50 protein-coding genes and 3 pseudogenes are annotated in these 54,248 nt (G+C 66.8%); 36 read left to right on the top strand and 17 right to left on the bottom strand.

The window, feature by feature from the left end; all coding sequences use genetic code 11:
- Positions 1-115: pseudogene (locus CYU59_RS04170) on the top strand (WXG100 family type VII secretion target); the annotation flags it as partial.
- 6 nt (positions 116-121) lie between these two features.
- On the opposite strand, the gene CYU59_RS04165 reads toward CYU59_RS04170, so the two are convergent.
- The gene (locus CYU59_RS04165) at positions 122-1,102 is read right to left on the bottom strand and encodes a quinone oxidoreductase (protein WP_292976181.1); all 981 of its coding nucleotides are present in this window, start codon (positions 1,100-1,102) and stop codon (positions 122-124) included.
- Between the two features lie 31 nt (positions 1,103-1,133).
- Between CYU59_RS04165 and CYU59_RS04160 the strand changes: the two genes are divergently transcribed.
- Positions 1,134-1,808 (top strand): hypothetical protein, encoded by a 675-nt coding sequence (locus CYU59_RS04160; protein WP_292976198.1) that lies wholly within the window; start codon positions 1,134-1,136, stop codon positions 1,806-1,808.
- Here CYU59_RS04160 and CYU59_RS04155 read toward each other — a convergent pair.
- The 4 genes from CYU59_RS04155 to mptB all read right to left on the bottom strand — a co-directional run bounded on the left by CYU59_RS04155 (position 1,758) and on the right by mptB (position 6,321).
- Positions 1,758-2,702, bottom strand: coding sequence for a heme A synthase (locus tag CYU59_RS04155; RefSeq protein ID WP_292976179.1), 945 nt, complete (start codon positions 2,700-2,702; stop codon positions 1,758-1,760). The genes CYU59_RS04160 and CYU59_RS04155 overlap by 51 nt on opposite strands.
- Before the next feature lie 148 nt (positions 2,703-2,850).
- Positions 2,851-3,627 carry an ABC transporter permease gene (locus CYU59_RS04150; RefSeq protein WP_292976176.1) on the bottom strand — a complete coding sequence of 259 codons (777 nt, stop codon included), beginning with the start codon at positions 3,625-3,627 and terminating at the stop codon, positions 2,851-2,853.
- 49 nt (positions 3,628-3,676) lie between these two features.
- On the bottom strand, positions 3,677-4,621 hold the full coding sequence (locus tag CYU59_RS04145; protein WP_292976174.1) for an ABC transporter ATP-binding protein: 945 nt from the start codon (positions 4,619-4,621) through the stop codon (positions 3,677-3,679).
- On the bottom strand, positions 4,618-6,321 hold the full coding sequence (gene mptB / locus CYU59_RS04140) for a polyprenol phosphomannose-dependent alpha 1,6 mannosyltransferase MptB (protein ID WP_292976195.1): 1,704 nt from the start codon (positions 6,319-6,321) through the stop codon (positions 4,618-4,620). The genes CYU59_RS04145 and mptB overlap by 4 nt, the downstream gene beginning before the upstream one ends.
- A gap of 236 nt (positions 6,322-6,557) precedes the next feature.
- Here mptB and CYU59_RS04135 point away from each other — a divergent pair, with 236 nt between their 5' ends.
- The 9 genes from CYU59_RS04135 (at position 6,558) to zwf (ending at position 14,714) form a co-directional block, all read left to right on the top strand.
- Positions 6,558-7,370: a metalloregulator ArsR/SmtB family transcription factor gene (locus CYU59_RS04135; protein WP_292976172.1), complete on the top strand. Its 813-nt coding sequence runs from the start codon at positions 6,558-6,560 to the stop codon at positions 7,368-7,370.
- Positions 7,367-8,821 carry a Fe-S cluster assembly protein SufB gene (gene sufB / locus CYU59_RS04130; RefSeq protein ID WP_292976169.1) on the top strand — a complete coding sequence of 485 codons (1,455 nt, stop codon included), beginning with the start codon at positions 7,367-7,369 and terminating at the stop codon, positions 8,819-8,821. The genes CYU59_RS04135 and sufB overlap by 4 nt, the downstream gene beginning before the upstream one ends.
- Entirely contained in the window at positions 8,821-10,005 is a 1,185-nt protein-coding gene (gene sufD, locus CYU59_RS04125) for a Fe-S cluster assembly protein SufD (protein WP_292976168.1), read from the top strand. Before sufB ends, sufD begins: the two co-directional genes overlap by 1 nt.
- A gap of 2 nt (positions 10,006-10,007) precedes the next feature.
- Complete coding sequence (sufC, locus tag CYU59_RS04120) at positions 10,008-10,778, top strand: Fe-S cluster assembly ATPase SufC (RefSeq protein WP_292976166.1); 771 nt, start codon at positions 10,008-10,010, stop codon at positions 10,776-10,778.
- A gap of 1 nt (position 10,779) precedes the next feature.
- On the top strand, positions 10,780-12,042 hold the full coding sequence (locus tag CYU59_RS04115; protein WP_292976163.1) for a cysteine desulfurase: 1,263 nt from the start codon (positions 10,780-10,782) through the stop codon (positions 12,040-12,042).
- A gap of 6 nt (positions 12,043-12,048) precedes the next feature.
- Positions 12,049-12,510: a Fe-S cluster assembly sulfur transfer protein SufU gene (sufU, locus tag CYU59_RS04110; RefSeq protein ID WP_292976160.1), complete on the top strand. Its 462-nt coding sequence runs from the start codon at positions 12,049-12,051 to the stop codon at positions 12,508-12,510.
- Entirely contained in the window at positions 12,507-12,854 is a 348-nt protein-coding gene (locus tag CYU59_RS04105) for a metal-sulfur cluster assembly factor (RefSeq protein WP_292976157.1), read from the top strand. Before sufU ends, CYU59_RS04105 begins: the two co-directional genes overlap by 4 nt.
- 105 nt (positions 12,855-12,959) lie before the next feature.
- Positions 12,960-13,166, top strand: a complete 207-nt coding sequence (locus CYU59_RS04100) for a hypothetical protein (RefSeq protein WP_292976155.1) — start codon at positions 12,960-12,962, stop codon at positions 13,164-13,166.
- Positions 13,167-13,244: 78 nt separating this feature from the next.
- On the top strand, positions 13,245-14,714 hold the full coding sequence (zwf, locus tag CYU59_RS04095) for a glucose-6-phosphate dehydrogenase (protein ID WP_292976152.1): 1,470 nt from the start codon (positions 13,245-13,247) through the stop codon (positions 14,712-14,714).
- Positions 14,715-14,721: 7 nt separating this feature from the next.
- On the opposite strand, the gene CYU59_RS04090 is transcribed toward zwf, so the two are convergent.
- Positions 14,722-15,459, bottom strand: coding sequence for an FCD domain-containing protein (locus CYU59_RS04090; protein WP_292976149.1), 738 nt, complete (start codon positions 15,457-15,459; stop codon positions 14,722-14,724).
- Between the two features lie 23 nt (positions 15,460-15,482).
- Between CYU59_RS04090 and CYU59_RS04085 the strand changes: the two genes are divergently transcribed.
- Both CYU59_RS04085 and CYU59_RS04080 read left to right on the top strand, forming a co-directional pair.
- Positions 15,483-16,976: a carotenoid oxygenase family protein gene (locus tag CYU59_RS04085; RefSeq protein ID WP_292976146.1), complete on the top strand. Its 1,494-nt coding sequence runs from the start codon at positions 15,483-15,485 to the stop codon at positions 16,974-16,976.
- Positions 16,973-18,121 carry an acyl-CoA dehydrogenase family protein gene (locus tag CYU59_RS04080; RefSeq protein ID WP_292976143.1) on the top strand — a complete coding sequence of 383 codons (1,149 nt, stop codon included), beginning with the start codon at positions 16,973-16,975 and terminating at the stop codon, positions 18,119-18,121. The genes CYU59_RS04085 and CYU59_RS04080 overlap by 4 nt, the downstream gene beginning before the upstream one ends.
- Here the strand turns inward: CYU59_RS04080 and CYU59_RS04075 are convergent.
- Entirely contained in the window at positions 18,118-18,861 is a 744-nt protein-coding gene (locus CYU59_RS04075; RefSeq protein WP_292976141.1) for a DUF5666 domain-containing protein, read from the bottom strand. The two genes, CYU59_RS04080 and CYU59_RS04075, sit on opposite strands and share 4 nt — an antisense overlap.
- 168 nt (positions 18,862-19,029) lie before the next feature.
- On the opposite strand from CYU59_RS04075, the gene trxA reads away from it, so the two are divergent.
- From trxA to CYU59_RS04055, 4 genes and pseudogenes are all read left to right on the top strand, one after another.
- Positions 19,030-19,392, top strand: coding sequence for a thioredoxin (gene trxA, locus CYU59_RS04070; protein ID WP_292976139.1), 363 nt, complete (start codon positions 19,030-19,032; stop codon positions 19,390-19,392).
- A 63-nt stretch (positions 19,393-19,455) separates the two neighbouring features.
- Positions 19,456-20,277: pseudogene (locus tag CYU59_RS04065) on the top strand (enoyl-CoA hydratase); the annotation flags it as partial.
- A gap of 77 nt (positions 20,278-20,354) precedes the next feature.
- Complete coding sequence (locus CYU59_RS04060; RefSeq protein WP_292976137.1) at positions 20,355-21,983, top strand: ABC-F family ATP-binding cassette domain-containing protein; 1,629 nt, start codon at positions 20,355-20,357, stop codon at positions 21,981-21,983.
- A gap of 107 nt (positions 21,984-22,090) precedes the next feature.
- A complete protein-coding gene (locus CYU59_RS04055; RefSeq protein WP_292976135.1) occupies positions 22,091-22,282 on the top strand; it encodes a helix-turn-helix domain-containing protein in 192 nt (63 codons plus the stop codon).
- A gap of 11 nt (positions 22,283-22,293) precedes the next feature.
- On the opposite strand, the gene CYU59_RS04050 is transcribed toward CYU59_RS04055, so the two are convergent.
- A complete protein-coding gene (locus CYU59_RS04050; protein WP_292976132.1) occupies positions 22,294-22,857 on the bottom strand; it encodes a TetR/AcrR family transcriptional regulator in 564 nt (187 codons plus the stop codon).
- Between the two features lie 73 nt (positions 22,858-22,930).
- Entirely contained in the window at positions 22,931-25,756 is a 2,826-nt protein-coding gene (locus tag CYU59_RS04045) for an aconitate hydratase (RefSeq protein ID WP_292976129.1), read from the bottom strand.
- 258 nt (positions 25,757-26,014) lie between these two features.
- Between CYU59_RS04045 and CYU59_RS04040 the strand changes: the two genes are divergently transcribed.
- The 6 genes from CYU59_RS04040 (at position 26,015) to CYU59_RS04015 (ending at position 32,305) form a co-directional block, all read left to right on the top strand.
- Complete coding sequence (locus tag CYU59_RS04040) at positions 26,015-26,557, top strand: DUF6676 family protein (RefSeq protein ID WP_292976193.1); 543 nt, start codon at positions 26,015-26,017, stop codon at positions 26,555-26,557.
- 247 nt (positions 26,558-26,804) lie between these two features.
- Positions 26,805-28,226 (top strand): NlpC/P60 family peptidoglycan endopeptidase RipA, encoded by a 1,422-nt coding sequence (gene ripA / locus CYU59_RS04035; protein ID WP_292976126.1) that lies wholly within the window; start codon positions 26,805-26,807, stop codon positions 28,224-28,226.
- Between the two features lie 16 nt (positions 28,227-28,242).
- Positions 28,243-28,965: an NlpC/P60 family peptidoglycan endopeptidase RipB gene (ripB, locus tag CYU59_RS04030; RefSeq protein WP_292976124.1), complete on the top strand. Its 723-nt coding sequence runs from the start codon at positions 28,243-28,245 to the stop codon at positions 28,963-28,965.
- Positions 28,966-29,155: 190 nt separating this feature from the next.
- The gene (locus CYU59_RS04025; protein ID WP_292976122.1) at positions 29,156-30,289 is read left to right on the top strand and encodes a MoxR family ATPase; all 1,134 of its coding nucleotides are present in this window, start codon (positions 29,156-29,158) and stop codon (positions 30,287-30,289) included.
- 50 nt (positions 30,290-30,339) lie between these two features.
- A complete protein-coding gene (locus CYU59_RS04020) occupies positions 30,340-31,251 on the top strand; it encodes a DUF58 domain-containing protein (RefSeq protein ID WP_292976190.1) in 912 nt (303 codons plus the stop codon).
- 46 nt (positions 31,252-31,297) lie between these two features.
- Positions 31,298-32,305, top strand: a complete 1,008-nt coding sequence (locus CYU59_RS04015) for a VWA domain-containing protein (RefSeq protein WP_292976120.1) — start codon at positions 31,298-31,300, stop codon at positions 32,303-32,305.
- A 123-nt stretch (positions 32,306-32,428) separates the two neighbouring features.
- Here CYU59_RS04015 and CYU59_RS04010 read toward each other — a convergent pair whose 3' ends face one another.
- Positions 32,429-33,280, bottom strand: coding sequence for a type IV toxin-antitoxin system AbiEi family antitoxin (locus tag CYU59_RS04010; RefSeq protein ID WP_292976118.1), 852 nt, complete (start codon positions 33,278-33,280; stop codon positions 32,429-32,431).
- 189 nt (positions 33,281-33,469) lie between these two features.
- Between CYU59_RS04010 and fabG1 the strand changes: the two genes are divergently transcribed.
- The 3 genes from fabG1 to CYU59_RS03995 are packed head-to-tail and all read left to right on the top strand — an operon-like array spanning position 33,470 to position 36,066.
- Positions 33,470-34,192: a 3-oxoacyl-ACP reductase FabG1 gene (fabG1, locus tag CYU59_RS04005; RefSeq protein WP_292976187.1), complete on the top strand. Its 723-nt coding sequence runs from the start codon at positions 33,470-33,472 to the stop codon at positions 34,190-34,192.
- A gap of 35 nt (positions 34,193-34,227) precedes the next feature.
- A complete protein-coding gene (inhA, locus tag CYU59_RS04000) occupies positions 34,228-35,037 on the top strand; it encodes an NADH-dependent enoyl-ACP reductase InhA (RefSeq protein ID WP_292976116.1) in 810 nt (269 codons plus the stop codon).
- A 6-nt stretch (positions 35,038-35,043) separates the two neighbouring features.
- On the top strand, positions 35,044-36,066 hold the full coding sequence (locus CYU59_RS03995) for a ferrochelatase (RefSeq protein WP_292976114.1): 1,023 nt from the start codon (positions 35,044-35,046) through the stop codon (positions 36,064-36,066).
- On the opposite strand, the gene CYU59_RS03990 is transcribed toward CYU59_RS03995, so the two are convergent.
- Complete coding sequence (locus CYU59_RS03990; RefSeq protein ID WP_292976112.1) at positions 36,063-36,923, bottom strand: hypothetical protein; 861 nt, start codon at positions 36,921-36,923, stop codon at positions 36,063-36,065. The genes CYU59_RS03995 and CYU59_RS03990 overlap by 4 nt on opposite strands.
- Positions 36,924-36,981: 58 nt before the next feature.
- Here CYU59_RS03990 and CYU59_RS03985 point away from each other — a divergent pair, with 58 nt between their 5' ends.
- The 4 genes from CYU59_RS03985 to CYU59_RS03970 all read left to right on the top strand — a co-directional run bounded on the left by CYU59_RS03985 (position 36,982) and on the right by CYU59_RS03970 (position 40,502).
- A complete protein-coding gene (locus CYU59_RS03985) occupies positions 36,982-37,416 on the top strand; it encodes an NfeD family protein (protein ID WP_292976110.1) in 435 nt (144 codons plus the stop codon).
- A gap of 26 nt (positions 37,417-37,442) precedes the next feature.
- Positions 37,443-38,588: an SPFH domain-containing protein gene (locus CYU59_RS03980; protein ID WP_292976108.1), complete on the top strand. Its 1,146-nt coding sequence runs from the start codon at positions 37,443-37,445 to the stop codon at positions 38,586-38,588.
- A 1-nt stretch (position 38,589) separates the two neighbouring features.
- Positions 38,590-38,946 (top strand): DoxX family protein, encoded by a 357-nt coding sequence (locus CYU59_RS03975; RefSeq protein WP_292976105.1) that lies wholly within the window; start codon positions 38,590-38,592, stop codon positions 38,944-38,946.
- A 230-nt stretch (positions 38,947-39,176) separates the two neighbouring features.
- On the top strand, positions 39,177-40,502 hold the full coding sequence (locus CYU59_RS03970) for an MFS transporter (protein WP_292976184.1): 1,326 nt from the start codon (positions 39,177-39,179) through the stop codon (positions 40,500-40,502).
- Positions 40,503-40,848: 346 nt separating this feature from the next.
- On the opposite strand, the gene CYU59_RS03965 is transcribed toward CYU59_RS03970, so the two are convergent.
- From CYU59_RS03965 to CYU59_RS03950, 4 genes are read right to left on the bottom strand one after another with little or no spacing between them, the layout of a single operon-like run.
- Positions 40,849-41,598 (bottom strand): TVP38/TMEM64 family protein, encoded by a 750-nt coding sequence (locus CYU59_RS03965; RefSeq protein WP_292976103.1) that lies wholly within the window; start codon positions 41,596-41,598, stop codon positions 40,849-40,851.
- A 25-nt stretch (positions 41,599-41,623) separates the two neighbouring features.
- A complete protein-coding gene (locus CYU59_RS03960) occupies positions 41,624-42,190 on the bottom strand; it encodes a NifU family protein (RefSeq protein WP_292976101.1) in 567 nt (188 codons plus the stop codon).
- Positions 42,187-44,100: a ferrous iron transporter B gene (locus CYU59_RS03955; protein WP_292976099.1), complete on the bottom strand. Its 1,914-nt coding sequence runs from the start codon at positions 44,098-44,100 to the stop codon at positions 42,187-42,189. The genes CYU59_RS03960 and CYU59_RS03955 overlap by 4 nt, the downstream gene beginning before the upstream one ends.
- Positions 44,097-44,381, bottom strand: a complete 285-nt coding sequence (locus CYU59_RS03950; protein ID WP_292976097.1) for a FeoA family protein — start codon at positions 44,379-44,381, stop codon at positions 44,097-44,099. Before CYU59_RS03950 ends, CYU59_RS03955 begins: the two co-directional genes overlap by 4 nt.
- Positions 44,382-44,558: 177 nt before the next feature.
- On the opposite strand from CYU59_RS03950, the gene mutA reads away from it, so the two are divergent.
- The 6 genes from mutA (at position 44,559) to CYU59_RS03920 (ending at position 53,425) form a co-directional block, all read left to right on the top strand.
- The gene (gene mutA, locus CYU59_RS03945; RefSeq protein WP_292976095.1) at positions 44,559-46,439 is read left to right on the top strand and encodes a methylmalonyl-CoA mutase small subunit; all 1,881 of its coding nucleotides are present in this window, start codon (positions 44,559-44,561) and stop codon (positions 46,437-46,439) included.
- Between the two features lie 5 nt (positions 46,440-46,444).
- Positions 46,445-48,694, top strand: coding sequence for a methylmalonyl-CoA mutase (scpA, locus tag CYU59_RS03940; protein ID WP_292976094.1), 2,250 nt, complete (start codon positions 46,445-46,447; stop codon positions 48,692-48,694).
- 4 nt (positions 48,695-48,698) lie between these two features.
- Positions 48,699-49,697 (top strand): methylmalonyl Co-A mutase-associated GTPase MeaB, encoded by a 999-nt coding sequence (meaB, locus tag CYU59_RS03935; protein ID WP_292976093.1) that lies wholly within the window; start codon positions 48,699-48,701, stop codon positions 49,695-49,697.
- Positions 49,698-49,738: 41 nt separating this feature from the next.
- The gene (locus CYU59_RS03930; RefSeq protein ID WP_292976092.1) at positions 49,739-51,004 is read left to right on the top strand and encodes a serine hydrolase domain-containing protein; all 1,266 of its coding nucleotides are present in this window, start codon (positions 49,739-49,741) and stop codon (positions 51,002-51,004) included.
- Positions 51,005-51,022: 18 nt separating this feature from the next.
- Positions 51,023-51,601 (top strand): carboxymuconolactone decarboxylase family protein, encoded by a 579-nt coding sequence (locus CYU59_RS03925; RefSeq protein ID WP_292976091.1) that lies wholly within the window; start codon positions 51,023-51,025, stop codon positions 51,599-51,601.
- Positions 51,602-51,688: 87 nt separating this feature from the next.
- Positions 51,689-53,425 (top strand): AMP-binding protein, encoded by a 1,737-nt coding sequence (locus tag CYU59_RS03920; protein ID WP_292976090.1) that lies wholly within the window; start codon positions 51,689-51,691, stop codon positions 53,423-53,425.
- Here CYU59_RS03920 and CYU59_RS03915 read toward each other — a convergent pair.
- Together CYU59_RS03915 and CYU59_RS03910 are read right to left on the bottom strand one after the other, a co-directional pair.
- Positions 53,422-53,991 (bottom strand): class I SAM-dependent methyltransferase, encoded by a 570-nt coding sequence (locus CYU59_RS03915; RefSeq protein ID WP_292976089.1) that lies wholly within the window; start codon positions 53,989-53,991, stop codon positions 53,422-53,424. The genes CYU59_RS03920 and CYU59_RS03915 overlap by 4 nt on opposite strands.
- 13 nt (positions 53,992-54,004) lie before the next feature.
- Positions 54,005-54,248: pseudogene (locus tag CYU59_RS03910) on the bottom strand (polysaccharide pyruvyl transferase family protein); the annotation flags it as partial.

The following is a 54,248-nucleotide window of genomic DNA, read 5'->3' as shown; positions in this document are numbered from 1 at the left end:
TCAGGCGCTGGAGCAGTTGGTGTTGTCGTATCGGGCGATGGCGAGCACGCACGAGAACAACACCACCTCGATGCTGGCCCGCGACTCGGCCGAAGGCGCCAAGTGGGGCGGCTAACCACCGCTACGGTGTGAGCACGATCGATCCGACGGTCTGACGCCCCTGCAGGTCGCGATGCGCCTGCGCAGCTTCGGCCAGCGGGTAGCTGTGGCCCACCGCCACATTCAACGAGCCGTCTCCGATCGCGTCGAACAATTCACTTGAGCGCCAAGCGAACTCCTCGCCGGTGCGGGTGAAGTGCACCAAACCGGGCCGGGTCAGGTACACCGAGCCGGCGGCATTGAGTCGCTGCGGGTCGATAGGTGGCACCGCCCCGCTCGACGCGCCGAACAGCGCCAGGGTTCCGCGCACGGCGAGGCTGGCCAGGCTGGCGTCGAAGGTGCTCGCCCCGACGCCGTCGTAAACCACAGGGACACCGGCCCCATCGGTCAGATCCTGGATACGGCCGGCGAATTCAGCCGGATCATCACCCGGATAGTCCAACACCTCCGTCGCACCGGCGTGGCGTGACCGCTCGGCCTTCTCCGGCGTCGAGACCGTGGTGATCACCCGGACGCCCCGATGGGCCAGCCACTGCGTCAGGATCAGCCCGACACCGCCCGCGCCGGCATGCACCAGCACCGTGTCGCCCGCCTTCGCGGCGTACACCGACGTGATCAGGTAGTGCGCAGTCAGCCCCTTCAGCAAAGCGGCGGCGGCAATCTCCGAACCGATCTCGGCGGGCACGCGGGCGGCGAATCGTGCTGGTGCCGTGCTGTATTCGGCGTATGAACCCGAGGATGCGACGGCGGTCACCACGCGGTCGCCCACGCTGTGTTCGGTCACGCCGTCACCGACGGCAGCCACCGTCCCGGCGACTTCGTTACCCAGGACGAAGGGCAACTCGCGCGGGTAGGCGCCGGACCGGAAGTAGGTGTCGATGTAGTTCACGCCGATCGCCTCGGCTCGAATCAACACCTCACCCGATCCCGGACTCGGCTCTGGACGCTCGACGTAGCTCAGGACTTCGGGACCGCCGTTCTCGGCGACTTCGATTGCGTGCATGGTGACTATCATCCGCAAGCATGGAGACCGCATGAAGTTGGCCCGGCCTGACATTCGTCATCCGCGGATCGTGCTGGCCGGTTCGCCGGAAGGTGACGACAGCGGACTGGTGGCGGCTCTACGTACCCGCGGCCTGCATGCGCACTGGCTGGCCTGGGACGACCCGCGCATCCTCGACGCTGATCTGGTGATCCTTCGCGACGGCAGCGATCACGCCGAGTTTTTGGGGTGGACCAAGCGCGTGCGCAATCTGCTCAACCCGCCTGGCGTCGTCGCGTGGAACACCGGTCGGCGTTACCTGCGCGACCTCGGCCGCGCGGGCGTGCCGGTGCTGAGGGGGCGTCGTCCCTCGGACTCGGCGGTCCGCACCGCGCTGGTGTTCCTGGGCGGGATCCAGTCGCACGCATTCGTCGAGCAGTCACCAGTCGACGCCGAATTCGAGCTGTGGGACCTCGGGCATGCCGCGCTGCAAGCCACAGCCGCTCACCTGGAGATCGCTGTCGAGGAGCTGCTGTATGCTCGCGCGGACGTGGTCTCCGACGCCGGTGACACCGAGCTGGCAGAGCTGAATCTTGTTGCGCCGTCGCTGGGTTGGCGGTTACTCGACGACGAAGCCCGCGACAGCGCGCAGCGTCGCTTTGCGCTGTGCGTCGAGTCAGCCCTCGACCGGCTGGGCCTGGGTCCGCTCTCGCATCGAGGCCCATAGCGCCGCGGTGGCCGCCGTGCAGATCGCGGCTCCGGCGACGTGTACCGCGACCAGCGCCGCAGGAACCCCGCTGAAGAACTGAACCGTCCCGACCGCGGCCTGGCCGAACACCGCCGCCAGCAGCACGGCCAATCGGGTCAGTACCGGCCGTGGCGCGCGCACGGCCAGCAGGCCGAATCCGAGACCGACCAGCAGCGCCAGGTACGCGATCAGCAGTGACGAATGCGCGTGCACCAGCGTGAGGATCTCGATGCGCAACCGCGGCACGGTCCGGTTCGGGCTGGTGTCACCGGCGTGCGGTCCCGCGGCGGTGACCAGCGTGCCGGCCACCAGCACCGCGGCCAGGGTCAGCGCGCTGAGCACGGTCAGCATCCGCAGCGGCTTGGCGACCCGGGTATCGGGCACTCCGTCGTCGGGCTGGCCGACCTTGACGTACAACTGCACCGCGAGCCAGACCATCGTCATCGACGTCAGCAGGTGGATGGCCACCGTCCACCACAACAGTCCGGTGCGCACCGTGATCCCGCCGATTACCGCCTGCAGCACCGTCGACGCCGGCATCAGCCAGGCATAGACCAGCACTTCGCGCCGGCGATGGGCGCGAATGACCGCGAGCACTGCCAGCGCCGCGGTGAGCACAACGGCGAAGGTGATCAGACGATTGCCGAATTCGACGGCCTGGTGGATGCGGGGCACCTCGGAATGGGCCACCGGAGTGAAACTTCCCGGGAAGCACTGCGGCCAGGTCGGGCAGCCAAGGCCCGAGGCGGTGACGCGGACGATCGCCCCGGTAACGGCGATGCCGCCCTGGCTTACGACAACCAACGCCGCGATCACCCGCTGCGTACGCAGGCTAGGGCGGGAAAGGTGCTTCAAGAATTGCCCGACAGGCATCGCCCGATCGTAGGGCAACGACAACTACGTCCCGTAGTAGGGCCGGGTCGGAAATCGATTACCTCCGCGAGCGTGAAGCCACTTTCACGGTGGGCGTCGGGCGTGACGCTACTTTCACGCTCGCGCCGAAGTGCCCGCGCCGAAGTGCTCAGGTGAACCGGAACCAGCGCAGCGCGGCCACGCCGGCCAGGGTGCCCCAGACGACGAGAACCAGCAGTCCGAACCAGTCGACGGACAGACTCATCGCGCGCGACAGCGACTCGGTCAGCGCGCCGGCCGGTGTCAGCCGCGCCGCCCACCTGACCGCCGAACCGACCATTCCGAATTCGATGGTCAGCGCGCCGAGTCCGGCGAACACGAACCACAGCAGGTTGGCGATCGCCAGCACGATCTCGGCACGCAGCGTGCCGCCGAGCAGCAGTCCGAGCGCGGCGAACACGGCGGTGCCCAGTGCGATGACCGCCGCACCCAGCGCCAGTCCTGCCGGCTCTGGTCGCCAGCCGAGCGCAAACCCGATGGCGCCCAGAATGATCGACTGCAAGAACACGACCGTCACCACGGCGGCTGACTTGCCGGCGATGATGCCCCACACCGGCAGCGCCGTCGCACCCAGTCGTTTCAGGGCGCCGTAGCGGCGGTCGAACGCAACCGCGATGGCCTGTCCGGTGAACGCGGTCGAGATCACCGCCAGAGCCATGATGACCGGGGTGAAGGTGGCGGCCCGGTGGTCGCCGAACGATCCGAGCGGCAGCAGCGTCAAACCGATCAGCAGTGTGATCGGGATGAACATCGTCAGCAACAGCTGTTCGCCGTTGCGCAACAGCAACTTCAGTTCCAGGCCGAACTGCGCGGCCAGCATCTTGGGCACCGGGGCGGGCTGCGGGTTGGGCGCGAAAGTGCCTGCGGCGAAATGGCTCTCGGTCATGGGCGCCGCTCCTCGGCATCTCGGTGTCCGCCAACCCGACCGGCGCGGGTCATGAGCGCAACTCGCGGCCGGTCAGCTCGAGGAACACGTCTTCGAGGCTGCGTTGCTCGACCCGCAGGTCGGTCGCCAGCACGTTGATCTGGGCGCACCACGCGGTGACGGTGGCCAGCACCTGTGGGTCCACCGCGCCTTCGACCAGATACTCGCCCGGTGTCGGCTCCGACGCCTGGTAGTCCTCTGGCAGGGCCGACGTCAGCAATGACAGCTCCAGTCGCGGGGGAGCGCTGAATCGGAGCTGGCCCTTGGCGCCGCTGCGGGTCAACTCCGCCGGTGTTCCGGACGCGACCGTCACCCCGTGGTCGATGATCACCAGCCGGTCGGCGAGTTCCTCGGCTTCCTTGAGCTGGTGGGTCGTGAGCACTACAGTCACGCCGTCGCGGCGCAGCGCATCGATCAACTCCCACACCAGGATTCGCGCCTGGGCATCCATGCCTGCGGTCGGCTCGTCGAGAAAGACCAGCTCCGGCCGGCCGACCAGCGCGCAGGCCAGGGCCAGGCGCTGCTGCTGGCCCCCGGACAGCCGCCGATAGGTGGTGCGGGCGGTCTCGGTCAGCCCCAGGGTGTCCAGCAGCCATTGCGGGTCGAGCGGGTCCGCGGCGTAGGACGCCACCAGGTTGAGCATCTCGCCGGCCCGCGCCGCGGGATAGCCGCCGCCGCCCTGCAACATGACGCCGATGCGCGGCCGCAGGCGAGCGTTGTCGGCGACCGGATCGAGCCCGAGCACCTCGATGCTGCCGGCGTCCGGGCGGACGAACCCTTCGCACATCTCGACCGTCGTGGTCTTCCCGGCGCCGTTGGGGCCGAGTAACGCCAGCACCTCCGCGGTGTGCACCTCGAGGTCGAGCTGCGACACGGCGGTGACAGCGCCTGCGCCCGAGCCGTATTGCTTACACACCCCGCGCAGCCGCACCGGGGTATCAGATGCTGGGCTCACGACGTTTGAGCGTAAGCGTCGGGCCGGGGATCGGGCTGAGCGGCCTGGTCAGGTGGTGTCAGGTCGCCGGGCGCGGAGGCGGTGAGTTCTTCGGCGATCAGTGGGCGCCAGGGCAGCCGGTCGTAGGTGATGGCGATCAGCAACAGCACCAGGATCGTGCTGGCCACTGTCGCGTCGACGATCTGGAACAAGGCGAACCGGTCGCCGTTGGCGGTCGGGCCGAAGATGCCGACCACGATCGTCACGATGATCACCGCGAGCCGGAATCCCGGGCGGGTGGCCCAGGCCGCCAGCGGGATGATCGCCCACAGCAGATACCAGGGCTGCACCACCGGAAACAGCAGAACCGTGCCGCCGAGTGCGACACCGAGCCCGCCGACCGGGTGGAGGCGGCCTCGCAGCACCGCCAACAGCAGCCAGGCGACCAACACGGCGATGATCAGGACGCCGATGCCACGGGTCAGCGACAGCACGGCGGTGGTGTGATCGCCCAACCCCAACAGGATCCCGACCTGTCCGGTGCCCAGCGCGATGAGCGTCGGCGGCGACATCCAGCTGCGCACCACGTTGGCGGTGCCCAGAGTGAAGATCCAGCCGAAACCCAACCGGCTGGCCGAGCCGACCGCCGCCATCACCACCAGCGACAACCCCGCCATCAGGCTGCCGGACAACAGAAAGGCCTTCACGCCGCCGCCGTATCGCTGGGCCAGCGCCATCGTCACAAAGCCCAGAGCCAACAGCGAGGGCAGCTTGATCTGCGACGACAGCGCGATCAGCACGGCCCCGCTGAGCAACATCACCAGCGGCGTCCAGTCGGCCCGGTCGCCACTGGCCCGCGGCCAAGGCCGTGGCCACAGCGGTCTGGTGGAGTCGACGCCGCGCAGCGCGAACTCGGTGCCGGCCAGCATCAGTCCCAGCATCGGCGCCTCGTTGTGGATGCCCGCGACCAAATGCATGATCAGCAGCGGGTTGGCCGCACCCAGCCACAGCGCGCTGACCTCGGCGACGCCGCAGCGACGCGCCAGCCGCGGGGTGGCCCACACGATCAGTCCCACCCCGAGCAGCACCACGAGCCGGTGACACAACACGGCGGCGACGATGTTCTCGCCGGTCAGCGCCGAAATCCCACGGCCCACCCACAGGAACAGCGGGCCGTAGGGCGCCGGCGTCTCCCGCCACAGGCTGGGCACCGAGAGAGTGAACACATGACCCAGGCCCAGTCCGGTCGCCGGCCCCACCCGGTACGGGTCGAGGCCCAGCCAGCAGATCCGGCTCTGTGCCAGGTAGGAGTAGACGTCCTTGCTGAACATCGGGGGAGCGAGCAGCAACGGCAGCACCCACAGCAGCAGGGTCCGGTCCAGGTCGCCTCGTGACATCCGCCGCTTGCCCAGCGCGAACCGGCCGAGCATCAGCCAGGCCAGGGCCATCATCACCGCGCCGGTAGTGGTCATCGTCAACGACACCGTCTGGATCCGCGACGGCAGGTTGAGCAGCCGGACACCGAAAGTGGGATCCTGGACCACCGGGCGGGCCCCGGCGCCGAGCGCTCCGATGGCCATCAGCACCGTGCCGGTGGCACCGAAAACCCGGGTCCGGCGAAGCGCGCGTTCCTCGGCGTCATTCAGTGGCTGGCCCACCGCGAGCTCGTCGCCGTGCAGGCTGGCGATCGACGAACTCAGCGAGTGGTGGCGGTCTGCCATCACAGCAGCGTAGCGGCGATCGCCAGCGCGGCGGAGCCGGGCGCAGCGGGTCGCCGTCGTGTAGTAGCGGCGATCGCCAGCGCGGCGGAGCCGGGCGCAGCGGGTCGCCGTCGTGTAGTAGCGGCGATCGCCAGCGCGGCGGAGCCGGGCGCAGCGGGTCGCCGTCGTGTGACCGACCGCCCGGGTGGTGCCGAAGTGGTCAGGTGTGACCAGCGCAACCATGGCAGAGGGTAACCTTGCTAGACCCGCTCCCGGAATTGCGTCACACTGGTGTTGTGGAATTATCGCCCGCCGTCCCCAGCGTCGAAGCAGCCGCGGCTGCCGCGACGCACGACGGTCAGACTCGCAGTGCCGTCATTCGGCTGCTGCTGGAGTCCGGGTCGATCACCGCCGGGCAGATCGGCGAACAACTCGGATTGTCGGCCGCCGGAGTGCGCCGCCATCTCGACGTGCTGATCGAGATGGGCGAAGCGGAGTCGGCACCCGCCGCGCCATGGCAGCAAGCGGGACGGGGCCGCCCGGCCAAGCGCTATCGGCTGACCCCGACCGGTCGCGGCAAGCTGGACCACAGCTACGACGACCTCGCCTCGGCCGCGATGCGTCAACTCCGCGCGATCGGCGGTGAAGAGGCGGTACGCAGCTTCGCCCGTCAGCGCATCGACTCGATCCTGTCCGACGTCGTGGCGGCCGACTCCGATGCCGACGAGGAGATCGAGGCGACAGCGGAGCGGATCGCCGGGGCGCTGTCCAAGGCCGGCTACGTCGCGACCACCACACAGGTGGGCGGTCCCATCCACGGCGTACAGATCTGCCAACATCATTGCCCGGTGTCGCACGTCGCCGAGGAGTTCCCGGAGTTGTGCGAAACCGAACAGCAGGCGATAGCGGAGGTTCTGGGTACTCACGTGCAACGGCTCGCAACGATCGTCAACGGCGATTGCGCCTGCACCACCCACGTGCCGCTCGCCACGGCGGAAGCCACATCGACTGACCTTCGGCGCACAGCCCGTGCCGAAGCAACCACGAGCACCAAAGGAGTGTCGCAATGACCCTCACCCCGGAGGCCGCCAAGGCGGTCACACCCACCGAGACGCTGACCCAGGAAGAGACGATCGCGTCGCTGGGCCGCTACGGCTATGGGTGGTCCGACTCCGACGTGGCTGGCGCCAGCGCGCAGCGCGGACTGTCCGAGGCGGTGGTGCGCGACATCTCGGGCAAGAAGAACGAGCCGGAGTGGATGCTGGAGCACCGGCTCAAGGCGCTGCGCATCTTCGAGCGCAAGCCGATGCCGAACTGGGGTTCTGACCTCGAGGGAATCCACTTCGACAACATCAAGTACTTCGTGCGGTCCAGCGAGAAGCAGGCCGCCACCTGGGATGACCTGCCCGCGGACATCAAGAACACCTACGACAAGCTCGGCATCCCCGAGGCGGAGAAGCAGCGCCTGGTTTCCGGCGTTGCGGCGCAGTACGAGTCCGAGGTGGTCTACCACTCGATCCGCGAGGACCTCGAAGCGCAGGGCGTCATCTTCCTGGACACCGACTCCGGCCTGCGTGAGCACCCGGAGCTGTTCCAGAAGTATTTCGGAACGGTGATCCCGGCCGGGGACAACAAGTTCTCGGCGCTGAATTCCGCTGTGTGGAGCGGTGGGTCGTTCATCTACGTGCCCAAGGGGGTCCACGTCGATATCCCGCTGCAGGCCTACTTCCGGATCAACACCGAGAACATGGGCCAGTTCGAGCGGACGCTGATCATCGTCGACGAGGACGCCTACGTGCACTACGTCGAGGGCTGTACCGCGCCGATCTACAAGAGCGACTCGCTGCACTCCGCGGTCGTGGAGATCATCGTGAAGCCCGGCGGCCGTTGCCGTTACACGACCATCCAGAACTGGTCCAACAACGTCTACAACCTGGTCACCAAGCGGGCGCGGGCCGAGGCCGGCGCCACCATGGAGTGGGTCGACGGCAACATCGGGTCGAAGGTCACGATGAAATACCCGGCGGTCTGGATGACCGGCGAATACGCCAAGGGTGAGGTGCTTTCGGTCGCATTCGCCGGCGAGGGCCAGCACCAGGACACCGGCGCCAAGATGCTGCACCTGGCACCCAACACCTCGAGCAACATCGTGTCCAAGTCGGTTGCTCGCGGCGGCGGTCGCGCCTCCTACCGCGGGCTGGTTCAGGTGAACAAGGGCTCGCACGGATCGCGGTCGAGCGTGAAATGCGATGCGCTACTCGTGGATACGATCAGCCGCAGTGACACCTATCCGTACGTCGACATCCGCGAGGACGACGTGACGATGGGTCACGAGGCCACCGTGTCCAAGGTCAGCGACACCCAGCTGTTTTATCTGATGAGTCGCGGGCTCACCGAGGACGAGGCGATGGCAATGGTGGTGCGCGGCTTCGTCGAGCCGATCGCCAAGGAACTGCCGATGGAATACGCCCTCGAACTCAACCGGCTGATCGAGCTGCAGATGGAAGGCTCGGTCGGCTAGTGACGGGATTGACTGAGGCGGTCGAGGGTTCGGCCCTCGCCGCTGCCAACAAGGGCGAGCTGTTCTCCTCGTTCGACGTCAACGCGTTCGAGGTTCCGGGCGGCCGCGACGAGCTGTGGCGGTTCACTCCGCTCAAGCGGTTGCGCGGGCTGCACGACGGCTCCGCCCCGGCGACCGGAACCGCGACGATCGAGGTCACCGAGCGGCCGGGCGTCACCGTCGAATCGGTGCGACGTGGTGACGAGCGCCTCGGTCAGGGTGGTGTTCCCGCCGATCGTGTTGCCGCTCAGGCCTTCTCGTCGTTCAACTCGGCGACCGTCGTCACGGTCGCACGCGACACCGAAGTGGCAGAGCCGATCGAGGTGACCGTCACCGGGCCCGGTGAGGGCGGGGTGGCTTACGGGCACCTGCAGATCCGCGTGGAGGAACTGTCGCGGGCGATCGTCGTCGTCGACCTACGCGGCAGCGGCACCTACGCCGACAACGTCGAGATCATCGTCGGCGATTCGGCGGGCCTGGGCGTCATCTGGATCGCGGACTGGGCCGACGACACAGTGCACGTCAGCTCCCACCACGCCCGCCTCGGTAAGGATGCGGTGCTGGGGCACGTCAACGTCACGCTGGGCGGCGATCTGGTTCGCACCACGGCGACCGTGCGCTTCGACGGCCCCGGTGGTGACGCTCAGCTGCTGGGCACCTACTTCGCCGACGACGGTCAGCACTTCGAAGCACGGCTGCTGGTCGACCATTCACAGCCGAACTGCAAATCCGACGTGCTGTACAAGGGTGCGCTGCAAGGTGATCCGGATTCCAAGAAGCCGGATGCGCACACGGTCTGGATCGGCGACGTACTGATCCGCGCCGAGGCCGAGGGAACCGACACCTTCGAGGTCAACCGCAACCTGGTGCTGACCGACGGCGCCCGCGCCGATTCGGTGCCCAACCTGGAAATCGAGACCGGTGAGATCGCCGGCGCCGGACACGCCAGTGCCACCGGAAGATTCGACGACGAGCAGCTGTTCTATCTGCGTGCCCGCGGTATCCCCGAAGCGCAGGCGCGGCGTCTGGTGGTGCGCGGTTTCTTCAACGAGATCATCGCGAAGATCGCCGTCCCCGCCGTGCGCGAACGCCTGACCGAAGCCATTGAACGAGAACTAGCGATCACTGAAGCGAGAAGTAACTGACCATGACCACTCTGGAAATCAAAGACCTGCACGCCTCGGTGTTCACCCCTGAGGGCGTAGAAGTGCCGATCCTCAAAGGCGTCGACCTCACCGTGAAGTCAGGGGAGACGCACGCGGTGATGGGGCCCAACGGGTCCGGCAAGTCGACGCTGTCCTACGCCATCGCCGGCCACCCCAAGTACACCGTCACCTCGGGGTCGATCACGCTCGACGGCGCGGACGTCCTCGAGATGAGCATCGACGAGCGGGCCCGGGCCGGGTTGTTCCTGGCCATGCAGTACCCGGTCGAGGTGCCCGGTGTGTCGATGTCGAACTTCCTGCGATCGGCGGCAACCGCTGTCCGCGGCGAGGCGCCGAAGCTGCGGCACTGGGTCAAAGAGGTCAAGGCTGCGATGCAGGACCTGGACATCGACCCGGCCTTCGGCGAGCGCAGCGTCAACGAGGGATTCTCCGGCGGTGAGAAGAAGCGCCACGAGATCCTGCAACTGGGCCTGCTCAAGCCCAAGATCGCCATCCTCGACGAGACCGACTCCGGTCTGGACGTCGACGCATTGCGGGTGGTCAGTGAGGGCGTCAACCGGTACGCCGAAGCCGAAGACGGCGGCGTCCTGCTCATCACGCACTACACCCGAATCCTGCGCTACATCCGCCCGCAGTTCGTCCACGTCTTCGTCGGCGGCCGGATCGTCGAGTCGGGCGGTCCCGAGTTGGCCGATGCGCTCGAAGAACACGGCTACGAGCGCTTCACCCATACGGCCGCTTCGGGAGCCTGACATGACGGTCTCGGCCACTCGCTCCGCGGCGATCGACCTCGCCGCGATCCGGGCCGACTTCCCGATTCTGAAGCGCGTCATGCGGGGCGGAAACCAGTTGGCCTACCTGGATTCCGGCGCGACGTCGCAGCGCCCGCTCCAGGTGCTCGACGCCGAGCGCGAATTTCTGCTCACGTCCAACGGTGGCGTGCACCGCGGTGCGCATCAACTGATGGAAGAGGCGACCGACGCCTACGAGCAGGGCCGCGCGGACATCGCGGCGTTCGTCGGTGCCGACGCCGACGAGCTGGTGTTCACCAAGAATGCCACCGAATCTCTCAACCTGGTGTCGTATGTGTTGGGGGACAACCGTTTCGAGCGCGCCGTTGGTCCCGGCGACGTCATCGTCGTCACCGAACTCGAGCATCACGCCAACCTGGTGCCGTGGCACGAGCTGGCTCGCCGGACCGGGGCGACGCTGCGCTGGTACGGCGTCACTGACGACGGTCGCATCGACCTGGACTCGCTACAGCTCGATGGCAACGTGAAAATCGTTGCCTTCAGCCATCATTCGAACGTCACCGGCGCGGTCGCACCGGTCGCCGAGCTCGTCGGGCGGGCCAAGGCGGTCGGGGCCTTGACGGTGCTGGACGCCTGCCAGTCGGTGCCGCACCACCCGGTCGACTTCCATGCGCTCGATGTCGACTTCGGCGCGTTTTCCGGTCACAAGATGCTGGGCCCCAACGGTATCGGGGTGCTCTATGCTCGCGGCGATCTGCTGAACGCGTTGCCGCCGTTCATCACCGGCGGCTCGATGATCGAGACCGTCTCCATGGAGGCGGTCACCTACGCTCCGCCGCCCCAGCGCTTCGAAGCCGGCACGCCGATGACCTCGCAGGTTGTCGGTCTGGGTGCCGCGGCGCGCTACCTCGATGCCATCGGGATGGCGACCGTGCAGGCGCACGAAAACGAACTGGTCGCCGCGGCGATCGACGGTCTGTCGGGTATCGACGCGGTCCGGATCATCGGTCCCACCACCATGGAGAATCGCGGCTCGCCGGTGTCTTTCGTGGTCGACGGGGTGCACGCGCACGATGTCGGCCAGGTGCTCGATGACGACGGAGTCGCCGTTCGTGTCGGCCACCACTGCGCCATGCCGCTGCACCGCCGGTTCGACCTGGCCGCCACCGCGCGGGCGTCGTTCGCGATCTACAACACCCTCGACGAGGTCGACCGACTGGTCGCCGGGGTGCGCCGCGCCATCGATTTCTTCGGAAGGGCGTGAGCCGCAATGCGTCTCGAGCAGATGTATCAGGAAGTGATCCTCGATCACTACAAGCATCCGCAGCACCGCGGTCTGCGCGAGCCGTTCGGCGCCGAGGTCTACCACAAGAACCCGACGTGCGGCGACGAGATCACACTGCGGGTGGCCCTGTCGGCCGACGGTGACACCGTCGAGGACGTGTCCTACGACGGGCAGGGCTGCTCGATCAGCCAGGCCGCCACGTCGGTGCTGACCGAGCAGGTGATCGGTCAGAGCGTCGGTCAGGCGCTCAAGACTGTCACCGCTTTCAACGAGATGGTGTCCTCACGCGGAAACGTCGAAGGCGACGAAGATGTACTGGGCGACGGCGTCGCGTTCGCCGGCGTCGCGAAATACCCGGCGCGAGTGAAATGCGCGCTGTTGGGCTGGATGGCGTTCAAGGACGCGCTGGCCCAGGCGAGCCACGACCTGGAGGAGATCAGCAGATGAGTGAGATTGCGGCACCGGACAACGAACTGCTCGAAAACATCGAGGAGGCGATGCGCGACGTCGTCGACCCTGAGCTGGGCATCAATGTCGTCGACCTCGGATTGGTCTACGGCGTCAGCCTCGAAGAGGCGGAGGAGGGCACCGTGGCGCTGGTCGACATGACGTTGACGTCGCCGGCCTGTCCGTTGACCGACGTCATCGAGGATCAGTCGCGCAACGCATTGATCGGAGCGGGCCTGGTGGACGAGCTGCGGATCAACTGGGTGTGGAATCCGCCGTGGGGCCCGGACAAGATCACCGACGACGGCAGGGACCAGCTGCGCGCCCTCGGATTCACCGTCTAAACCCTGTAAACGTCCTGTTAATGCCCCTCGTTTCGCCGGGTTTGCGGTCGCGTCACCATGCGTCTGCCTGCAAAGATTGACGCAACGGACAGGAAGGACCGCTTTATGACCAAGAAATTGATGATGATTGCGGCCTGTGTTGCTGCGGTGAGCATGGGCAACGGCATCGCTTACGCGGACGACACGACAGACGGACCGGACCCGAACGGGCCCAAGTGCAATGTCTCGGGTGGCGACGACGGCCAGAAGTGGGAGTGGGCACCGTGTGGCTGGGCCTACGGTGAAGAGCGGGGCTGGTATCGCGTCCCCTAGCGAGCGGGCTTCTTGGCCGCGCCCAGTGTTTACCTATGCGGGGTGTGGAACCGACCGGCCTTGGCTACCATCGTGGATGTGACGGACGCCGAGAACGCCCACGGGCCCACACCGCAGGGAACCACGGTGCCGCCGCACGTCGTCGTAATATTCGGCGCCACAGGCGATTTGGCACGCCGGAAGCTGCTGCCGGGACTGCTCCACCTGTCCTGCTCCAAGCTCGCTCCTGAGATGCGGGTCGTCGGAACCTCACTCGACGAGCTCGACACCGAAGCGTTCCGCAAGCAGGCGCACAAAGCCTGTAAAGAGTTCGCCCGCCACGACGTGGCGGACGAACTGTTCGAGCAGTTCATCGCCAACCTGACCTTCGTTTCGCAGCAGGACGGTCCGGAAGCGCTGGCCGGCGCGGTGGCCGAGCAGGTGGAGATCCTCGATGGCGAGGTCAGACTGCTGCATTACCTGAGCGTGCCGCCCAAAGCGGTGATGCCCGTGATGGACATGCTGCACAAGGCCGACCTCGCCGAGAACTCGCGCGTCATCATGGAAAAGCCGTTCGGTGTCGATCTGGACAGCGCGCGGGAGCTCAACAAGGCGATTCACGAGCGATTCGACGAAGAGCAGATTTTCCGGATCGACCACTTCCTCGGCAAAGAGGCCGCGCAGAACATACTCGCGTTCCGGTTCGCCAATGGGCTGTTCGAGCCGATCTGGAATCGTCAGTTCATCGATCACATCCAGATCGACGTTCCCGAGCGGCTCACCGTCGAAAATCGAGCCCAATTCTACGAATCCGTCGGCGCGTTCAAGGACATGGTGGTCACCCACCTGTTCCAGATCCTGGCGTTCGTCGCGATGGAGCCGCCCACCGAACTCGCGTCCACCGCGATCAGCGAAGAGAAGAACAAGGTCTTCCGCTCGATGCGGCCGCTGGACCCCAAGAAGGTCGTTCGCGGCCAGTACCGCGGATACCGTGACGAGCCCGGCGTCTCCGCCGAATCAGACACCGAGACGTTCATCGCGCTCAAATGCGAGATCGACAACTGGCGCTGGGCCGGGGTTCCGTTCTTTCTGCGCACCGGCAAGGGTCTGGCCGAGGGCCAGCGCATCATCTCGATCGCGTTCCACGAGCCACCGCGCAGCATGTTTCCCTCGGGATCCGGTGTGGGACAAAAGGGTCCGGATCACTTGACCTTCGACCTCGCCGACGTTTCCAAGATGTCGCTGTCGTTCTACGGCAAGCGGCCGGGTCCGGGTATGAAGCTGGACAAGCTGAGCCTTCAGTTCACCATGGAAGAGACCGGCCACGCCGGCGACGTGCTGGAGGCATACGAGCGACTCATTCTCGATGCGATGCGCGGCGACCGGACCTTGTACAACACGGCCGAAGGCATCGAGCGGTTGTGGGAGGTCTCGGCCCCGTTGCTCGATGACCCGCCGCCGTCACGCAGCTACGACCTCGACTCGTGGGGTCCCAACGCCGTTCATCCGCTGATCGCTCCGCGGGCTTGGCGGTTGCCGTTCGAACGTGGTTGGCGCGAAAAGAAATAACGGCGCGTCAACGCCAGGGCAGATCGCTGTTCTCGCCGCGCCACCGCGACGGCGGAATCATGGGTGCGTCGCGAAGTCCCGAAGCCTCGACATGACGCAGGGCGGCGGACAGATGCTGTGCCATCCGGCGCTGCGCCTTCTGTGGGTCCTTCGCCGAGACAGCGGCGGCGATCGCGCGATGCGATTTCGCGGCCTCGTCGCGGTCGTACTGACTGATGTTTTGCTCGGCGGCGGCCCAGCGCACCGCCTGCTCGACAGCCGCCAATACCGTTGTCAGAAGCGGATTTCCGCTCGCCTCGACGAGCTCCTCGTGAAACTCGTGATAGCCGGTGCCGTCCGCGGCTATGCCACCCGCGGCGACTTCGGCGATGCGCTTTCGCTGTGCCGCCGTAGCGTGCTCGGCCACGTGGGCGGCGGCCGCGGGTTCGAGCATGATGCGAAAGGACAACAGGTCTCCCCACGTTGCGCCGGTCAAGGTGAACAGCTGCACCAGTGAACGCGCGACGCGCTCGGGCTCGGGGTGGCGGATGCGGACACCGCTGCGGCCCTGACTGGTGGCGGTGAGGCCCTCGGCGTCCAGCAGTCGGAGCGCCATTCGGACGGTTTCACGGCTGACGCCGAGTTGGCTGATCAGTTCACCCTCGTTGGGCAGGCAATCTCCCGCTGCGAGTTCCCCGGACAGGATCTGCCGGCGCAGGGTTGCGGCGACGACGTCCGGCGCACGCGAAGGTCTTGTCACGGTCATACGACTTAGTATACTAAGTAGGTATGGTGACTGTCCCGAATACAGCCGTGCTCACCGGAGCGTTTCGACCGATGCGGTTCGAGGCGACCGTCGAAGACTGCGTCACCACGTACGGCGAAATCCCGAAACAGCTGGCCGGCGGTTTTTATCGGGTCGGCCCGACATTCAAGCGGCCCACCCGGCAAGGCGCCAACGGACTGCTTGCCATGGACGGCATGGTGCAGGGACTCACCTTCGACAACGGCCGCGCCGACTTTCGCAACCGGTGGGTCCGCACACCCAAATACCTGCTCGAGGACAAACATCAGCGGGGCATGTTCTCCTGGTCCGACGGCGAGTGGACCGACTGGCGCAACATCGGCTTCGGCGCCGCTGTGCCCGACGGGCACACCCGTGGAATCCCGCAGGGCGCCAACAACATCAATTGCTTTCCGTTTGCGGGGGAGATCCTTGCGTCGGGCGAGCAGGGCAGCCCGCCGGTGGCGCTGGATCCCATCACCCTGCAGACCCGCGGTGTGGTGTCCTGGTCGCCGCAGTTGTCCCGCGGCATCTTCGACCGGGCCGGCTACGGCGATGCGGCATTCACGGCGCACCCGAAATGGGACAGTCGAACCGGAACGCTCTACGGCTGGGCCTACAGCAACCACCGGCCCTTCGTGACCGTCCACGTGGTGCGACCGGACGGCCAGGTGGTCTCCCGGGAGCTCTGGGACGCGCCGTACACCTCGGAAGTCCACGACATGTGGCTGACGAAAGACTGGATGGTGTTGCCGTTCCAGGGATTCGCGTTCGACCCAGAACGCATCGAACGCGGTCTTTCGGTTCAGGATTGGCGCCCGGACCTGCCGATCGTGCTGGCGCTGATACCTCGCGGCGACATCGAGAGTGGCGAAATCCGTTGGATCACAGCCGACATCGAACAGCAGTACGTGATGCACACCCTTGCGGCCGACGTCGACGGCGACACGCTGACCCTGGAGGCCCCGATCTTCGAACGCCCGCCGTTCCCGTTGGACATCGACGGTTTCCAGGGCGAGGACGTCCAACTCTTCTTCAATCTGGCCCGCAGCACACTAGGTCGCTGGACCGTCGACCTGAATGCCGGAAGCGTGAAATCGGAGATGCTCGACGAGCGGCCCTGTGAACTACCGAAGGTCGACGAACGGTTCTACGGCGACGGTCAGCGGTGGGGATACCTGATCGGCGGCGACGCCAGAGGCAACGGCATGCGCATGCACAGCCTGGTGGTGCGCGATCGCCGGAGCGGCGAGGAGCAACGCTTCCGGTTGAGACACGATCGACCGTCGCTGGTGATGGAGCCGACCTTCGTGCCCCGGACTCCCGATGCGCCGGAGGGCGACGGCTACCTCATGGTGCCGATCTCCCGGTGGACCGAAAACCTCGGCGAGTTCGCAATTTTCGACACCGACGACATCACGGTCGGGCCGATCTGCCGCATCGAGATTCCCTTCCTGCTCGGCTTCACCCCCCACGGACACTGGATGGACTTCCGATGACTCTCACCGACACCGAAGAAGCCGAACTGCGGGCCTCGGTCCACGGGATCGTCGCCCAATTCGGCAACGACTACTTCACCCGTTGCAGCGAAAACCTCGAACACCCCACCGAACTGTGGGACGCACTGGCCGCCGGGGGTTTCGTCGGGGTGAACCTGCCGGACGAATACGGCGGCGGTGGAATGGGATTGAGTGCGATGAATGTCGTGGCCGAAGAGGCCGCGGCGGCCGGATGCCCGCAGATCATGCTGATGATCTCGCCCGGCATCGTCGGCAGCCTGCTGGCGCGGCACGCCAGCCACGAGCAGAAGGAGCACTGGCTGGCGCCGATGGCGGCGGGGACGTCGAAGCTCGCGTTCGCAATCACCGAACCCGACGCGGGATCCAACAGCCACCAGATCGCCACCACCGCCCGCCGCGAGGGTGACAAGTACTTCATCAGCGGACAGAAGACCTACATCACCGCGGCCGACCAGGCCGACGCCCTACTCGTGGTCACCCGCACCGGCACCGACGTCAACGGTCGTGCCCAGCTTTCGCTGTTTCTGGTCGATCGCGATACGCCGGGCATCGAGATGCACCGCATCCCGATGACTTTCGAGATCACCGACAAGTCGTTCACGGTGTTCTTCGACAATGTCGCCGTGCCGGCGGACCGGCTGGTCGGCGGTGAGGGCAACGGATTGCGGGTCGCTTTCGACGGGATGAACCCCGAGCGGGTGATCATCGCGGCGATCTGCAACGGGGTGAGCCGCTACGCCCTGGACAAGGCGGTCGCGTACGCCCGCGAGCGCCGGGTGTGGCAGGTACCGATCGGCGCCCACCAGGGTCTGGCACATCCGTTGGCGGAAGCCAAGATCGGCCTCGAAGCTGCGCGGCTGATGACACGGCACGCTGCGGCCGGATACGACGCGGGGGTCGACGCCGGCGAGTACAGCAACATGGCCAAGTTCCTGTCCGCCGACGCCGCCATCCGCTGCGTCGACCAGGCCATCGAGGTGCACGGCGGCGCCGGCTTCACCCGCGAGGTCGCGCTGGCCAACATGTACGAGTTCGTCCGGCTGTTCAAGACGGTGCCGATCAGCCGCGAGATGATCCTGAACCACGTAGCCCAGCACAGCCTCGGGTTGCCGAGGTCGTACTAGCGGTCGTGGTGCTTGCCGTGCTCCGGGCACTGGCCGTTCTCGGCGTCGCGGATGTCGATCCGCGTGGCCTGCAACGCACCGCCGTTGTCCCGGGTGCCATGGGCGGCCAGGCACTTGCCCTGCACGATCGCCTGCGCGTCGGCAGCCGTCTTCTTCATGTATTTGGTGGTGTCGGTGACATTCACCGTCGTGGTCGACGGATTGCCCTGCTCGTCAGTGCTGTTCAGCGTGATCGTGTTGCCCGCGACCGAGGCGACCTGGCCGTGCGGCGGAATCTTGTGGTGTGACTTCTCGTCTGCGTGGCGCTGGGGGCCGGGGCACTTACCGTCCACCGCGGCGCTGACCTTTACAGCGCGGGCCGTGATCGGGCTGCCGGCGGGGGCATTGTCGTCCTTGTCGGGGTGCACCCACACGCAGCTGCCCGCGGTGACGTCGGTCAGTTGTGCCGGGGTGACCACATCGATGGCGGTCGACGGGGTGAAGTCAACCGTCGTCGGGCCTGACTTGGCGGTGACCTTCACCGTGCTGCCGGACACCGAGTCGACGATGCCCTTCACCCAGTCGTGTCCCTTGCCGGACGCCGACGGGGTGGACGAAGAGGGCGCGTTACTGCTCGGGCTCGCCGGGGCAGGCTTGGTCTCGCTGGAGTTTCCACACGCGGCGAGTGACAGAGCGGCGGCGCCGGCAACAGCGAGCGTCGCGGCCCGGGAGAGCCGTACGGTCGACAAGGTGGCAGACATCAAGGTCCTTTCGATCGTCGACCCCGAACGGGCGGGGCGACTCTGGCAACGGCTTTCACCCTGAGTGTCGCCCTTAAGTGCAGGCTTGAGCCTACGTAAGAGCGCGCTGTGTAAACCGCTCCGGCCGAACCTGGGAACACCGCAACGTGGACATGCGTTAATCAACGCGTGACTACCCAAGAACTCACCGCCGCGCAGTTCAACGAAACGATCAACGGCAACGACATCGTGCTCGTCGACTTCTGGGCGTCCTGGTGCGGGCCGTGCCGGCAGTTCGCGCCGACCTTCGCCGCCTCGGCTGACAAGCACCCCGACGTGGTGCACGCCAAGGTGGACACCGAGGCCGAGCAGGAACTCGCCGCCGCCGCGCAGATCCGGTCGATTCCCACGTTGATGGCCTTCAAAAAGGGCAAGTTGATCTTCAACCAGGCCGGCGCCCTGCCGGCCGCCGCGCTGGAGGACCTGGTCCAGCAGGTGAAGGACTTCGACGTCGACGCCGCCGTCGCGGCGCCGGAGGGCGACCAGTCCTGAGCTGACGTCGCTCGGCGGCAGGCGCTGACGGCGTGAAAACCCGTTGTCCCGGTTGTCAGGAGTTACCGTTCAACGGTGACCATGGTCCTCGTCGAACACCCGCGTCCGCACGTCGCGCTGATCACGCTGAACCGGCCCGAGCGGATGAACTCCATGGCGTTCGACGTCATGGTTCCGCTCAAAGAGGTGCTGCAGGACATCACCTACGACAACTCGGTCCGGGCCGTGGTGCTGACCGGCGCCGGTAGGGGCTTCTCGTCCGGCGCCGACCACAAGTCGGCGGGTTCGGTGCCGCACGTCCAGGAGCTGACCCGGCCCACTTATGCGCTGCGCTCGATGGAGATTCTCGATGACGTGATCCTGGCGCTGCGCAAGCTGCACCAGCCGGTGATCGCCGCGGTCAACGGCGCCGCCATCGGTGGCGGGCTCTGCCTGGCGCTGGCCGCCGACATCCGGGTGGCGGCGCACGGCGCGTATTTCCGCGCCGCGGGCATCAACAACGGCCTGACCGCCAGCGAGCTGGGGCTGAGCTATCTATTGCCGCGCGCGATCGGCTCGTCGCGGGCCTTCGAGATCATGCTGACCGGCCGCGACGTCGACGCCGAGGAAGCCGAGCGCATCGGTCTGGTGTCCCGGCAGGTCCCCGCCGACCAACTGCTGACGACCTGCTACGACATGGCCGAGCGGATCGCCGGCTTCTCCCGGCCGGGTGTCGAGTTGACCAAGCGCACGCTATGGAGTGGACTGGACGCCGCTAGCCTGGAAGGGCACATGCAGGCCGAAGGTCTCGGACAGCTCTTCGTCCGCCTGCTCACCGGCAACTTCGAAGAAGCGGTTGCTGCGCGCGCCGACAATCGCCCGCCGGTGTTCACCGACGACAAGTAATACATCCGCGCCGTCCGGCGACAATGCAGGCCAGGATGGCCTGCGGAGGAGCCGGACAATCCACAAGGAGACTGACCGTGATCACGGCTACGGACCTCGAGGTCCGCGCAGGTGCGCGAACGCTCCTTGCCGCCGACGGACCGGCCCTGCGGATCCAGCCCGGCGACCGGATCGGTTTGGTCGGGCGCAACGGCGCGGGCAAGACGACGACCCTGCGCATCCTCGCCGGCGAGGGGGAGCCGTACGCGGGCTCGGTGACACGCACCAGCGAAATCGGTTACCTGCCTCAGGATCCCAAGGAGGGTGACCTCGAGGTGCTCGCCCGCGACCGGGTGCTGTCCGCGCGTGGGCTGGACACCTTGCTCACCGACCTGGAAAAGCAACAGGCCCTGATGGCCGAGGTCGCCGACGACGCCGCGCGGGACCGCGCCATCCGCCGTTACGGTCAGCTCGAGGAGCGCTTCGCGGCGCTCGGCGGCTACGGCGCCGAGAGTGAGGCGGGCCGCATCTGCGCGAGTCTCGGCCTGCCCGACCGGGTTCTGACGCAGCAGCTGCGCACGTTGTCGGGTGGGCAGCGCCGCCGGGTGGAGTTGGCGCGAATCCTGTTCGCGGCGTCCGACACCGGTGCGGGTTCGGCCACCACACTGCTGCTCGACGAGCCGACCAACCACCTCGACGCCGACTCGGTGTCCTGGCTGCGTGACTTCCTGCGCAACCATTCCGGCGGACTCGTGGTGATCAGCCACAACGTCGACCTGCTGGCCGACGTCGTCAACCGGGTGTGGTTCCTCGACGCGGTCCGCGGCGAAGCCGACGTCTACAACATGGGGTGGCAGAAGTATCTCGACGCCCGCGCGACGGACGAGCAGCGTCGGCGTCGTGAACGCGCCAACGCTGAGCGCAAAGCCGGTGCGCTGCGTGCCCAAGCCGCCAAGATGGGCGCCAAGGCCACCAAAGCCGTTGCGGCACAGAACATGTTGCGCCGCGCCGACCGGATGATGGCCGCACTCGACGAAGAGCGGGTGGCCGACAAGGTGGCCCGGATCAAGTTCCCCAGTCCCTCGGCGTGCGGGCGCACACCGTTGACGGCCTCCGGGCTGACCAAGACCTACGGTTCGCTGGAGATCTTCACCGGAGTCGATCTGGCCATCGACCGCGGTTCGCGGGTCGTAGTGCTCGGACTCAACGGAGCGGGCAAAACGACGCTGCTGCGGTTGCTGGCCGGCGTCGAGCACGCCGACGCCGGGGTGATCGAGCCCGGACACGGCTTGAAGGTCGGCTATTTCGCTCAGGAGCACGACACGCTCGACGACGCCGCGACCGTGTGGGAGAACATCCGCCACGCCGCGCCCGACTCCGGTGAGCAGGACCTGCGCGGCCTGCTCGGCGCGTTCATGTTCACCGGTAGCCAGCTCGAGCAAGCCGCCGGGACGCTGTCCGGTGGCGAGAAGACCCGCCTCGCCCTCGCGGGGCTGGTCGCCTCCACCGCCAACGTCCTGCTGCTCGACGAGCCGACCAACAACCTCGACCCGGCGTCACGCGAACAGGTGCTGGACGCACTGCGCAGCTACGCCGGCGCGGTGGTGCTGGTGACCCACGACCCCGGCGCCGCCGAGGCACTCAACCCGCAGCGCGTCGTGCTCCTGCCCGACGGCACCGAAGACCACTGGTCCGACGAGTACCGGGACCTCATCGAGCTCGCCTGATCGCTGCGACCCGAATTTTCGAGCTATAGCACGGGATTTGGTCAATTCGCCCCCGCCGGCGGACCCGGCTTCCTACTCTTTGACCTTTGGGGAGTCTGGAGGGGACCATGGGGAAATCGAAGAAGCCGCGCGATCAGGTGCTGCGCGAATTGCGCAGCGCCTACGAGGGCGGAGCCAGCATCCGAACGCTGGTCGGGTCGACCGGCAGGTCGTACGGATCGATCCACAGCATGCTGCTGGAGTCCGGCACCACGATGCGCAGTCGGGGCGGACCAAACCACCGCACCAGGCCGCGTTAGACCGCCGCCGACTAGCTCTGCCGCACCGATCCCTCGACGAGATCGAGGACGGCAGTGAGCAACTGAGTGTTCTCGCCCGAGGCCACCTTGGCCACCAGCCCGTCGAGCACCAGGTCCAGATAGCACTGCAGCACATCGCTCGGGATGTCGTCGCGGACCCGGCCGGCGGACTTCTGCCGACGTAGGCGCTCGATCGTCGCTGCGGCCAACTCCGCTGACCGGTCAGTCCACTCTTTGTTGAACTCCGGGTCGTGGCGCAGCTTTCGGGCGATCTCCAATCGAGTGGCGAGCCAATCGAATTGCTCCGGCGCTGCCAGCATGTCGCGCATCACCTGGACCAGGCCTTCGCGCGACGCGACGTCGGCCATCCGCTCGGCGTCCTCGTGCGCCAACTCGAAGAACAGCGTGTCCTTGTCGCGGAAGTGATGGAAGATCGCTCCCCGCGACATCCCGATCGCCTGCTCGAGGCGGCGCACCGTCGCCCCGTCGTAACCGAACTCGGCGAAGCAGCGGCGGGCGCCGTCAAGGATCTGACGGCGCCTGGCCGCCAGATGGTCCTGGCTGACCTTGGGCACGGCTGCTGCCCTCCGCGCTAGCTCGTCTGGTGGCGACCCGCTGCGCCCGGCCGCACCGCGCTGGCGATCGCCACTAGTTGGCCTTCAGCATGTTGCGCAACACGTACTGCAGGATGCCGCCGTTGCGGTAGTAGTCGGCTTCACCCGGGGTGTCGATGCGCACCACCGCGTCGAACTCCACATCCTTGCCGCCCTCTTTACTGGCCTTGACGTGGACCGTCTTGGGCGTCTTGCCGTTGTTGAGTTCCTCGATGCCGGTGATGTCGAACACCTCGGTGCCGTCGAGTCCCAGGTCGCCGGCCGACTTGCCCTCCGGGAACTGCAGCGGGATGACGCCCATGCCGATCAGGTTGGAGCGGTGGATGCGCTCGAACGACTCGGTGATGACCGCACGAACACCCAGCAGCGAGGTGCCTTTGGCCGCCCAGTCCCGGGACGAACCGGAGCCGTATTCCTTGCCACCCAGCACCACCAGCGGAATGTCCTGTGCCGCATAGTTTTGCGCCGCGTCGTAGATGAACGCCTGCGGGCCGCCCTCCTGGGTGAAGTCGCGGGTGTAGCCGCCCGAGACGTCGTCCAGCAGCAGGTTGCGCAGCCGGATGTTGGCGAAGGTGCCGCGGATCATCACTTCGTGGTTGCCGCGTCGGGAGCCGAAGGAGTTGTAGTCCTTGCGCTGCACGCCGTGCTCGTCGAGGTACTGCGCGGCAGGCGTTCCCGGCTTGATGCTGCTGGCGGGGGAGATGTGGTCGGTGGTCACTGAGTCGCCCAGCAGCGCCAGCACCCGGGCCCCGGAGATGTCTTTGACCGCGTCCGGCTCGGCCGGCATGCCCTCGAAGTACGGGGGCTTGCGCACGTAGGTCGAATCGGAACCCCATTCGAAGGTGTTACCGCTCGGCGTCGGCAGGTTGCGCCACCGGTCGTCGCCCTTGAACACATCGGCGTAGTTGTTGACGAACATCTCCTGGTTGATCGACGAGGCGATGGTGTCGGAGACGTCCTTCTGCGACGGCCAGATGTCTTTGAGGAAGACGTCGTTGCCGTCACTGTCGGTGCCCAGCGCGTCGGAGTCGAAGTCGAAGTCGAGCGATCCGGCCAGTGCGTAGGCAACCACCAGCGGCGGCGAAGCCAGGTAGTTCATCTTCACGTCTGGGCTGATCCGGCCCTCGAAGTTGCGGTTACCCGACAGCACCGCGGTGACGGTCAGGTCGTTGTCGTTGATCGCCTTCGAGATCTCCTCGGGCAACGGGCCGGAGTTTCCGATGCACGTCGTGCAGCCGTAACCGACCAGGAAGAAGCCGAGCTTCTCCAAATACGGCCACAGCCCTGCCTTTTCGTAGTACTCGGTAACCACCTGCGAGCCTGGCGCCATCGAGGTCTTCACCCACGGCTTGGAGGTCAGACCTTTTTCGACCGCGTTGCGGGCCAGCAGTGCCGCGCCGAGCATGACTTCCGGGTTGGAGGTGTTGGTGCACGACGTGATCGCCGCGATCACCACCGCGCCGTGGTCGAGCACGAACTCACCGCGTTCGTCGGACTTGATCCGCACCGGGTTGGTGACGCGGCCGGTGGCGTTCTTGGCCGCCGAGTGCACCGCGGAGACGGGTTGGTCGTCGGCGTGGCCGTTGGTCGGTTGGCCCGGGTCGCTGGCCGGGAACGTCTCGTCGATGGTCTCGTCCAGCTTGGACAGGTTGCCCTTGCCGCTACCGCTGCCGACATAGTCGGGGATCTGCTTGCGGAACGTGGACTTGGCCTCCGACAACACGATCCGGTCCTGCGGCCGCTTGGGTCCGGCGATCGAGGGGACCACCTCGGAGAGGTCGAGCTCGAGGTACTCGGAGAACGCCGGCTCGTGAGCGGGATCGTGCCAGAGACCCTGCTCCTTGGCGTACGCCTCCACCAGCGCCACCTGCTCCGGCTTGCGGCCGGTGAACTTCAGGTAGTCGATGGTCTCTTGGTCGATCGGGAAAATCGCTGCGGTAGAACCGAATTCGGGACTCATGTTGCCCAGGGTGGCGCGGTTGGCCAGTGGCACCTCGGCCACGCCCTCGCCGTAGAACTCGACGAACTTGCCGACGACGCCGTGCTTGCGCAGCTTCTCGGTGACGGTCAGCACCACGTCGGTGGCGGTCACGCCTGGCTTGATCTCACCGGTCAGCTTGAAGCCGACGACGCGCGGGATGAGCATCGACACCGGCTGGCCGAGCATGGCGGCTTCGGCCTCGATGCCGCCGACGCCCCAGCCGAGCACGCCGAGGCCGTTGACCATCGTGGTGTGCGAGTCGGTGCCGACGCAGGTGTCGGGGTAGGCCAGCCCGTTGCGGGCCATCACGACGCTGGCCAGGTACTCGATGTTGACCTGGTGCACGATGCCGGTGCCCGGCGGCACGACCTTGAAGTCGTCGAACGCGCCCTGGCCCCAGCGCAGGAACTGGTAGCGCTCACCGTTGCGCTCGTATTCGATTTCGACGTTCCGCTCGAAAGCGTCTGCGGTGCCGAACAAGTCGATGATCACCGAGTGGTCGATCACCAGATCGGCGGGTGCCAGCGGGTTGACCTTGTCGGGGTCGCCGCCCAGGGATGCGACGGCCTCACGCATGGTGGCCAGGTCGACGATGCAGGGGACACCGGTGAAGTCCTGCATGACGACGCGAGCGGGCGTGTACTGGATTTCGATGCTCGGTTCGGCCTTGGGGTCCCAGTGGGCGATGGCCTCGATGTGTTCCTTGGTGATGTTGCTGCCGTCTTCGTTGCGCAGCAGATTCTCGGCGAGCACTTTCAGGCTGTAGGGAAGTTTCTCGGTTCCCGGTACGGCGTCCAGCCGATAGATCTCGTAGCTGTCTTCGCCGACCTTCAGGGTGTCCTGGGCTCCGAATGAATTCACCGAATCTTTGCTGCTCACATCAACTCCCGAAATCTGTTCGTCGGCGGCGACCCGTTGCACCCGGCCGGGCCGTGCGTGCGATCACCGCTCGTTACGCTCGCCGACGGGCCGTGTCGACGCGCAATTTCGAGTCTAACAGTACGCTTGTCCTGCATTGCACGGACCCGAAATCTCGACCTTGCACAAACCCGACCACCCTGCCGCAACTGGGCATCGTCAAGCGGTACGGTTCCAACCGTGACCACCCCGCACGCGCCCCTCTACATCCCGGGCGAGATCTGCGGCACCGTTGGTGTCGATCCGGCGACCAAGCCCGACGACTGCCTGGCGGTGGTGCAGCAGCAGGTCACCGCTAGCAACGTCAGCGCTCCGCCGTCGGTGGCGCCGGCGCTGCTGGATCTGGTCAACCAAGCTCACGAACACGGTATTGATCTGAAGGTCGTCGTGCTCGATCACAACCCGGCCAACGACACCCCGCTGCGCGACATCGCCACGGTGGTCGGTTCTCAGCATCCGGACGCGACGGTGCTGGTGCTGAGCCCGAATTTCGTCGGGACGTACAGCACGCATTTCCCGCGCTCGACGCTGGAGATCGGTGAGGATCACGCCAAAACCGGCAATACGGTCGCGTCCGCGCAGAATTTCCTGCACCAACTCGAGACGCCTCAATTCCCCTGGACCCCGTTCACCATTGTGGTCGTGGTCGGGGTGTTGGCGGCCGTCGTCGGGACGCGTCTCATGCAGCTGCGCGCCAGGCGGTCAGCAACGCAGGCTGCGGGCGCCGGCACGGTCGCCGAAAGTGCCGATCGCCGCGTCTAAGTGCGGTATTGAGCTTGTGTCGGATATCGCCGACGTCCACGGTTCTGTGGCGGGCAAATACGTGATGTCACCGTAGGGTCACAGTTCTCAGAAGAACAGACTTGTAATTTGTGACATAAGTTTCAACTGGGTCTGATGTGACTTACGGTGCAGAGGATGCATTTGGTTATTCGTGCTTCCAGTGTTATCCGGAGGCTCGGAGTGCTAGCGCCATCCGCCCGCGTTGAGCCAAGGAGATCCGAGTCGAATGAGACGCAACTGCCGCGGCTCGTCTATCCGATTGGCGACCCCGTTCACCTACCGAGTCGCGCCCGCTGTGCTCAGCGTGGCCCTCTTGTTGGGAACACCCGGTCTGGCCCACGCCGACCCGGACACCGTGGCCAAACTGATCGCTGAAGTCGCGCAGGCCAACCAGCGCCTGCAGGATCTCAACGCCCAGATCCAGACCGAGGAAGAAAGCGTCAACAAAGCGGTCGTCGATGTCGAGACGGCGCGGGAGAACGCGACGACCGCACAACACGACGTCGATGGCAGCCAGCAGGCGGTGAAGAACGCGGACGCCGCAATTGCCGTCGCGCAGAAGAAGTTCGACCGTTTCGCCGTCGCCAGTTACGTCAACGGACCGTCGGACAGTTACCTCACGGCGAAGAATCCCGACGACATGATCGCGACCGCGGCCGCCGGCCAAACCCTTGCCGTCAGCTCCCAGCAGGTGATGGAGAACCTGCAGCGGGCCCGCACCGAGCAACTGAACAAGGAATCCGCGGCCCGGTTGGCCAAGCAGAAGGCCGACAAGGCGGTCGTCGACGCGCAATCAAGTCAGAACGCGGCGGTGACGGCCCTGACCACGGCGCAGACCAAGTTCAGCCAACAGCAACAAGAAGTGACTCGATTGGGCGAGGAGCGCAACGCCGCCCAAGCCAGACTCGACGCCGCCCGCAACTGGTCGGCATCCGCGGGCGGACCGGATGCCGGACAGCGGGCGGCGTCGTCCCCCGGAGACCGGTGGGACCCGGCCGCGCCGGGCTCACCGAACCGGCCGCAGGGTAACGGCGGCAACTGGGACGGTGCGTGGGACCCGACGCTGCCGATGGTGCCCAGCGCCAACGTCCCCGGTGACCCGGTCGCGGTTCTCAACAAGGTCCTCGGGACGATGTCGACCTCGTCGGAGGTCACCTCCAACATGGGCCGCAGCTTCCTGCAGCAGCTGGGATTGGCGCCCACGCCGTCAGGGTTCACCAACGGCAAGATCCCGCGGGTTTACGGTCGGCAGGCCTCCGAATACGTGATCCGTCGCGCCGGCTCGCAAATCGGTGTCCCGTATTCGTGGGGCGGTGGCACTGCGGCCGGCCCCGGCAAGGGCATCGGTTCCGGGTCAGGCACCACCGGCTTCGACTGCTCCGGCCTGATCCTCTACGCGTTCGCCGGCGTCGGCATCAAACTGCCGCACTACTCGGGCGCGCAGTACGACCTGGGCCGCAAGATCCCGGCCTCGCAGATGCGCCGCGGCGACGTGATCTTCTACGGCCCCGGCGGCAGCCAGCACGTGACGCTCTACCTGGGCCAGGGCCAGATGCTCGAGGCCCCCGATGTCGGCCTCAAGGTCCGGATCGCACCGGTTCGCACCAGCGGCATGACGCCGTACGTCATCCGCTACATCGAATACTGATCCCTTGAAAGGATCTATGCGCCAGGGGTTTACCGATTTCAGGACTCGCCGCCGGACCGCGCTGGTCTGGCCGGTGCTGGCCGCGTTCAGCCTGCTGCTCGCGCTCGCCGTTCCCGCGCACGCCGAGGACGGTGCGTGGGATCCCACCCTGCCGCCGACGATCAGCGCCGGCGCGCCGGGGGACCCGGTGGCCATGGCGAACCAGTCGCTGCAGGCCACCGCCCAGGCAACCCAGACGACGCTCGGGCTCGGACAGCAGTTCCTCAGCGGTCTCGGCATCAACCTGGGCGGCAAGCCCGCCGGCACGAGTGCGAACGGGATCCCGCGGGTGTACGGCCGCCAAGCCGTCGAGTACGTGATCCGACGCGGTTCCTCACAGATGGGCGTGCCGTATTCGTGGGGTGGTGGCACCCCCAACTCGCCGAGCAAGGGCATCGACTCCGGCGCCAACATCGTCGGTTTCGACTGCTCGGGACTGGTCCGCTACAGCTTCGCCGGGGTCGGGGTGCTGTTGCCCCGGTTCTCCGGTGATCAGTACAACGCGGGCCGTCACATTCCGCCGTCGCAGGCCAAGCGCGGCGACCTCATCTTCTACGGTCCGGGCGGCGGTCAGCACGTCACCATCTATCTCGGTAACGGGCAGATGCTGGAAGCGTCGGGAAGTGCCGGCAAAGTCACGGTCAGCCCGGTGCGTAAGGGTGGCATGACGCCGTTCCTGACCCGCATCATCGAGTACTGAGGCGGGCGTGAAGGTCCGGATCATCGTCGGCTGGTCGCTGGGTCCGCGTCATGGCCCGGACGGGCCACGTCGACGGATCCCGGGTGGCCTGGAATAGTTGAACCAGGGCACGCCGCTGCCCCACGACGTTCGTGGTGCGAGAGTCGTGTCTGATCGAGCGTTGGAAGGTCTGAGCCGTGGAGGGTAATCGATGACATCAGCAGGCGGGCCGCCGCCGGGCACCAGCGGTTACTCGGGTCCGGGCAGCGCTTCAACGGCACCTGCGCACGCGGCCCCCGGCGGTGGCGGCAACGGTCTGGCGGCCGAGGTGCACACCTTGGAACGGGCGATCTTCGAGGTCAAGCGGATCATCGTCGGCCAGGACCAGCTCGTGGAGCGCATGCTCGTCGGCCTACTGTCCAAGGGCCACGTGCTGCTCGAGGGTGTTCCCGGTGTCGCCAAGACCCTGGCCGTCGAGACCTTCGCGAAGGTGGTCGGCGGATCGTTCGCCCGCATCCAGTTCACTCCTGACCTGGTGCCCACCGACATCATCGGTACCCGCATCTATCGGCAGGGCAAGGAGGAGTTCGACACCGAACTCGGCCCGGTCGTGGCCAATTTCCTGCTCGCCGACGAAATCAACCGTGCGCCGGCCAAGGTGCAGTCGGCCCTGCTGGAGGTCATGCAGGAACGTCAGGTCTCGATCGGCGGCAAGCGATTCCCGCTGCCCAACCCGTTCCTGGTGATGGCTACCCAGAACCCGATCGAGCACGAGGGCGTCTACCCGCTGCCCGAGGCGCAGCGCGACCGCTTCCTGTTCAAGATCAACGTCAGCTACCCCTCGCCGGAGGAGGAGCGCGAGATCATCTACCGGATGGGCGTCAAGCCGCCGGAGCCCAAGCAGATCCTGGACACCGGTGACCTGCTGCGGCTGCAGGACCTCGCCGCGAACAACTTCGTCCATCACGCGCTGGTCGACTACGTGGTGCGCGTCGTCACCGCCACCCGCCATCCCGAGCAACTCGGCATGAACGACGTCAAGAGCTGGATCTCCTTCGGCGCATCGCCGCGTGCTTCGCTGGGCATCATCTCGGCCTCGCGTTCGCTCGCCCTGGTGCGCGGCCGCGACTACGTGATCCCGCAGGACATCGTCGATGTGATCCCGGATGTGCTCCGGCACCGGTTGGTGCTGACCTACGACGCGCTGGCCGACGAGATCTCCTCGGAGGTCGTCATCAACCGGATTCTGCAGACCGTGGGGATGCCGCAGGTCAATGCTGTTCCGCAGCAAGGACATTCGGTGCCGCCGGCAATGCAGGCCGCGGGTGCGGCCAGCGGTCGGTGACCGATAGCAACTCCGCTGCGGAGCGTTCCGTAGCCAACACTCCGCCGTCGATGCAGCGCGGGCTGATCGACGACCCGAAATTGGCTGCCGCGCTGCGCACCCTCGACCTCACCGTCCGGCGCAAGCTCGATGGCCTTTTGCACGGCGATCACCTCGGCCTGATTCCTGGCCCGGGGTCCGAGCCGGGGGAGTCGCGCGAATATCAGCCGGGCGACGACGTGCGCCGGATGGACTGGGCGGTCACCGCGCGCACCACCCATCCGCACGTCCGGCAGATGATCGCCGACCGCGAATTGGAGACCTGGCTGGTGGTCGACATGTCGGCCAGCCTCGACTTCGGCACCGCCGTCTGCGAGAAGCGCGACCTGGCAGTGGCTGCCGCGGCCGCCATCACGTTTCTCAACAGCGGCGGCGGAAACCGCATTGGTGCGCTGATTGCCAACGGCGAGAACGTAACTCGCGTGCCGGCCCGTTCCGGCCGTCAGCACGAGCAGACGCTGCTGCGCACGATCGCCACCATGCCCAAGGCTTCGGTCGGTGTGCGTGGCGACCTGTCGGTCGCCATCGACGCGTTGCGCCGTCCCGAGCGCCGGCGCGGGATGGCGGTGGTCATCAGCGACTTCCTCGGCCCGATCAACTGGATGCGGCCACTGCGTGCGATCGCCGCCCGGCACGAGGTGCTCGGCGTCGAGATCCTCGACCCCCGCGACGTCGAGCTGCCGGATGTCGGCGATGTCATCCTGCAGGACGCCGAGACCGGCCGTTCCCGTGAATTCACCATCGACGAGCAATTGCGCGACGACTTCGCGAAAGCCGCTGCGGCACACCGCGCGGACGTGGCCCGTACTCTGCGCAGCTGCGGTGCGCCCACGCTGTCGTTGCGCACCGATCGCGATTGGATCGCCGACATCGTTCGTTTCGTCGAATCCCGCCGACGCGGTGCACTGGCGGGGCGCCAGTGAGACGCATCTTTGCCGCGGCGGATCTCACCATGAAGAGGGGTCTGCGATGACACTGCCCCTGCTCGGGCCGATGACGCTCTCCGGGTTCGCCCACGCGTGGTTCTTCTTGTTCCTGGTCGTGATCCTGGTGATCGTCGCGCTGTACGTCTTCGCACAGTTGGCCCGGCAGCGCCGGATGCTGCGGTTCGCCAACCTGGAACTGCTGGAAAGCGTTGCGCCCAAACAACCCACCCGCTGGCGGCACCTGTCGGCGATCCTGCTGGTGGCCTCGCTGCTGTTGTTCACGGTCGCGATGGCCGGGCCGACGCACGACGTCCGGATTCCGCGAAATCGCGCGGTCGTCATGCTCGTCATCGACGTCTCGCAGTCGATGCGTGCCACCGACGTCGAACCCAACCGGATGGCGGCGGCGGAAGTGGCGGCCAAGGAGTTCGCCGGCGAGCTGACCCCCGGCATCAACCTCGGCCTGATCGCCTACGCCGGCACGTCGACCGTGCTCGTCCAGCCGACCACCAATCGCGACGCGACCAAGGCCGCGCTGGACAAACTCCAGTTCGCCGACCGGACCGCCACCGGTGAGGGCATCTTCACCGCCCTGCAGGCCATCGCCACCGTCGGCGCCGTGATCGGTGGGGGTGACACCCCACCGCCGGCCCGCATCGTGCTGTTCTCCGACGGTAAAGAGACGATGCCGACCAACCCGGACAATCCGAAGGGCGCGTTCACCGCGGCGCGCACGGCCAAGGACCAGGGCGTGCCGATCTCGACGATCTCGTTCGGCACCCCGTACGGCTTCGTCGAGATCAACGGGCAGCGTCAGCCCGTGCCGGTCGACGACAGCACCATGAAGAAGGTCGCCGAACTCTCCAACGGCACCCACTACGACGCCGCGAACCTGCAGGAGCTCAAGCAGGTCTACGCATCGCTGCAGCAGCAGATCGGCTACGAGACGATCCGCGGCGACGCGAGCGTGGGGTGGCTCCGGCTGGGCTCGCTGGTGCTGGCGTTGGCCGGACTCGCGGCACTGCTGATCAACCGCCGCCTGCCGACCTAGTCGCCGGCCGTCGCGCGCCTGCGTCGCGTCCCCGCGGCCCCCTGCCGCGGCCCCGCGGCCCGCGTCCCCCGTTGCGCGAGCGTAACGCCGTTGCGCAAAATCGCGGCAGATCCTGCCGTGGCGTTACGCGCGGCGCCAACCGCGGCGGGCCAGTGCTTCGCGGACGCGCCGCAGTACGTCCTGGGGGTGGTCTTCGGCGATCACCCGAACGACGATCCAGCCTCGGCGGTCGAGCATTGCAGCCCGCCGGATGTCCCTGACGTACTGGACGCGATCGGTCCGATGTTGGTCGCCGTCATACTCCACGGCAACGAGTAATTCCTCCCAGCCCATGTCCAAATAAGCTTCGACGTAGCCGAATTCGTCGCGAACGGGGATTTGGGTCTGCGGGGGAGGTAGCCCGTCACGCACCAGCAGCAGTCGCAGCCACGTCTCTTTCGGCGACTGGGCGCCACCGTCGATCAGGTCGAGAGCCGCCCGTGCGCGACGCATCCCGCGTCGGCCCTTGTAGCGATCGACGAGCAGATCGATATCGGCAGGCTTCAACTCGACCGCCTGGGCGAGTGCATCGACCGCGGCCACCGAAATGTCACGCGGATACCGTCGAGCCAGATCGAGGGCGGTTCGAGCCGGCGACGTGATCCGCATGCCGTCCACGCGACCTACCTCGTCGACCTCGATGCTTTCTTCCCACACTCGTGCACCCTTGACCGGTCGCCGGTTGGTGTCGATGATTGCCGCCGGCCACGCGGGGTTGATCCAGCGCGCGCCGTACAGCGCGGACGCCGAGAATCCGGCGAGGATCCCGCGGCGCCGCGAACGTAACCAACACGCCTTGGCCCGTCGGGCCGGAGTCAGCTCGACTCCCGCGGCGAGGTAGACATCTTGATGCACCGCGACGAACCTCGTCCGCAGCCCGTATCGGGTGACGTCGCCAGCGGCCAGCGCCTCAGTTCCGCGGAATGGCTCGCTCATGACCGGCAGTGTGCCGTCGCAGACCGACACCGTTCGCGAGCGTAACGCCGTTGCGCGAAATCGGGCGGGATCCAGCCGTGGCGTTACGCTCGGTGCCCCCGAGAGGCGACGCCGGGCGATTTCGGCCTCGTTGTGGTCAAGCGATAGGTTGTCGGAGTGACTGACGTAGCCACCGACGCCACCACCGGCGTGACCAAGCCTGCATTCGTATCCCGTTCGGTCCTGGTCACCGGGGGAAACCGGGGGATAGGGCTGGCGATCGCGCAGCGACTGGCCGCCGACGGCCACAAGGTCGCCGTCACCCACCGAGGGTCGGGCGCGCCCGAAGGAATCTTCGGCGTCGAATGCGACGTCACCGACAGCGAAGCCGTCGACCGCGCGTTCACCGCGGTCGAGGAGCACCAGGGCCCGGTCGAGGTAGTGGTGTCCAACGCCGGGGTGTCCGCGGACGCGTTCCTGATCCGGATGACCGAGGAGCGTTTCGAGAAGGTCATCGACGCCAACCTCACCGGCGCGTTCCGGGTTGTGCAGCGGGCGTCGCGCAGCATGCAGCGAAAGCGGTTCGGCCGCTTGATCTTCATCGGCTCGGTGTCGGGTACCTGGGGCATCGGCAACCAGGCCAACTACGCAGCTTCCAAGGCCGGCGTGATCGGTATGGCCCGCTCGATCTCTCGGGAGTTGTCCAAGGCCAACGTGACGGCCAACGTCGTCGCGCCGGGCTACATCGACACCGACATGACCCGTTCGCTCGACGAGCGGATCCAGGAAGGCGCGCTGGACTTCATCCCGGCGAAGCGGGTGGGCACCGCGGCCGAGGTTGCCGGCGTGGTCAGCTTCCTGGCTTCCGAAGACGCGAGCTACATCTCCGGTGCGGTCATCCCGGTCGATGGCGGCATGGGCATGGGCCACTGACGAACACCCACGATTAGGACGGACGAGAAACAGGCATGGCAGGACTGCTCGAAGGCAAAAGGATCCTGGTAAGCGGGATCATCACCGACGCGTCGATCGCGTTCCACATCGCCAAGGTGGCTCAGCAAGAGGGCGCTCAGCTGGTGCTGACCGGCTTCGACCGGCTGCGACTGATCCAGCGCATCGCCGACCGGCTGCCGGAGAAGGCGCCGTTGATCGAACTCAACGTGCAGGACGAGAAGCACCTGGACACGCTGGCCGAGCGGGTGACAGCCGAGATCGGTGAGGGCAACAAGCTCGACGGCGTCGTGCACTCGATCGGGTTCATGCCGCAGACCGGTATGGGGATCAACCCGTTCTTCGACGCTCCGTACGAGGACGTGTCCAAAGGCATTCACATCTCGGCATATTCGTACGCATCGCTGGCCAAAGCGCTACTGCCGATCATGAATTCCGGTGGCTCCATCGTCGGCATGGACTTCGACCCGACCCGGGCGATGCCGGCGTACAACTGGATGACAGTGGCCAAGAGCGCGCTGGAGTCGGTCAACCGGTTCGTGGCGCGTGAAGCCGGCAAGTTCGGTGTTCGGTCTAATCTCGTTGCTGCCGGGCCGATTCGGACGCTGGCAATGAGCGCCATCGTCGGCGGCGCACTCGGCGACGAGGCGGGCGCGCAGATGCAGCTGCTCGAAGAGGGCTGGGACCAGCGGGCGCCGATCGGGTGGAACATGAAGGACCCGACGCCGGTGGCCAAGACGGTGTGCGCTCTGCTGTCGGAGTGGTTGCCGGCCACCACCGGGACGATCGTCTACGCCGACGGCGGCGCAAGTACGCAGTTACTTTAGCGCGCAATGGATTTCGGTGATTTCGACGCGGTGCTGCTGCTCTCCTTCGGGGGACCCGAAGGGCCTGAGCAGGTGCGGCCGTTCCTGGAGAACGTCACCCGTGGTCGCAACGTGCCACCGGAACGCCTCGACGACGTCGCGCAGCACTACCTGCATTTCGGCGGGGTGTCACCGATCAACGGGATCAACCGTGACCTGATCGCCCGGCTGGAAGCCGAGCTGGACATACCGGTCTACTTCGGCAACCGCAATTGGGCGCCGTACGTCGAAGACACCGTTGCGGCCATGCGCGACAACGGCATTCGACGGGCAGCGGTGTTCACCACCTCGGCGTGGAGTGGCTACTCGGGCTGCACGCAGTACTCCGAGGACATCGACCGCGCCCGGCAGGCCGCCGGCCCGGATGCACCCGAGCTGGTCAAGTTGCGTCGTTACTTTGACCATCCGCTCTTCATCGAGATGTTCGCCGACAACGTCGCCGCCGCGGCGGACACGGTGCCCAGCGGTGCGCGGTTGGTGTTCACCGCGCACTCGGTGCCCGTCGCCGCCGACGACCGACTCGGGCCGAAGTTGTACAGCCGCCAAGTGCGTTATGCCGCAGGCCTTGTCGCTGCTGCCGCTGGGTACGACGACTACGACGTGGTGTGGCAGTCGCGGTCGGGCCCTCCGCAGGTGCCGTGGCTGGAACCCGATGTCAACGACCATGTCGCCGAGCTCACCGAGGCCGGCGTGCGAGCGGTGATCGTCTGCCCGATCGGCTTCGTCGCCGACCACATCGAGGTGGTGTGGGACCTCGACTCAGAGCTCCGCGAGCAGACCGACGCGGCCGGCGTCGCTCTCGCCCGGGTCAGCACGCCCAACGCCGACCCGCGCTTCGCCCGACTTGCCGTGGATCTGATCGACGAACTGCGGCAAGGCCGCCCGCCCGCACGAGTCATTGGAGCGGACCCGGCTCCCGGCTGCACGGCCGGCGTCAACGGCCAGGCGTGCCGTCCGCCGCACTGCGCCGCCGAGGTGTGGCCGGACTAACCGCCCTGCCACGCGGCGTACAGAATCGCGGTCAGCGCGGCGGTTCGCGCCGATCGCACCACCGCGGCCAGCGGCCGAAGCGCGTCGGTGGCGATCTGCGCCTCTGACAGCGACTGGGTGCCGATTCTGCTCAGCCCAGCACTGACCGTGATGATCGCGTCGACATGGGCGGCGTTCTCCAACACCCGCAACGCCCGCGACGGCGCCGGTTCGGGAATCTGGTGATGGCGGGTCGATTCCAGTAACTGCTCGACCATTCCGCGTGGATCCTCGACGTCGACGCCGGCCGATCCGAGCCCGATTGTGCTGAGGGCGTCCGCGGCCGACCGGACAGCCAGCCGCAACTCGTACTCGGCCTCACCCAATTCGATGTGTTGGAGCGCAGGAGCACCGGGTAGCGAGTAGACCGTCCAGGACAGCGCCGCCAGTTCGGGTACCGCGACGTCGTCGTCGGCGTCGTCATACTCGAACTCGGGCACCAGCCCGACGGCCTTGCCGGGATCGTCTGGGTTGGCGACTATCACGGCCTCACCGGCGGCCATCGCGTCGTGCTCGAACTGTGTGCCCGGCGCCAGGCCGCGGCTGTCGCCGGGAATCGGCAGCACCACGTTGATCGAAGGGGTCCCGGTTGACGACCGTCCGGCGGCTTTTCGCAGCGTCTGCAGCAGTGAAACCACGCCCGGATTGTGCACATCCGGCCATGGCAGGCCGGTATGTCCTGCCGCGACGGCGTCGTAAGCGGTGACGGATTGCGTTGGCGCCCAGCATGATAACGCGTCCAGGACGTCGTCCGGCGCGGCCTGACCGGCCAGCCAGGCGTTGGCCCAGACCGAGAGCGTTGCGCTTGGGCACCACATGGATTGGCAGTCTAGTTGTTCGTCCTGGGTGCGGCCGATCTCGCGATATCCTTTCGGCATGTCTGCGGCCGTGATCTGGCTGATCGTCGCGATAGGGCTGGCCGGAACCGAGGCGCTCACCGGCGACATGTTCCTGCTCATGCTGGGCGGGGGCGCGCTGGCCGCGGCCGGATCCAGCTGGTTGTTCGATGCTCCGATCTGGGTGGACGGCGCGGTGTTTCTGGTGGTCTCGGTCCTGCTCCTGGGGCTGGTCCGGCCGGCACTGCGACGCCATCTGACCCCGTCGAAAAGCTTGACGACGGGTATCGCGGCGCTGGAGGGCAAGCCCGCGTTGGTGCTCGACCATGTGGCCCGCGACGAGGGTCAGGTGAAGGTGGACGGTCAAGTGTGGACCGCTAGGCCATTGAATGAGGGTGACGAGTTCGAACCCGGCGAACAAGTCACCGTCATGCGCATCGATGGGGCCACTGCGGTGGTCTGGAGAAGTCCTTAAACCCTCTGAGAGCTCTAGGAGATCTGATGCAAGGTGCAACTGCCGGGCTGTTCTTGTTTGCCGTATTGGTGGTCTTCGCGATCATCGTGGTGGCCAAGTCCGTGGCACTGATTCCGCAGGCCGAAGCCGCGGTGGTGGAACGGCTGGGCCGCTACAGCAAAACCGTCAGCGGGCAACTGACCCTGCTGGTGCCCTTCATCGACCGGATCCGCGCGCGGATCGACCTTCGCGAGCGGGTGGTGTCGTTCCCGCCGCAGCCGGTGATCACCGAGGACAACCTGACCCTGAACATCGACACCGTCGTTTACTTCCAGGTGACCAATCCGCAGGCCGCGGTCTACGAGATCAGCAACTACATCGTCGGTGTCGAGCAGCTGACCACCACCACCCTGCGCAACGTGGTCGGCGGCATGACCCTGGAGCAGACGCTGACCTCACGCGACCAGATCAACGGCCAGTTGCGCGGCGTCCTGGACGAAGCCACCGGCCGCTGGGGCCTGCGGGTGGCGCGGGTGGAGTTGCGCAGCATCGACCCGCCCCCGTCGATCCAGGCCTCGATGGAGAAGCAGATGAAGGCCGACCGGGAGAAGCGTGCGGTGATCTTGACCGCCGAGGGCATGCGGCAGGCGTCGATCACCCAGGCTGAGGGCGAGAAGCAGTCGCAGATCCTGGCCGCCGAGGGCGCCAAGCAGGCCGCGATCCTGGCTGCCGAAGCCGACCGCCAGTCCCGGATGCTGCGGGCGCAAGGCGAGCGCGCCGCCGCGTACCTCCAGGCTCAGGGCCAGGCCAAAGCGATCGAAAAGACATTCGCGGCCATCAGGGCCGGCCGGCCTACCCCGGAAATGCTCGCCTACCAGTACCTGCAGACGCTGCCCAAGGTGGCCGAGGGCAGCGCGAACAAGGTGTGGGTGGTGCCCACCGACTTCGGGACGGCGCTGCAGGGCTTCTACAAGTCGCTCGGCGCCCCCGGCGACGACGGCGTGTTCCGCTTCGCGCCGGCACCCGTCGACGACACCCCGGCCAAACCCGAGGACGACAGCGATGTCGCCGACTGGTTCTCGACCGAGACCGATCCCGCACTGGTCCAGGCGGTGGCCAAGGCGGAAGCCGATGCGCGCAAGCCGGTCGACGAGGTGCTCGCACAACCGCGGCACCACCAATTGGAGCGGTGACGTGAGCGCCCTGACTTCGCCGAAGACCTACGCCGGGCTGGCCGCACTTCAGGCCGGAGACGCGGTCGCCTGCGCGATTCCGGTCGCGCCGATCACGAAAAGCCTTGACTCGCTTGGTGTCCCGCAGGACATCCGCTGGGTGCTGCCGACTGCGAAAGCGGCGTCGGCGGTCGGGTTACTCTCCGCGAGCCGAGCGCCGGCGCTGGCCCGGCTCACCACGGCGATGCTGACGCTGTATTTCGTGCTTGCGGTGGCCGCGCACGTTCGCGTTCGCGACCGGATCGTGAACACCCTTCCGGCGGCGTCTTTTCTGGCGCTCTACGCCGTCCTGACCGCGAAGGGTCCGAGCCCGGAGTAGCGGACCGGTTATACCGCCGGGTTTTGCCTGGTGCGGACGGCGGTTTGCGGTCCGAATGCCCCGGCTTCGGATCCGTTCCGCGGGCGGCGTCGGGCACCTCGAGCTTTGAAAACGGTAGCTAGTGGGTACCTGGCCTGCCGATGAACACACCACGCCGGCGAACCGGTCTGGGTCGACGGCGCCGGCGCAGATGGACCCGTGAGCAAATTCAGGTCACCGACCCCGAAATGATGCGCCAGTCGCTCAAGGGCGCCTCGATCGGCAACTTCATGGAGTGGTACGACTTCGGGGTCTACGGCTATATCGCCACCGTGATCGCGCAGGTCTTCTACCCGGGGAACAGCGTCAGCACGGTCCACCTGCTCGCCACCTTCAGCACGCTGTCGGCCGCGTTCGTCGTGCGGCCGATCGGCGGGCTGATTTTCGGCCCACTCGGAGACCGGATCGGGCGCAAGCGGGTCCTGGTGATCACGATCGTGCTGATGACGATCGGCACCACCGGGACGGGCCTGCTGCCTGGCTACAGCACCATCGGAATCTGGGCGCCGATTCTGCTGGTCGTCGCCCGGGTGTTCCAGGGCCTGTCGACCGGCGGCGAGTATGTCGGGGCGATGACGTACATCGTCGAACAGGCGCCCGACCGCAAACGCGGCAAGGTGGTCGGATTTCTGCCGCTGGGCAACCTGGCCGGGTTCGTGGTGGCGGGCCTGATCGTCACCGGGCTGCAGACCGTGCTGTCGAACGACGACATGCTGACCTGGGGATGGCGGGTGCCGCTGTTGCTGAGCGCCCCGCTCGGTCTGGTCGCGATATTCATGCGGATGCGACTCGAGGAGTCGCCGTCATTCCAGGGTGAGAACGCACAGGCGGCGTCGGAGGCCGATTCCGGCCAGTACCGGCGCACGATCGCCGAACAGTGGAAGCCGATGCTGATCTGTGCGGCCCTGGTGTACACCTCCAATGCCGCCGACTACATGCTCACCGGATACCTGCCGACGTACCTCAAAGTCTTCGCCCACATCAGCCACACTTCCGGCCTGACGATGATCACCCTGACGCTGACGATCCTGGCGATCCTGCTGGTCCCGGTGGCGGCGCTGTCCGACCGCATCGGAGTCAAACCGATCATGCGAACGGGTTGCGTGCTGTTGATCGTCGCGTCCATCCCGGCATTCCTGCTGATCCGCGACGGCGCCGGCATTCTGCTGGTGTTCCTCGGTGTGCTGCTGCTCGGTCTGATGGAACTGTGCTTCGACAGCACATCGCCGGCCACGATGCCGGCGCTGTTCCCGACCAACGTCCGCAACGGAGCGCTGGCGATCTCTTACAACGTCTCGATATCGGCGTTCGGTGGAACCACTCCGCTGATCGCGCAGGCGTTGGTGTCCGGCACCGGGAACCTGATGGTGCCCGCGTACATGCTGATCGTCGCCGGGCTGGTCGGCTTCGTCACCCTGGCGTTCACCCCCGAGGTCGCGGGCAGGCGGTTGCCGGGCTCGCCACCCACGGTCGAAACCGAGGAAGAAGCGCGCGAGTTGGTCGAGGGCCGCGATTAGCCGAGGGTCAGTGCGGCGTGCCGGGCGGACAAGGCGGCGGGTAGTTCGGTATTCCGGCGCTGCCACGTCCGCTGCCTGGACCGACGCGGGGGTACGGCCAGCATTTCTTTGCCTTGTGCGGAGCTGTGGGCGCGGTCGGGTTCGGTGCCGGGTCGGCCGGAGCGGCGTTGGCGACGCCGACGCCGAAGATCAGCGTCGCAGCGATGGCAGCCGCCGTGGGAAATAAGCGCTTTACGTGCATTGGCGTTGCCTCTCAGACGGGAGCCCGTCACTGCAACCGTGGGAAATGCTTCAGTTTTTCAGTCTATAGACGAATTGCCGTGCGTGCCGTAACCCGCGCCGGGAGCTACCCGCGCAGCGCGGTCTCGACGTCGTCGCTGTCAGCAGCGGCCGCGTGATGGTGGCGGCGGTACTGCCGGATCTCGTAGGCGAACAGCGCCAGCCCGACCAGGCCCGTGCACAGCGACACCAAAAACAGCAGCGGGCTGACGTGACCGGTGAGCGCGTCGCCGAGAATCACCACCGCCGCGGTGCCGGGCAGCAGGCCGGCGACGGTGGCCAGGGTGTACGGCAGCATACGCACCCCGGATGCACCGACCGCGTAGTTCAGCGGCGCGAACGGCACCGCGGGAATCAGCCGCAGCGACACCACCGCAACCCAGCCACGCTCGCGCAGGCGGGCGTCGAGTCGGTCGACCGCGTCGTGGCGCACCAACCGGTTCATTTGCCACCCGGCGGCCCGGACGAGGGCCACCGCGATCAGCGCGCTGACCGTGCTGGCCGCGACAGCCAGCGTGACCCCGAGCAGCGGGCCGAACAGCAATCCGGCAGCCAGGGTGAACGCCGTGCGGGGAAACGGCAGCACGGTCACCACGATGTGGGCGGCCAGGAAAGCCAGCGGCAACCACGCGCCCATCGACGTCGACCAGTCCCGCAACTGCACTGCCGTCGGCAATCGAACCAGCAGCGCGGTAGCGACCAGGGCGACAACCACCACGGCCGTCAGCACCAGGCGACGTCTGGACACCTGACGCGCGGCGGCGGCGACCGCTGAGCCCAGCGGAGCCAGCGTGCCGACGATTCGGTCGCTCGTCACAGGGTGCAGCCTACGGTCCAATGCGTCAGCGGACGAACAGCGACAGCAATTTCCTACCCAATGGCATTGCCCCCGAATTGGTTTCACTGTGGACCGTGACGTCTCGGCCGGACCGCAGCCTCAGCTCGCGCTGCAGCTTGTCGTGCAGCGTGCCGGCTGCCGCGGGACAACCGTGACAAGCGCCCGACAACCGGACGTTGACCGTGTCACCGTCAACGGAGACCAGCTCGATCGAACCGCCGTGCGACTCGGCCAGCGCCCCTATCGGTCCGGCGAGCAGTTCGGCGGCGAGGGCCGTGAGGGAAGCGGTGTCGTCGGCCGTGTCGACGTGCCAACCGGCCGGATCCAGCAGGGCCTCGGACAACGCGCGCCGAACGCTGTCGCCCCATTCCCGCCAGCCCCTGCCCGGGTGCAGGGTGATCAGCACATCAGTTGAGCGCACTTCGATTTCGTCGATCACACCGTCATCGAGCAGCACACCGAGACGTCCCGGCGCCCGCCGCACGGCGCCGCGGGCCCGCAATCGATCGGCGGGGACCACCCAGCGCAGCTGCTGCGGGTGGGCGGTGGCGGTGGCGTGGATCGGGATCATGCGCCCAGCCCCAGCGCGATCGAGCGCGCGGCGTACGCCATCACCCAGGCCAGGACGAACATGTAACTGAACGCGAAGGCAGGCCAGCGCCAGGTGTTGGTCTCGCGGCGCATCACGGCGATCGTCGACATGCACTGCAGTGCGAACATGAAGTAGACCATCAGTGCGATCACGGTGGGAGCGGTGAAGATTCGCGCGCCGCGATCGTCGGTCATGGTGGCCAGCGCCTGCTTCGGAGACTCGGGGTCGGTGGCCGCCGCCACCTGGCCCAACGTCGAGACGAACACCTCGCGCGCCGACAGCGAGCCGACCAGCGCGATGTCGGTGCGCCAGTCGAAGCCCAGCGGTGCGAACACCGGCGCCACCGCACGGCCCAGATCGGCTGCGTAGCTGTGATTCATCACGTACGCGGTGGCCTCGGTCGTCGGCATGCCCCGGGTCTGTGCCTCGCGGACCGGCAGGTTGAGCAGGGCCCACAGCACCAGCGAGGTGGCCAGGATGATGGTTCCGGCCTTGCGTAAGAACACCCGGGCCGCACTCCACATCGCGGCCAGCATCGCCCGCGGCGACGGAAGTCGGTAGGGCGGCAGCTCCATGGTGAAAGGCAGTAGATCGCCACGCAGGATCGTGGACTTGACCACCAGCGCGGCCACCAGCGCTGACAACCCGCCGCCCAGATACAGCAGGAACATCGTGACGCCCTGCGCGCTGAACCCCAACCAGCGGGTCTGCGGCGCCACCAACAGGCCGACCAGCAGCGTGTAGACCGGTAACCGGGCCGAGCAGGTCATCAACGGCGCGGTCACGATCGTGGCGATCCGGTCGCGCGACGACGGCAGCGTCCGGGTCGCCATGATGCCCGGGATCGCGCAGGCGAACGACGAGAGCATCGCGACGAAGGCGCGGCCCTCCAGCCCGGTCTTGGCCATCACCCGGTCCATCAGGAACGCCGCGCGCGACATGTATCCGACGCTCTCCAGAAAAGCGAGCAGGCAGAACAGCAAGACGATCTGCGGAATGAATTGCAGCACGGTGCCGACACCGCCGATGAGCCCCTGACTCAGCAACCCGCGCAGAACGGGGTTGCCGACATGATCGGAGACCTGCCCGCCGAGCCAGTTCAGGGCGCTGCCGATGCCATCGCGCAGCGGTGCCGCGGCGGTGAACAGGACCTGGAAAAACGAGAACATCACCGCGAAAAACGTGATCGTGCCCCAGAGCGGATGCAGCAGCACCCGGTCGATCCGCTGGGTGCGCCGATCTGGCTGCGGCGCAACGTAATCGGCGGCTTCGAGGACGGACTTGCCCCACGCGTCGATCTCCGCCGGATCGGTGGGCGGCAGGACCGGCGGGCGCGACCACTGCTCGAACGCCCCCAGTCGCGTCCGCAGGTCGTCGATTCCCGAACCGTGATGGGCCACCACCGCGGACACCGGGATGCCCAGCGCCGTCGCCAGGGCACCGGTGTCGATCCGGCCGCCGCGGGCGGACAGCTCGTCGCCCATCGTGAGCACCAGCAGACACGGCATATCGAGCCGGAGCACCTGGCCGATCAGCAGGATGGACCGGCGAAGGGTGGTGGCATCGGCGACCAGCACCACCGCGTCGGGTGGGTCGACGCCGGGGTATCGGCCCGCCAGCAGGTCGGTCACCACCTGCTCGTCGGGACTGATCGGGTCGAGGCTGTAGGTGCCGGGCAGATCCTCGACCGCAACGGTGACGCCTCCGCTGCTGGTGGTGCCGACACTGCGTCCGACAGTGACACCCGGATAGTTGCCGGTCTTGGCGCGCAGTCCGGTCAGGTGGTTGAAGACACTGGTCTTGCCCGCATTCGGACTGCCGACCAACGCCACGCGCCGGATGCCGGCGACGGCAATCGAGGAGCCTTCGACGTCGTGACAGGCTGTCATCGGTCCGCTTCGGGGGCCACTTCGATGAGCTGCGCCTCACGTCGACGCAAGCACAGCTCGGTGTCGTGGATCCGGTAGATGGTCGGGTCGCCGAGCGGTGCCCGACGGATGACGTCCACGTGGGCGTTGGCACGAAAGCCCAACTGGCCGAGACGATTTGCGATCAGTGGGTTGGCCTGCGCGACGGTCCCCAGCACGGTCGCGCGCGTTCCGGGCGCCAGTTGTGCGAGCACGGTCACCGAATCCGATTGATCGCGTGCGCTCTGCGGTCGAGTACGCATGATCGCCCTAACGTTAGCCGCTCTACCTTAGTAAGGTACTCCTCACCAGGACAGGCGTCATGGCTCGTCAGGTGCCGTCGCCTCAGTGTGTGCCGCGACACTATTGGGCATCATTTAGCCTGGTGGTCGGGTGACAGACCAGCGTCGGGATGTCACGTGCTGGACAAGGAGCCGCCGGTGTCAGTCGATGTGTCCGCCGAGCCTGCCGACCTGTCACAGGCCCGCGCCCGCTGGCGCTCCGCGGTGGCCGGAGTTCTGGCGAAAAGCACCCGACGTGACGCTGACGAACTCGGGCCCGAGCCCGAGCAGATGCTCGAGACCACGACCTACGAGGCCGTGGCGATCCGGGCCCTCTACACCGCGCTCGACGAGCTGCCCGAGCCGCCGCTTCCCGGACAGTGGCCCTTCCTGCGCGGCGCGGACGCGCTGCGCGACGTCAAGTCCGGCTGGAAAGTGGCCGAGGCCATCCCGGCGAATCGAGTTGCCGGCGTGTCCGCCGACGACGTCAACTCCGCGGTGCTGGCCGCTCTGGCCGAGGGTGTCAGCGCACTGCTGGTCCGGGTAGGGGAGTCGGGCGTCGCTCCGGAGCAGCTGCGGAAGGTGTTCGACGGCGTCTACCTGAGCATGGCGCCGGTGATCCTCGACGCGGGCGCCGACTACCAGGCCGCTTCGGATGTGCTGCTGGAGCTGGTGAGCCTCGTCGAAGACGATCAGCGCGCGATCCTGTCGGTCGATCTGGGGGCCGATCCGCTCACCGCGCCGCTGAGTGGCCGCCCCGCACCGGCGATCGAGCAGGTCGTCGACATCGCCACCAGGGTGGCCGGCGACCACGGTGTACGCGCGATCACCGTCGACGGCCCGGCGTTTCACAATCTCGGGGCCAACGCGACCTGGGAGCTGGCCGGGAGCATCGCCGCGGCGGTGTCCTACCTGAGGGTGCTCACCGAGTCCGGTCTGCCGGTGGCGAAGGCGCTCGCGCAGATCAGCTTTCGGTTGGCCGCCGACGACGATCAGTTCCTGACGATCGCCAAAGTACGGGCATTGCGCCGGCTGTGGGCGCGGGTGGCCGAAGTGGTGGGCGAACCTGACAGTGGTGGTGCGGTGGTGCACGCCGAGACCTCGCTGCCGATGATGACCCAGCGTGACCCCTGGGTGAACATGCTGCGGACCACGCTGGCCGCCTTCGGCGCCGGGGTCGGCGGCGCCGACACGGTCCTGGTATTTCCGTTCGACGTCGCAATCGACGGTGGATTCCCAGGTATGGCAACCAGTTTCGCGCGCAGGATGGCCCGCAACATTCAGCTGCTGCTGCTCGAGGAGTCACACGTCGGCCGGATTCTGGACCCCGCCGGCGGGTCGTGGTTCGTCGAGGATCTCACCGACCAGCTGGCGAACCGGGCCTGGCAGAGCTTCCAAACCGTGGAGCAGCAGGGCGGATTCGTCGATGCACGCGACTACATCGCCGAACAGATCGCGGAAATCGCTGCCCGGCGCGCCGACGACGTCGCCCATCGCAAGACCGCGATCACCGGAGTCAACGAGTATCCGAACCTGACCGAACCTGTTCTGCCGCAGAGTGAGTCATCGTATTCGCCGCTGGCGGCCGGCAAGCTGATCCGCTACGCGGCCGAGTTCGAAGCGCTGCGTGACCGCTCCGACGCCTACCTGGCCCGCAACGATTCACGTCCTCGAGTTCTGTTGCTGCCGCTCGGACCGCTGGCCGAACACAACATTCGAAGCACCTTCGCGTCGAATCTGCTGGCATCGGGTGGCATCGAAGCGATCAACCCGGGAGCCGTGGACGCCGGCCGGGTTGCCGAAGTCGTGGCCGACGCGGGCGGCCCGGTGGCCGCGGTGATCTGCGGCACCGACGGCCGGTACGGCGCCGAGGCCTCCGCTGTCGTCGAGGCGGCCCACAGCGCCGGGGTGTCGCACGTCTGCCTGGCCGGTCCGCAGAAAGCCGTGGCCGACGCCGATCACCAGCCTGACGAGTTCCTGACAGCGAAAATCAATGCGGTGGAAGCTCTTTCGAACCTTCTCGACCGGTTGGGGGCCTGACGACCATGACGACCACAACGCCCGCTGTCGGCAGCTTTGCCGACGTGCCACTGCACAGCGACCGCGCCGCCGCGCAGCCGACCGACGATGCGGTGCAGGAACACGTCGCGGCCGCGGCCGAAGCCCACTGGTACACACCGGATCAGCTGGTCTGGCACACCCCGGAGGACATCGAGGTCAAGCCGGTCTACATCGCGGCGGACCGGGCGGCAGTCGAGTCCGACGGATATCCGCTCAACACCTTCCCCGGTGAGCCGCCTTTCGTACGTGGGCCGTACCCGACGATGTATGTCAACCAGCCCTGGACGATTCGTCAGTACGCCGGGTTCTCCACCGCGGCAGAGTCGAATGCGTTCTATCGCCGCAACCTGGCCGCCGGGCAGAAGGGCCTGTCGGTCGCGTTCGACCTCGCCACGCACCGCGGCTACGACTCCGACCATCCCCGCGTGCAGGGTGACGTCGGAATGGCCGGTGTCGCAATCGACTCCATCCTCGACATGCGCCAATTGTTCGACGGCATCGACCTGTCGACTGTGTCGGTGTCGATGACCATGAACGGGGCGGTGCTACCGATCCTGGCGCTGTACGTGGTGGCTGCCGAGGAGCAGGGGGTGCCGCCGGAGAAGCTGGCCGGCACCATCCAGAACGACATCCTCAAAGAGTTCATGGTGCGCAACACCTACATCTATCCGCCAAAGCCCTCGATGCGCATCATCTCCGACATCTTCGCCTACACCAGCGCCAAGATGCCGAAGTTCAACTCCATCTCGATCTCCGGCTACCACATCCAGGAAGCCGGAGCCACAGCGGATTTGGAGCTCGCCTACACACTCGCCGACGGTGTCGACTACATCAAGGCCGGCCTGGACGCCGACCTCGACATCGACAAGTTCGCGCCCCGGCTCTCCTTCTTCTGGGGCATCGGGATGAACTTCTTCATGGAGGTGGCCAAGCTGCGGGCGGGCCGTCTGCTCTGGAGTGAGCTGGTCGCCCAGTTCAACCCGAAGAGTGCGAAATCGCTGTCGCTGCGCACCCATTCGCAGACCTCGGGGTGGTCGCTGACCGCGCAGGACGCGTTCAACAACGTCGCGCGCACCTGTATCGAGGCGATGGCCGCCACCCAGGGCCACACCCAGTCGCTGCACACCAACGCCCTTGACGAGGCGCTGGCTCTGCCGACCGACTTCTCGGCCCGCATCGCGCGCAACACCCAGCTGCTGCTGCAGCAGGAATCCGGCACCACCCGACCGATCGACCCGTGGGCCGGCTCGTACTACGTCGAGTGGCTTACCTATCAACTCGCGCAGCGGGCTCGCGCCCACATCGCCGAGGTCACCGAGCTTGGCGGTATGGCGCAGGCGATCAGCGAGGGCATTCCGAAGCTGCGCATCGAGGAAGCGGCCGCCCGCACCCAGGCCCGCATCGACTCCGGCATCCAACCGGTGATCGGGATCAACAAGTATCAGGTCGAGGAGGACCAGGAGGTCGAGGTCCTCAAGGTCGAGAACAGCCGGGTGCGCTCCGAGCAGCTGGCCAAACTCGAGCAGCTGCGGGCCGATCGGGACCAGGCGGCGGTCGAGGCGGCGCTGGCCGAGCTGTCCCGTGCCGCCGAGGCGCACGGCCGTGCCGGGGACGACGGTCTCGGCAACAACCTGCTGGCACTTGCGATCGACGCCGCCCGGGCCAAGGCGACGGTCGGCGAGATCTCCGACGCGCTCGAGCGGGTATACGGTCGGCACCAGGCCGAGATCCGAACCATCGCCGGCGTCTACCGCGACGAAGCTGGAAAGGCCGAAAACATGGCATCGGCAACCGAACTCGTCGAGAAATTCGCCGAGGCCGACGGTCGGCGACCACGAATTCTGGTGGCCAAAATGGGGCAGGACGGCCACGACCGCGGACAGAAGGTGATCGCAACGGCGTTCGCCGACATCGGATTCGACGTCGACGTCGGCTCGCTGTTCTCCACCCCGGACGAGGTGGCCCGTCAGGCCGCCGACAACGACGTGCACGTGGTCGGCGTGTCGTCGCTGGCGGCCGGTCACCTGACCCTGGTGCCGGCGCTCCGCGACGCGCTGGCCGAGGTCGGGCGCTCCGACATCATGGTGGTGGTCGGCGGCGTGATCCCGCCCGGCGACTTCGACGAGCTGTACGAGGCGGGCGCCACCGCGATCTTCCCGCCCGGCACCGTGATCGCCGACGCTGCCATCGATCTGCTGCACAAGCTGGCCGAGCGACTCGGATACGACCTCTAGCCACATGGCGACTGACAACGGCGACGGCATCGACGAACTCGCCGCGGCGGTACGCGCGGGCGACCGGTCGGCGCTCCCGCGGGCGATCACCCTGGTCGAATCGACTCGTGCGGACCATCGCGACCGGGCCCAGCAGCTGTTGCTCGAGCTGATGCCGGCCGCCGGTGACGCCCTGCACGTCGGCATCACCGGAGTTCCGGGTGTCGGCAAGTCGACCACCATCGAAGCCCTCGGTATGTACCTGATCGGGCGCGGCCATCGCGTGGCGGTCCTGGCTGTGGACCCGTCGTCGACCCGCACGGGCGGATCGATCCTCGGCGACAAGACTCGAATGCCGCAACTGGCAACGCATCCCGACGCCTACATCCGGCCGTCGCCGACCTCGGGCACGCTCGGCGGCGTCGCCAAGGCGACCAGGGAGACCATTGTGCTGCTGGAGGCGGCCGGATTCGACGTGATCCTGGTCGAGACCGTCGGCGTCGGCCAATCCGAAGTCGCGGTGTCCAACATGGTCGACACCTTCGTCTTTCTGACCCTCGCCCGCACCGGCGACCAATTGCAGGGCATCAAGAAGGGGGTGCTCGAGCTCGCCGACATCGTGGTGGTGAACAAGGCCGATGGCAACCACCTGACCGAGGCCCGCAAAGCCGCCCGCGAACTCTCCGGTGCGATTCGATTGATCTATCCCCGCGAAACGCTCTGGCGCCCTCCGGTTCTGACGATGAGCGCGCTGGAGGGGACCGGGCTGGACGAGCTGTGGGACACCGTCGAGCGCCACCGCGACACTCTTACCGAGGCGGGCGACTTCGAAGCGCGGCGCCGGGCCCAGCAGGTCGACTGGACGTGGCAGATGGTGCGCGACACCGTGTTGGACCGGGTGATGTCGAACCCCGCCGTCCGCAAATCCCGGGCTGACGTGGAGCGCCAGGTACTGACAGGCGAATTGACCCCGGCCCTGGCCGCTCAGCAAATATTGAAGCTAGCTTCAATAACGGATGGGTAAATTCCACTTCGTTTGTAGAGTTAAACAACTAGGTTGATCACATGACCCTCGAAGTAGTGGGCAATCGCCGCTCTGTGCTGCCGCGCGGAGTAAGTGGCGCAGCCGATCCTCATTTCGCCTGCGCGGTGCGCAGCTTCGCCAGCACGTTCCACGGCAGCCGATTCGGCGGCGGGGCACTGGCGGTCTACCTGGACGGAGAACCCGTCGTCGACGTCTGGACCGGTTATGCGGATCGGCGCGGCCGGGTGCCCTGGACGGCGGACTCGGCATCCATGGTGTTCTCCGCGACCAAGGGCATGGCCTCCACCGTCATTCACCGACTGGTCGACCGCGGGTTGATCGAGTACGACGTCCCGGTCGCCCAGTACTGGCCGGAGTTCGGCGTCAACGGCAAGGCCGACATCACCGTTCGGCAGATGATGCGCCATCAAGCCGGGTTGTCGGCGCTGCGCGGCGCCAGCCGGCAAGACCTGCTCGACCACGAGCTGATGGAGCGCAAGCTCGCGGCCGCACGGCCGGGTTACTCGTTCGGCAAATCGGCCTACCACGCGCTCACCTATGGCTGGCTGCTTTCCGGGCTGGCGCGTGCGGTCACCGGCAAGGGCATGCGGGAACTCATCCGCACCGAGTTGGCTGAACCGCTGGGCACCGACGGCCTGCATCTGGGCCGACCACCGGCCGGCGCCCCGACGAAGGCCGCGCAGATCATCATGCCGCAGAGCGCTTTTCAGAATCCAGTGTTCAACGCGGTGGCGCCGATGATCGCCTCGATCCCGCAGGCCGCCGGTTTCAGCTCGATGTACTTCCCGGGCGTGAAAGCCGCTGCCCAGGGCGAGATTCCGCTGTTGGACGCGGAGATACCGGCGGCCAACGGGGTGGCCACCGCGCGCGGACTGGCACGGATGTACGCCGCGATCGCCAACGGCGGCCGGATCGGCGGCACCCAGTTCCTCTCACCGGAAGTGGCGGCCGGGCTGAACGGACGGCGCAATCTGCGGCCGGACGGCAACTTGGTGATACCGCTGGCTTTCCACCTCGGCTACCACCGGCTGCCCCTCGATGTGGTGCCGGGGTTCGGCCATGTCGGACTCGGCGGTTCTGTCGGGTGGGCCGACCCGGATCACGGCCTGGCGATCGGCTTCGTCCACAACCGGCTGCTGACTCCGTTCGTACTCGCCGACCACGCCGGGCTCGTCGCGACCAGCGCACTGTGCCGGCTGGGTGCCACCAGGGCGCGCAAAGACGGTTTCGAGCGAGTCGCCGACTTCGGTGCGCCGTTCCGCGAAGCGGGAGCCGTTGCCGGCTAACCGGTTTGGCCTGACATCGTGACTGTTGACCGGGAAGGCCGCGTACCCCGTCTGCCCGTGGACGAGGCCAAAGCCGCGGCGGACGAAGCGAGCGTTCCGGACTACATGGCCGAACTCGCGATCTTCCAGGTGTTGTTGAACCATCCCAAACTGGCGTCCGGGCTCAACGATCTACTGGCGAGAATGCTGTGGCAGGGCAAGCTGAATTCGCGCCTGCGCGAGCTGGCGATCATGCGGATCGGCTGGCTGACGGCCTGTGAATACGAGTGGGCGCAACACTGGCGGGTCGCCCAAGGCCTCGGGGTGAGCACGGACGATCTTCTCGGTGTCCGGGATTGGCCGTCCTACACCGGGTTCGGTCCGGCGGAGCGGGCGGTGCTGGCTGCCACCGACGACGTGGTGCGCGACGGTGTGGTGAGCGAGCAGAGCTGGGCGGCGTGCCGACAGGCGTTCGGCGCCGACCATGCGCTGCTGGTCGAGCTGGTCACCGCGATCGGCGCGTGGCGGATGGTCTCGTCGATTCTGCAGAGCCTGCAGGTGCCGCTGGAGGACGATGTGCAGAGCTGGCCGCCGGATGGGAAGGCTCCACCCGGCTAACTGACTGACATGTCAGTCACTGTGGCGCAACGCTTTTCAATTGCGTTTGCGATTGCACCTGCTGCAGGCAGCGGTAAGGTGACGAGTGTGGCCGAACCGTCCATTCCCAGTGTTCTGCGCGAGCGTGCGAGTCTGCAGGCTAACGAGAAGGCGTTCACTTACCTTGACTACGAGCGGGATTGGGACGGCGTCTCCGAGACGGTCACCTATTCGCAGCTTTACCGGCGCTCGCTGAACGTCGCGCAGGAGATACGTCGGCACGGTTCGACCGGCGACCGCGCGGTCATCGTGGCACCGCAGGGACTGAGTTATATCGACGCGTTCTTCGGGACGCTGCAGGCAGGTCTCATTCCTGTCCCGCTGTCGGTTCCGTTGGGTGGTGCGGTCGACGAACGGGTGAAATCGGTACTCCTTGACGCGGCGCCTTCGGTGGTCCTGACGACATCTGCGGTGGCGGCGGAGGTGTCGAACTACCTCGCCGCGCAGCAAGAGGGCCCGACGCCGTCTCTGGTCGAGGTCGACGCGGTGGATGTCAACGCGCGAAGCACATTTCGGCCAACCCGGGAGACGCGCACCAATACCGCGTATCTGCAGTACACGTCCGGGTCGACCCGTGCGCCGGCCGGCGTGGAAGTCACCTATCGGAATCTGATGGCCAACTTCGAGCAGATGTTCGCGGACTATTTCGCGCAAACCGGCGGCATCTCTCCACCGGACACCACATTTGTCTCGTGGCTGCCGTTCTATCACGATATGGGTCTGCTGGTCGGCGTCTGCATACCGCTACTGGCCGGTCATCATGCGGTGCTCACCAGTCCGGTGTCGTTCCTGGCCCGCCCCGCCCGGTGGCTGCAACTGCTGGCCGACTATCCGCACACCTTTTCAGCGGGACCGAATTTCGCATTCGAGGTGGCGGCGCGCAAGACCTCCGATGAGGACCTGGCCGGCCTCGATCTCAGCGGCGTCATCGGCATCATCAATGGCAGCGAGCGGGTGCAACCGGCGACGCTGAAGCGTTTCACCGAGCGGTTCGCGCCGTTCGGTTTCCCCACCACGGCGCTGCGACCCTCGTACGGGATGGCGGAAGCGACCGTGTACATCGTGACACGCGAGCCCGGCGAGCCACGCGTGGTTCACTTCGAGTCCACCGCCCTGTCTGACGGCCGTGCGAAGCGATGCGAAAGCCCGGACGGCACAGCGCTTGTCAGCTACGGAGTGCCGCGTTCGCCGATCCTGCGGATAGTCGACCCCGACGCAAAGGCCGAATGCCCGGCCGGGACCGTCGGCGAGATCTGGGTGCACGGCGACAATGTCGCCACCGGTTACTGGGGTAAGCCCGAGGAGACCGAGTACTCCTTCGGCGCAGAACTGTCGGAGCCTACCCCCGGCACCCCGGCGGGACCGTGGCTGAGAACGGGCGACCTCGGATTCTTCGACGACCACGAACTGTTCATCATCGGCCGGATCAAGGATCTGTTGATTGTGTACGGCCGCAACCATTCTCCAGACGACATCGAGGCGACGATTCAGTTGATCACCCGGGGCCGTTGCGTCGCGATATCGGTGCCTGACGACGGCACCGAAAAGCTGGTCGCGATCGCCGAACTCAAGAACGGCGTCCACTCCCACGAGGACGCCGTCGAGCGACTCAGCAGCGTCAAGAACAATGTCACGTCGGCTATTTCGACGTCGCACGGGTTGAGCGTTTCCGACCTCGTCCTGGTGTCGCCGGGTTCGATTCCGCTGACCACCAGCGGCAAGGTCAGGAGGCGGGCCTGCGTGGAGCAATACCAGCAGGACCGCTTCGCCCGCCTGGATGCCTAATCGCTTTGCGTAAACGCGAAAAGCCGCTGATTCTGCCAACCTTCCTCGTGCACGAGCGCAAAGCCACGCTCGTGTAGCAGGGACCGAATCTCGTCCTCGCAGTAGCTGTTCAACCACCCGGCCTTGAGGCGGCCGACGGACCCGGCCGCGCGCCTCGGCGAGTAGCGACTGCCCCGCGCGCAGGCGTAGGACAACACGAGGTTCGGGACGAGTCCGGTCAGCCAATCGAGCGTGGTCGGCAGGTCGCGCATGTATTCCAGCACCCCCATCAGCACCGCGACGTCGTAGGCGTCGGCGCCGAGGTCCGGAAGGGGCCGCAGATTGAGGTCGCAGACGATCGTTCCCGGCCCACGGTCGACGATGTCAGACGGGGTGTAGGTGCACGATCGGTCCAGATGACGCTCGAAGACCCGGTTGCCCGCGCCGAATTCGATGACACGGCTGTCCACGGGCACCAGCGCCGCAGCTCGTTGGCTGCGGGATTCCCACGAGGCGAAGATATTGCGGGAGTCGGCCCAGCGACTGTAATCGGTTTTCTGACGCAGCGCGGTGATCACTTTCGACATCGTCTACCTCATCTCATTGATGGCGTTGATGTGCCCGGAGGCCTAGTTGGTCTGCGACGGTGGCGTATTCGTCGCTGAGTTTGTGCTGTAGGTGGGTGACGGCGTTGTGGGTGGTGGTTCTGATCTGGGGTGCATGGGTGAGGGTGTGGTGGACGCGGTCGATGACGGTGTTGGTGGTGAGTGTGTCGGTGCGGATGAGTGAGCGTTCGTCGTTGATGGAGAGGGCGAAGTCTCGGCATTTGGGTTGGTATTCCAGG

Source organism: Mycobacterium sp., assembly GCF_002863225.1.
Lineage (GTDB): Bacteria > Actinomycetota > Actinomycetes > Mycobacteriales > Mycobacteriaceae > Mycobacterium.
Note: the sequence above shows the minus strand (reverse complement) of the source record. Positions and strands in the feature narration are given on the sequence as shown.

Excerpts from the sequence above, each read along its gene's own strand:
- CYU59_RS04075 (WP_292976141.1), bottom strand. The coding sequence starts at position 18,861 with ATGTCTGCCACCTTGTCGACCGTACGGCTCTCCCGGGCCGCGACGCTC.
- CYU59_RS04100 (WP_292976155.1), top strand. The coding sequence starts at position 12,960 with ATGACCAAGAAATTGATGATGATTGCGGCCTGTGTTGCTGCGGTGAGC.
- CYU59_RS04025 (WP_292976122.1), top strand. The coding sequence starts at position 29,156 with ATGACATCAGCAGGCGGGCCGCCGCCGGGCACCAGCGGTTACTCGGGT.
- CYU59_RS03950 (WP_292976097.1), bottom strand. The coding sequence starts at position 44,381 with ATGCGTACTCGACCGCAGAGCGCACGCGATCAATCGGATTCGGTGACC.
- CYU59_RS04020 (WP_292976190.1), top strand. The coding sequence starts at position 30,340 with ATGCAGCGCGGGCTGATCGACGACCCGAAATTGGCTGCCGCGCTGCGC.
- sufB (WP_292976169.1), top strand. The coding sequence starts at position 7,367 with ATGACCCTCACCCCGGAGGCCGCCAAGGCGGTCACACCCACCGAGACG.
- CYU59_RS03980 (WP_292976108.1), top strand. The coding sequence starts at position 37,443 with ATGCAAGGTGCAACTGCCGGGCTGTTCTTGTTTGCCGTATTGGTGGTC.
- CYU59_RS04090 (WP_292976149.1), bottom strand. The coding sequence starts at position 15,459 with ATGACCGTGACAAGACCTTCGCGTGCGCCGGACGTCGTCGCCGCAACC.
- CYU59_RS03960 (WP_292976101.1), bottom strand. The coding sequence starts at position 42,190 with ATGATCCCGATCCACGCCACCGCCACCGCCCACCCGCAGCAGCTGCGC.
- CYU59_RS03985 (WP_292976110.1), top strand. The coding sequence starts at position 36,982 with ATGTCTGCGGCCGTGATCTGGCTGATCGTCGCGATAGGGCTGGCCGGA.
- ripA (WP_292976126.1), top strand. The coding sequence starts at position 26,805 with ATGAGACGCAACTGCCGCGGCTCGTCTATCCGATTGGCGACCCCGTTC.
- CYU59_RS03970 (WP_292976184.1), top strand. The coding sequence starts at position 39,177 with ATGCGCCAGTCGCTCAAGGGCGCCTCGATCGGCAACTTCATGGAGTGG.
- ripB (WP_292976124.1), top strand. The coding sequence starts at position 28,243 with ATGCGCCAGGGGTTTACCGATTTCAGGACTCGCCGCCGGACCGCGCTG.
- CYU59_RS04085 (WP_292976146.1), top strand. The coding sequence starts at position 15,483 with ATGGTGACTGTCCCGAATACAGCCGTGCTCACCGGAGCGTTTCGACCG.
- CYU59_RS03915 (WP_292976089.1), bottom strand. The coding sequence starts at position 53,991 with ATGTCGAAAGTGATCACCGCGCTGCGTCAGAAAACCGATTACAGTCGC.
- CYU59_RS03995 (WP_292976114.1), top strand. The coding sequence starts at position 35,044 with ATGGATTTCGGTGATTTCGACGCGGTGCTGCTGCTCTCCTTCGGGGGA.
- sufU (WP_292976160.1), top strand. The coding sequence starts at position 12,049 with ATGCGTCTCGAGCAGATGTATCAGGAAGTGATCCTCGATCACTACAAG.
- inhA (WP_292976116.1), top strand. The coding sequence starts at position 34,228 with ATGGCAGGACTGCTCGAAGGCAAAAGGATCCTGGTAAGCGGGATCATC.
- CYU59_RS04080 (WP_292976143.1), top strand. The coding sequence starts at position 16,973 with ATGACTCTCACCGACACCGAAGAAGCCGAACTGCGGGCCTCGGTCCAC.
- sufC (WP_292976166.1), top strand. The coding sequence starts at position 10,008 with ATGACCACTCTGGAAATCAAAGACCTGCACGCCTCGGTGTTCACCCCT.
- CYU59_RS04150 (WP_292976176.1), bottom strand. The coding sequence starts at position 3,627 with ATGACCGAGAGCCATTTCGCCGCAGGCACTTTCGCGCCCAACCCGCAG.
- CYU59_RS04055 (WP_292976135.1), top strand. The coding sequence starts at position 22,091 with ATGGGGAAATCGAAGAAGCCGCGCGATCAGGTGCTGCGCGAATTGCGC.
- CYU59_RS04010 (WP_292976118.1), bottom strand. The coding sequence starts at position 33,280 with ATGAGCGAGCCATTCCGCGGAACTGAGGCGCTGGCCGCTGGCGACGTC.
- mptB (WP_292976195.1), bottom strand. The coding sequence starts at position 6,321 with ATGGCAGACCGCCACCACTCGCTGAGTTCGTCGATCGCCAGCCTGCAC.
- CYU59_RS03955 (WP_292976099.1), bottom strand. The coding sequence starts at position 44,100 with ATGACAGCCTGTCACGACGTCGAAGGCTCCTCGATTGCCGTCGCCGGC.
- CYU59_RS04160 (WP_292976198.1), top strand. The coding sequence starts at position 1,134 with ATGAAGTTGGCCCGGCCTGACATTCGTCATCCGCGGATCGTGCTGGCC.
- CYU59_RS04165 (WP_292976181.1), bottom strand. The coding sequence starts at position 1,102 with ATGCACGCAATCGAAGTCGCCGAGAACGGCGGTCCCGAAGTCCTGAGC.
- scpA (WP_292976094.1), top strand. The coding sequence starts at position 46,445 with ATGACGACCACAACGCCCGCTGTCGGCAGCTTTGCCGACGTGCCACTG.
- CYU59_RS04115 (WP_292976163.1), top strand. The coding sequence starts at position 10,780 with ATGACGGTCTCGGCCACTCGCTCCGCGGCGATCGACCTCGCCGCGATC.
- CYU59_RS03930 (WP_292976092.1), top strand. The coding sequence starts at position 49,739 with ATGACCCTCGAAGTAGTGGGCAATCGCCGCTCTGTGCTGCCGCGCGGA.
- CYU59_RS04155 (WP_292976179.1), bottom strand. The coding sequence starts at position 2,702 with ATGCCTGTCGGGCAATTCTTGAAGCACCTTTCCCGCCCTAGCCTGCGT.
- CYU59_RS04105 (WP_292976157.1), top strand. The coding sequence starts at position 12,507 with ATGAGTGAGATTGCGGCACCGGACAACGAACTGCTCGAAAACATCGAG.
- meaB (WP_292976093.1), top strand. The coding sequence starts at position 48,699 with ATGGCGACTGACAACGGCGACGGCATCGACGAACTCGCCGCGGCGGTA.
- CYU59_RS03990 (WP_292976112.1), bottom strand. The coding sequence starts at position 36,923 with ATGTGGTGCCCAAGCGCAACGCTCTCGGTCTGGGCCAACGCCTGGCTG.
- CYU59_RS04015 (WP_292976120.1), top strand. The coding sequence starts at position 31,298 with ATGACACTGCCCCTGCTCGGGCCGATGACGCTCTCCGGGTTCGCCCAC.